Below are 56,199 nucleotides of genomic sequence, written 5' to 3'. Positions count from 1 at the left end.
CACCTCCGCGCGGTCGTCCGCCGCCGCCGGCTGGACGCCCGGCTCGCCGCCCAGGCCTGCACCGACCTGCCGGCGCCCGACCCGGCCCACCGGCTGAGCACCGCCGACCTGCTGAGCCGGCTCAGCGAGGAGCGGCGCACCGCGTTCGTGCTCACCCAGGTGCTCGGCCTCTCCTATGCCGAGGCGGCCGAGGTCGAGGACGTGCCGGTCGGCACGATCCGCTCCCGGGTCGCCCGGGCCCGCGACGAGCTCGTCACCGCGGTGTCCCAGGCGCGAGCGGTGTGACGGGTCTTTAGTCCCTGCCGATTCCCAGCCAAACCTCAGCAGAATGGTGGAACCTGCTGAACGAGGACGACGACTAACTGGGCGTGACAATGCAATGGGACAAGGCGTGGCCGTGGATCTCCACGGTGGCGCGTCTCGGTCTGGCCGCGGTGTTTCTGATCTCCGGCGGCCTCAAGGTCGGTGATCTGGCCGAGTCCGGGCGCGCGGTGAACGCCTACAAGCTGATGGACTACGACACCGCGAAAGTGGTCGGCGCGGTCCAGCCGTTCCTCGAGATCGCCGTCGGCCTGCTCCTGCTGATCGGCCTGGCCGTGCGCCTCAGCGCGGCCATCTCCGCGCTGCTCCTGGTGGTCTTCATCGCCGGGATCATCTCGGCGTGGGCCCGCGGGTTGCAGATCGACTGCGGCTGCTTCAGCAAGGGTGGGGCGGTGGCCGGCGGCGACACCACATACGGCCTGGACATCGCCCGCGACGTCGGCTTCCTGCTTCTGGCCGGAGTCCTGCTGGTCAAGCCGCGCACCCGGTTCTCGATGGACGGCCTTCTGATGGGAGAACGATGAGCAAGAGCCAACGCGACCGGGCGGCGGCAAAACGGATCGTCGAGCAGCAGAAGGCGGCCGAGCGCCGCCGCCGGGTGACGATCTGGACGTCGGTGGCGGTCGTCGGCGTACTCGTGATCGCGGGTCTGATCGGCTGGGGTGTGCTCTCCAAGCAGGAGAGCAGCGATGCCGGCAAACTGACCACGCCGAGCGTCGCCGTCGACGAGGGCACCGCGTTCGCGTTCGGCACCGGCAAGGTCACGATCGACCTCTACGAAGACTTCATGTGCCCGATCTGCAACGAGTTCGAGACGTCGGCCGCCGACACGATCGACTCGCTCATCACGGCCAACACGGTCACGGTGCGCTACCACCCGGTGTCGATCCTCGATCGCGCCTCCAACGGCACCGAATACTCGACCCGGGCGGCGGGCGCCGGGGCCGCGGCAGCCGAGGGCGGCAAGTTCCGCGAGTTCCACAAGGTCCTCTACGCCAACCAGCCCGAGGAAAACAGCGACGGCCTTACCGACGCGAAGATCATCGAGCTGGGCAAGAGCGTGGGTCTCGGCGACGACTTCGCCACCGCGGTCAACGACAAGACGTACGACTCGTGGGCCACCAAGGTCACCGAGACGTTCTCGGCCCGCGGTTACACCGGCACGCCGACCGTCGTCGTCAACGGCAAGCAGCTGCAGGGCGCCAGCGGTGGCGTCCCGACCGCGGCCGATCTGAGTGCAGCCGTAACGTCTGCCGGGTGAGACGCCTCGCTCTACTCGTGATCGTGGCCGGCGCCTTCCTCGCGCCGGCCACGCCCGCGTTCGCACACGGTGGCGACACCCCCGACGCCACCGCCTACCGCACCACGGTCACCGCGATCAGCACTCCGGAGAAGGGCCTGACGGTCCGCACGGTCGAGGCCGGCGCCCGCCTGGAGCTGACCAACAAAACCGGACATTCGGTCGAGGTCCTGGGTTACGACGGCGAGCCCTATCTCGACGTCCGGCCCGACGGCACCTGGGAAAACGTCAACTCGCCCGCGGCGTACATCAATGAAACCCTGACCGGCGACAACGCCGTGCCCGCCAATGCCGACCCGACCGCCCCGCCGAGCTGGCGCAAGCTTTCCGGATCGACCACCGTGCGCTGGCATGATCAGCGCACCCATTGGCTGAGCTCCGGCTTGCCGCCGCAGGCGCAGGCCGATCCGAGCCGCTCCCATCGGCTGCGCGACTGGGCGGTGCCGCTGCGCGTGCAGGTGCGCACCTTCGCGATCACCGGCACTCTCGACTGGGAACCGCCGCCACCACCCTGGCTCTGGTGGTCGATAACGGCCCTGACCGGCCTGACGGCCTTCGCCCTGCTGCGAAAATGGCCGATCTTGGTGCGGCCTCTGACGCTGATCGCCGCTTTCTGCCCTATTTGGTACGCGGTGGGCAGCGCTCTCAACGGCGTAGGCCCTTCCCTGCTGCTCATCACCGTCGGGCTGCTGGCAATCGCGGCAAGTTACCGAAATCCCCCGTTCCTGCTGGCCCTGGCCGGCGCCGCGGTGGCCCTGTTCGCCGGTTTCACCGAGATCAGCGTCTTCCAGGCGGCGGTCCTGCCCGCCACCGGCCCCGCCTGGCTGACCCGGGCCGCGGTGGCCGTCGCCCTGGGTGCGGGCACCGCCCTGGCCCTGACCGGCGTCCTGCGCCTGCGCGCCGCCATCCCCCCGGCCACGCCGGCCGCAGAGCCGATCGCCGCGGCATGACGCGCGGGGTGCGCCGCGCCGCCCGGCTGAGGCCGCGCCACCAGGGCTGGGGCTGTGCCGCCGGGGCCTGGGCGCGGTGCCGCCGGGGCTAAGGTCGTTTCATGACTGAGACCGCCCGACTTTCCGCCGGGGACACCGCGCCCGACTGGTCGCTGCCGACCGACAACGGTGACCGGCTCTCCCTCAAGGACCTCCGCGGCCGCAAGGTGGTGCTGTATGCCTACCCCGCCGCGATGACCCCCGGTTGCACCACCCAGGCGTGCGACTTCCGCGACTCGCTGGGGTCCCTGCAGGCAGCCGGTTACGAGGTGGTCGGCATCTCCCCCGACGCCCCGGCCAAGCTGGCCAAGTTCCGCGAGCGCGACGCGATCACATTCCCGCTGGTCAGCGACGAGGACAAGAGCGTCCTGACGGCCTACGGCGCGTTCGGCGAGAAGCAGAACTACGGCCGCACGGTCATGGGCGTGATCCGCTCCACCTTCGTGATCGACGAGAACGGCGCGATCGAGAAGGCCCTCTACAACGTCAAGGCCACCGGCCACGTGGCCAAACTGCGCCGCGACCTCGGACTCGACTGAGCGTTTCCTACAGCGCAACCCCTCACCTGCCGATCAGACCAGCACAGTCACCCGACCGACAGGTCCCCCGCTCCCACGGCGGCCGTCATGCGGCATCGACCCGCAAGGCGGCCGCCGTGCCCGGTCCAGGCCGCCGTGCCCGGTCCGGCGGAAAGGGTCGCGTCCGGCGAGAGCGTGAATCCGGGGTTGACCGTCTAGACTCTCTTGAACGCTTCGCCCCCTGGGGCGCAGCGGGCGGGAGTGGCGAAATGGCAGCCGCGCGGGTTTTAGGTGCCCGTGCCCGAGAGGGCGTGTGGGTTCGAGTCCCATCTTCCGCACCACGATCTTCCGCGCGTCGGCCCCGTCAGCCGGTCCGGGTGCGGAGGCTTCGCGTCAGGGTTGAGATCATCACCGCCGCGGCGACGAGGTGCAGCACGATCAGGGCCGCGACGGTGGCGGTGGTCGCCCCGCAGATCAGGGGCGGGACCAGCGAGATCGCGGTCAGCGACCCGGCCGTCCAGACGAATCGCTCGGCGGGGCGTGCGCTCCACCGGAGCAGTGCGACCGCGATGACCACGCCCACGACCGAGAAGAAGCCGGTCACCACGGCGAAGCCGGGCAGTGGGATCGTCTCGCCGCCGTCCGGGATCTCGAAGTCGGCGCCGGCGGCTCGGGCCAGCGCGGCGGCGGTCGTGGTGGCCGCCATCGCCGCGAGCGTGGCGATGAGGCCGATGCCGGCGAGCCCGCGGAAGCGGTGCGTGCGGCCGGTCCGGGCCGGTGCCGTGCCCGCGCTCATCGGGCGTCCGTCGGCAGGCTCTCGGGCAGGCCGAGCCGGGGGAACTGGTCGGCGTGGAACGTGATGATCTCGGTGATCGCCCCGCCGGAGACACGCAGCGCGTCGAGCGTCAACGGCAGGTAGGCGTTCGCCTCCTCGCGCCAGAGGTAGAACGCGATGGTGGGCTGCCGGTTCACGAAGGTGGGGACGGCGCGCAGGCGCCCCAGGCTCTCGAAGCCGTCCGAGATCCAATCGTCGACCACCGCGTCGCGGCCGACGAACAGGCCCGGGGTCGGCGGCATCGAGCAGCGGACGTCGTCGCGCAGCAGGGCGGCCAGCCCGTTGACGTCCTTGGCCACGCTGGCCTCGGTGAAGCGGCGCACCAGCTCCCGCGTCCCGGCGTCCTCCTCGCCGCCGGTCCAGTCCTGCCGTTCGGCGGGCAGGTGCTCCCGCATGCCGGCGCGGGCCCGCTGCAGCGCGCTGTTCACCGAGTTGACCGAGTCGCCGAGGAGTTCCGCGACGTCCTTCGCCGGCCAGCCGAGCACGTCCCGCAGGATCAGCACGGCCCGCGGGCGTGGCGCGAGATGCTGGACCGCGATCACATACGCCAGCTCGATCGTCTCCCGGGCCACCGCGACCGTCTCCGGCTCGTCCGTGTCGCCCGCGGGCAGCTCGTCGAGCAGCCGGTCCGGGTAGGGCTGCAGCCACCGCACCTCGCCGCCGGTCGCGGGCTCCGGGCGGCGCTTGGCCAGCAGGTCCAGGCAGGCGTTGGTGGCGATCCGGTACAGCCAGGCCCGGAACGTCGAGCGCCCCTCGAAGGTCTCCCGCCGCCGCCAGGCCCGCAGGTACGTCTCCTGCACGGTGTCCTCAGCGTCCTCGAACGACCCGAGCATCCGGTAGCAGTGCACATGCAACTCCCGCCGGTGCCGTTCGGCCAGCCCGGCGAACGCCGGCTCGTCGACCTCGTCCAGCCTGCTCACGTCCAACTCCGCCGGCCGCGTGTCCGCACCCATGCCGTCATCCTTCCGCCTCGTCATGTCCTGTCGGAGGTATGACTCGTGCGGGCGCGACAACTCATCACCGGAGCTACGGCCAGGTGATGGTCACGATGCCGTGCGGCTTGTGCAGGGTGGCGTCGGCGGCGGCCGGGACGGTCGGTGTCGGCCAGTAGGCGAACGACGGTTCGGTGCCGCGGGCGGTCCGGTCCCAGGCGCCGACCTGCTCGACCAGCGCGCCGGCGACGACCGGGCCGGTCGCACCGTAGCCGCGGGCGCCGAACTCGATGCCGGCGCCGTCTAGTGCCGGCCGCACCGCCAGGTGCGCGAACCCGGCGCCGTGGACGACCCCGAAGGGGAACCACGTGCCGGCCTCGCTCGCCAGCGCGCACCGCGCGTCCACCGCAATCATGCAGAAGCCGGGCAGAAACCAGGCCAGCCACAGCTGCAGGTCGGGGAACGGGACGCCGTGCCGGATGGTGACGCCGGACCAGGACTCGCACCGCGGGCCGGCGAGGATGTCGTCGAGTGCGTGCGGGTCGTCCGGGGCGCCGCTGTCGAAGAGCAGCTTGAGGTCGGTGCCATCGGAGTGCGGCAGGACGACGATGCGGCCGTCGTGTCGTCCGGCGCCCTGCATGCTGACGAAGCCGGCCACCTCCATCGACGTACTGACCAGGTGGTTTTCGGTCTTGCGGAAGCCGATCGAGCGGGTGGCGCCGTTCATCACCAGCGGCAGCACCAGCGTGCCGCCCGGCCGCAGCTGCTCCCACCAGCCGGGCGCGATGTCCCAGGCCCCGACGGTCACGATGATCGCGTCGAACGGTCCCTCGCCGGGGATGGCCTGTCCGGCGTCGGCGGTGTGCACCGTGACCCGGTCGCGGTAGCCGTTGGCGGCGAGCAGTTGCTCGGCCCGCGCCGTGACGTCCGGATCGATGTCGACGCTGACCACGCGCGTGCCGATCTCGGCGATCATCGCGGCGTTGAGACCGCCGGACCCGATCTCGAGGACGTCCATGCCCGGCCGCAGACCGGCCTGCTCGAGCATCTGCGCCTGGATGCCGGCGCCGGACACCGACGAGATCGCGGTGCCACCGGCGTCGCGCTTCATGACCACGGCGTCGTCCAGCGCGTACGCGATCTCCGGATCGGTTCCGGCCGGCAGGAACCGCTCCCGGGCCACTCGCCGGACCGCCGCTTCCACCGCGGCCGTCCTGATCCGCCCGGTCAGCTTGAGCTGCTCGACCAGCTCGTCCCGCAGTGCAACGCTCACCACTTCATGCTGACATGTCGGACTTCGCCGTACCGGCCGAAGGTCAGAGAGCGGAGCCGCCGGAAAACTTGCCCGGCATCATGGCGGCATGGGTGTTGAGTTCGTAGTTGATCCGGAGCTGGACGACGACCTCAAGGCGCGGATCGTGGCGCTCTGGGTCGACGTCACCAACGGCGGCGGGGCGGTCGGGTTCGTCGCGCCGGTGACCGGCGCCGAGGTGTGGCCGACCGCCACGGCCGCCTTCGCGGGCGTGGAAGCGGGGCTCGACCGGCTGCTGATCGGGCTGGACGACGGGGAGCTGGTGGCGCTGCTGTTCGTGACGGACAACCGGTTCGGGCTGAAGGATCACTGGCGGGTGCTCAAGCGGGTCATGGTGTCGCCGCACGCGCAGGGCAGCGGCCACGGGGCCGCGCTGATGCGGGCGGCCGAGCGGCTCGGCCGGCAGATGGGGCTGGCGGCGCTGCATGTCACGGTGCGCGGCGGCAAGGGGACCGAGAACTTCTATGCCCGCGTCGGCTATCGCGAGGTGGGGCGCATCCCGGGGGCGATCCGGGTCGCGCCGGGTGACGACCGCGACGACATTCTCATGTGGCTAGATCTCCAGCAATGAGGGGACGCCGGGGCCGCCGGGTCGGCGACGCCTGGGGGTGAGTGCGTCGCCGCCGGCGGCCGGCGGCCGCGCGCACCTGGGCTCGGGGAAGACCGGGGCGCGGCTTGTGGGGCGCGGAAGTTCTAGCCGCAGGAAGCGGCGGCGCCGGCCAGGTCGACAGCCTCCTCGGTGGGCTGTTCGGTGGCCAGGGCGGCTTCGTCGGGGGCGGCCGAGGTGGATTCGACCACCGGCGCGGCCGACGGGGAGGCCGACGACTTGGTCGGCTTCGGAGTGGCCTTCTTCGCGGTGGACGGCGAAACCCGCGAGGAGACGGCGGAACCCGAGGACGACGAGCCGGACAGGCGGACGGTCGTCTTCTGGGTGGCGCCGGGCGACAGCTTGATCCCACTGACGGTGGCGGATTTCCCGTACACATCAGTGATCTTGATTTTGAATGGTCCGCTGCCGGCGCCGGCGTCGATCTCCCAGTAGTTGTAGGCCTGGCGATGGGTGGTCTTGCCGTTGACCGTGACCGACTTCAGTTGCGTGACGTGGTTGTCGATGAGGACGGCCAGCCAGTACTGCGACGAGCCCTCCTTCACCCGCACGCTGATCGGGCTGGGCGCGCTCGCCGTCGTGACCGTCTTGTAGGTGATCGGGATGATGCCGGCGACCTCGGCCCCGATCTTCTTGAATGCGGTGCGGCTCAGGTCGAGGTGGCCGGCCGGGCACTCGGGGCAGGAGTCGATCACCTTGACGCGCACCTTGCCCTTGGGGCCGGTCACGTCGAGGTAGGTGCCGCAGGCGGCGCCCGCCGAATATTCCACCGGACCCAGCGCCACGAAAAGATCGTCGGCGGGCGCGGACGGATAGGAGCAGTTGCCCATGCCGGAACCGAGGTCGTAGAAGGTCGCCTTGCCGGATTTGGCCGAGGTGGACGGTGGCGCCGCGCAGGCCGCTCCGGTGTTCTGCAGCAGCATGGCCACGCCGAGCACCGCGGCGAGAATCACAGCGCCGCCGGCGGCGAGCCAGCGGGGCGAAAGCAGGCGAGGTCCGGTCACGCTGAGGGATCCTTCAGCGGGGCGGGGACGCGGGCAACCTTCCTAAGACAGACCTAAGGCACATGGGACCTGCTTCACCCGTACGGTGATCGGATCAGTCGAGTACGGTCACCGCGTCACCCACACGCAGTGACCCGGTCACGACCGGAATCAGGTTGATCGCGAAGAGCAACCCGCCGTCGATCCGCCGGCGCAGGCCGAGCATCCGCAGCGGCTGCTTGCCCTTCTCCCCCGTCTCCTGATCGATCGTGGTGACCAGGCAGCGCGGGCACGGCTGGTCGGCCTGCAGCACGGTCGAGCCGATCCGCAACCGCACCCGCCGCTCGGACCACTCGTCCTCGGCCCACGGCAGCGCGCCGGTGACCACCAGGTTGGGCCGGAATCTGGTCATCGGCACCGCCTTGTCCCCCGCTTCGACCAGCCAGTCGTTGAGGGCTGCGAGCGACGCGGTGTTGGCGATCAGGATCGGGTAGCCGTCGGCGAAGCTGACCGGATCGCCGACCTCCGACCCGCCGCCGGCGTTGCGCCCGGCCGGGTCGGCCTGCCACACCAGTCGCACCGGCCGGCCGAGAAACTCGCTGCTCCAGGCGCTCTCGGCGATCCGGGCCGGGGCGGGCGCGTGGTTCTTGAAGACCCGCACGAACTCCTTCGGCCCGTCCACCGGCTCGGCCACGAACACCGGCGGCATCCCGGGGGCCGACAACTCCAGGCCACCGGGCCGCACCCGGACGCTCAGCTGAGTGAGCAACGGCAGGATGCGCTGAGTGATGCCGACCCCGTCGGCGTCGACCATCATCCACCGCCGGTCACCGGCGAGCCCCCACGGCTCGACGTCGGCGACGTCGTGCTCGATCCGGTGGCAACCCTTGACCGGGTACGTGGCGATGGCCGTGATGCGCATATCTGCAGCCTGCCACGCCGGTCCTCAACCCAAGAAGGCTCGCGCCACCCCCGACGGTGATCGACGTCGACGGGTCTGGTTTCTGAAATTTTTTATGCGTACGCTTCGGGTCGTGAATGACGGAGCTGTCAGGTCGGTGCTCGACCTCTTCAACGGCGCGCGGCTGACGCCCACCCAGCGCCGCATCGCGCACAGCCTCGTCGACCACGCCGCCAAGGCGGCCTACCTGTCCGCCGCCGAGGTCGCCGACCTGGCCGGGGTGAGTCAGCCCTCGGTTACCAGGTTCGCCATGGCGCTCGGTTACTCCGGTTATCCGGCGCTGCGGCGCGAGCTGCGTGAGCTCAGCGGCTTCGGCGAGGAGCCGGCCCCCGAGGGCAACGCCATGCAGCTGGCGGTGGGGGCCGAGATCGAGCACCTGAGCCGGCTGCACGACCAGCTCGGCCGGCTGGACGACGTCGAGCGGGCCGCCCGGCTGCTGATCAACAGCCGGCCGCTGCCGGTGCTGGGGCTGCGGGCGGCCGCGCCGCTGGCCGGCTATTTCGGGTACTTCGCGGCCAAGGTGCACCCCGACGTGCGGGTGCTCGACAGCGGTGGCACGTCGCTGCTGGATCGGCTCGAACAGGCCAGGGCCGCCGGGGCCGATGCGATGCTGACGGTGGTGCTGCCGCGCTATCCGCGGGAGGCGCTCGACGCGATCCGGGAGGCGCGCGCCGGGGGGTTCGCGATCGTGGCGATCACCGACTCGGTGGTCAGCCCGGTCGCCGAGCTGGCCGACGTGGTGCTGCCCGCGGCGGTCGGCACCCAACTGGTGTTCGACCTGCACACCGGGCCGATGGCGATGGCCATGGTGCTTCTGCAGGCGATGTGCGACGCGGCGCCCGAGCTGACGCAGCGGCGCCTCGAGGAATTCGAGCAGACGGCCGCCCGGCGGCACGTTTTCACCGCATGAGCCACACGAGCGGCGCGAGGAGATAAAACGATGACCGAGATCAGGGCGCCGCATGGCACGGCGTACACCGCAATGGGTTGGCCTCAGGAAGCCGCCAAGCGGATGTTGATGAACAACCTCGACCCCGACGTGGCCGAAAGGCCAGAAGATCTGGTGGTGTACGGCGGAACCGGCAAGGCCGCGCGCGACTGGCCGTCGTTCCACGCGATCGTCCGCGAACTGGACGTGCTGAAGAACGACGAGACCCTGCTCGTGCAGTCGGGCAAGCCGGTCGGGGTGTTCCAGACCCACGAGTGGGCGCCGCGGGTGCTGATCGCGAACTCGAACCTGGTCGGCGACTGGGCGACCTGGCCCGAGTTCCGGCGGCTGGAGAAGCTCGGCCTGACCATGTACGGGCAGATGACCGCCGGCTCGTGGATCTACATCGGGACGCAGGGCATTCTGCAGGGCACCTACGAGACGTTCGCGGCGGTGGCCGAGAAGCGGTTCGGCGGGACGCTCGCCGGCACGCTGACCCTGACCGCCGGCTGCGGCGGCATGGGCGGCGCGCAGCCGCTGGCCGTGACGATGAACGGCGGCGTCTGCCTGGTCGTCGACATCGACCGGTCCCGTCTCCAGCGCCGGGTCGACACCCGGTATCTCGACATCATCGCCGACGACCTGGACGACGCGATCAAGCAGGCGTTGACCGCTAAATCCGCAAAAATACCGCTTTCTATCGGCGTCGTCGGCAACGCGGCTGACCTCGTTCCCGAACTGCTCGTGCGCGGCGTCGCGATCGACATCGTCACCGACCAGACCAGCGCCCACGACCCGCTGTCGTACATCCCGATCGGCGTGGAGCTGGAAGACGCCGCCGAATTCGCCCGGACCAAGCCGGAGGAGTTCACCGACCGATCCCGGGCGAGCATGGCCCGCCACGTGGCCGCCATGGTCGGCTTCATGGACGCCGGCGCCGAGGTGTTCGACTACGGCAACTCGATCCGTGGCGAGGCCAAGCTGGCCGGCTACGAGCGTGCCTTCGACTTCCCCGGCTTCGTGCCGGCCTACATCCGCCCACTGTTCGCCGAGGGCAAGGGCCCGTTCCGCTGGGCGGCGCTGAGTGGCGATCCCAAGGACATCGCCGCCACCGACCGCGCGATCCTCGAGCTGTTCCCGGAGAACGAGTCGCTGGCCCGCTGGATCCGGCTGGCCGAGGAGAAGGTCGCGTTCCAGGGCCTGCCCGCCCGGATCTGCTGGCTCGGTTACGGCGAGCGGGACAAGGCCGGCGTCCGGTTCAACGACATGGTGGCGAGCGGCGAGCTGTCCGCCCCGCTGGTCATCGGCCGCGACCACCTCGACTCCGGCTCGGTCGCCTCGCCCTACCGGGAGACCGAGTCGATGCTGGACGGCTCCGACGCGATCGCCGACTGGCCGCTGCTGAACGCCATGCTCAACACCGCGAGCGGCGCCTCCTGGGTCTCGATCCACCACGGCGGCGGGGTGGGCATCGGGCGGTCGATCCACGCCGGGCAGGTGTGCGTGGCCGACGGCACGGCGCTGGCCGGGCAGAAGATCGAGCGGGTGCTGACCAACGATCCGGGCACCGGCGTGATGCGGCACGTGGACGCGGGTTACGAGTCGGCCGCGGCCAGTGGCGTACACATCCCGATGTCGTCGCAGTCATGAGCGAGAAGATCTTTTCGGCCCTGTGGGCCGAGATCGAGGCGATCGGCCGGGTCGACGGCGGCGGCTACATCCGGTACGCCCTGGACCGCCCCGAGTTGATCCTGCGGGACTGGTTCCGCAACCAGGCCGACCGGCGCGACATGCCGGTGACCGACGACGGCAACGGCAATCTGTTCGCCTGGTGGGGCGGCCAGTGGGGGCGCGGCGCGGTGCTGACCGGCTCGCACTTCGACTCGGTCCCGCACGGCGGCGGCTATGACGGCCCGCTCGGCATCGTCAGCGCCTTTCTCGCGATCGACCAGCTCCGTTCCTCCGGGCATCAACCCAAGAATCCGATCGCGGTGGTGGCCTTCGTCGAGGAGGAGGGCGGCCGCTTCGGCCTGCCCTGCCTCGGATCCCGCCTGCTGTCCGGCGCGATCGACCCGGCGAAAGCCGCCGCGCTCACGGACCGCGACGGCATTACGTTCGGCGAGGCGCTCGGCGCGACCCCGGCCGGACCGCTGCCCGGCCTGCAGTCACGGATCGGCGCTCTGGTCGAGCTGCACATCGAGCAGGGCCGCCAGCTCGAGGTGCCGGTCGGCGTGGCCAGCGCGATCTGGCCGCACGGCCGCTGGCGCTTCGACTTCACCGGGCACGGCGATCATGCCGGCACCACCCGGATGGCCGACCGCCGCGACCCGATGCTGACGTTCGCCTACACGGTGCTGGCCGCCAACAAGGAGGCCCGGCTCTCCGGTGCGCACGCCACGATGGCCCGGGTCGAGGTCGAGCCGAACGCCACCAACGCCATCCCGTCGCTGGTGCGGGGCTGGCTGGACGCGCGCGCGGCGGACACCGCGACGATGGACTCGCTGGTCACGGCGGTCACCAAGCGAGCGACCGAGCGGGCCGGGCGGGACGGCACCGAGGTGGAGGTCACCTCCGAGTCGCTGAGCGGCGAGGTCACCTTCGACACCGAGCTGGCCGGCCGGCTGTCCGCGCTGCTCGGCGACGCCCCGATCCTGCCGACCAGCGCCGGCCACGACGCCGGGGTGCTGTCCGCCCTGGTCCCGACGGCGATGCTGTTCGTCCGCAACCCGACCGGCATCTCGCACTCCCCGGCCGAGCGGGCCGAGCACGCCGACTGCGCGACCGGGGTGGATGCGCTGGCCCAGGTTCTGAGCGAGCTGACATGACGGTCTACCTGGCCGATTTCGCCTGGCTCGGCGACCGGGTGGCGCGCGATGTCAGCATCGAGGTGGGCAACGGCCGCTTCACCGCGGTCGGCGGCGACAAATCGGGCATCCGGCTGCCCGGCCTGGTCCTCCCCGGCTTCGCCAACGCCCATTCGCACGCTTTCCACCGGGCACTCCGGGGCCGCACAACCGGCCCGGGCAGCTTCTGGAGCTGGCGCGATCTCATGTACTCGGTGGCGGCCGAACTGGACCCGGACCGCTACCTCCGCCTCGCCCGGGCGGTCTTCGCCGAAATGGCCATGTCCGGCATAACCGCCGTCGGCGAATTCCACTACCTGCACCACTCCCCCGACGGCACCCCCTACGCCGACCCGAACGCGATGGGCCACGCCCTGATCGAGGCGGCCGCCCAGGCCGGCATCCGCATCACCCTGCTCGACACGCTCTACCTTCAGTCCAACGTAGACGGTTCCGCGCCCGAGGGCGTGCAGCGCCGCTTCAGCGACGGAAACCCCCAACGCTGGGCCTCCCGGGTGGCCGAGCTCTCTGCCGCGCCACACGCCAAGATCGGTGCAGCAATTCATTCCGTACGGGCAGTGGCCGCGCACCATCTCCCAGAATTGGGCGGATTCCGGCCCTTGCACCTGCACCTCTCCGAACAGCCCGCGGAAAACGAGCAGTGCCGTGCAACCCACGGCTGCACCCCCACCGAGCTGCTCGACCGCCACGGCATCCTCGGCCCGGACACCACCGCCGTGCACGCCACCCACCTCACCGACCACGACGTGAAGCTGCTGGCCGGCAGCCGCACCACCATCTGCATGTGCCCCACCACCGAACGGGACCTGGCCGACGGCATCGGCCGCGCCCGCGACCTGTCCGACGCGGGCGCCCCACTGAGCCTGGGCAGCGACAGCCACGCCGTGATCGACATGCTGGAGGAGGCCCGCGCGCTGGAGATGAACGAGCGCCTGGCCGTCCGCCGGCGCGGCCGCTTCACCCCCGCCGAGCTGCTCACCGCGGCCACCGCACACGCCTCCATCGGCTGGCCCGACGCCGGCGAGATCGCCGTCGGCAAGCGAGCCGACCTGGTATGCATCAGCCTCGACTCGGTCCGGACGGCCGGCGCCGACCCGGCCGCCGCGATCCTGGCCGCCACCGCCGCCGACATCACCCATGTCATCGCCGACGGCCGCCCGATCGTCACCGACGGCCGCCACACCTCCATCGACGTCCCCCGCGCGCTGGCCGAGGCCCTCGGATGACCAGCATGCTCATCGACAACATCGGCGAGCTCGTCACCAACGACGAGGGAGGCGACGGACCGCTCGGGCTGCGCCGCCGCGCCGCCGTGCTGGTCGACCGAGACAGGATCGCCTGGGTCGGCGCCAGCTTCCACGCGCCCGCCGCCGACCGGCGGATCGACGTCGGCGGGGCCGCGGTGCTGCCCGGGTTCGTGGACAGCCACGCCCACCTGGTCTTCGCCGGGGACCGGGCCGCCGAGTTCGCTGCCCGGATGGCCGGCGAGCCCTACACCGGCGGCGGCATCCGCACCACGGTCGGCGCGACCCGGTCGGCCACCGACGACGAGCTGCGCGGCGCCACCGGGCGGCTGGTCACCGAGGCGCTCCGGCAGGGCACCACCACGATCGAGATCAAGAGTGGGTACGGGCTGACCGTCGAGGACGAGGTGCGGTCGCTGCGCATCGCCCGGGAGTTCACCGAGGAGACCACCCTGCTCGGCGCACACGTCGTGCCGGCCGAGCACGCCGACAACCCGTGGCGCTACGTCTCGATGGTGTGCGGGCCGATGCTCGCGGCCGCGAAGCCGTACGCGAAATGGATGGACGTCTTCTGCGAGCGCGGCGCGTTCGACGAGGACCAGGCGCGCACCATCCTCAACGCCGGCCGCGACGCCGGGCTCGGGCTGCGCCTGCACGGCAACCAGCTCGGGCCGGGGCCGGGTGTGCGGCTCGGCGTCGAGATGGGCGCGGCGAGCGTCGACCACTGCACCCACCTCGACGACTCCGATGTGGAGGCCCTCGCCGGGTCGGACACGGTGGCCACGCTGCTGCCCGGGGCCGAGTTCTCGACGCGGTCGCCCTATCCGGACGCGCGGCGCCTGCTCGACGCCGGCGTGACGGTGGCCTTGGCGACCGACTGCAACCCCGGTTCGTCGTACACGTCATCCATGCCTTTCTGCATCGCCCTCGCCGTACGCGAAATGGGAATGACCCCGGCCGAGGCCGTGCGTGCCGCCACCGCCGGCGGAGCCCGCGCGCTGCGTCGTGGTGATGTCGGGGTCGTGCGCGCCGGAGGCCGCGCCGACCTGATCGTGCTGGACGCGCCCTCCCACCTGCACCTGGCCTACCGGCCCGGAGTTCCCCTGGTAAGCAACGTTCTGCACGACGGAGTGCTCCAATGATCACTGTCCTGCCCACCGGCATCACCCCCGCCGATCTCGTCGCCGTGGCCCGCGGCGACGCCAAAGTCTCGCTGGATCCAGCGACCGTTTCGTCCATGGCGAAAAGCCGCGCGATCGTCGACCGGATCGAGGCGTCCGGCCGGCCCGTCTACGGCGTGTCCACCGGGTTCGGCGCCCTGGCCAGCACGTTCATCGACCCGTCACGCCGGGCCGAGCTGCAGCACGCGCTGATCCGCTCGCACGCGGCCGGCATCGGCGCGCCGATGCCCCGCGAGGTGGTGCGGGCGATGATGCTGCTGCGGCTGCGGTCGCTCGCGCTCGGGCATTCCGGGGTGCGCCCGGAGCTGGCGCAGGGCCTGGCCGACCTGCTCAACCACGACATCACGCCGTGGGTGCCGGAGCACGGGTCGCTGGGCGCGTCGGGCGACCTGGCGCCGCTGGCGCACTGCGCGCTGGTGCTGCTCGGCGAGGGCTGGGTGCTGGCGTCCGACGGCCGGCGCCTCGATGCCGCCGACGTCTTGCGGGACGCCGGGTTGACGCCGCTCGAGCTCGCCGCCAAGGAGGGGCTCGCGCTGATCAACGGGACCGACGGCATGCTCGGCATGCTGCTGCTGGCCCTCGAGGACGCGCGGCATCTGTTCGCGATGGCCGACGTGACCGCGGCCCTGGCCATCGAGGCGATGCTCGGGTCGGAGCGGCCGTTCATGCCCGAGCTGCACGCGATCCGGCCGCACCCCGGTCAGGCCGCCTCCGCCGCGAACATGCACAAGCTGCTGCAGAACTCGCGGATCATGGACTCGCACCGGGACGACCTGGCGCACGCGGTGCAGGACGCCTACTCGATGCGCTGCGCGCCGCAGGTGGCCGGCGCCGCCCGGGACACCCTGGACTTCGCCGCCCAGGTCGCGGCCCGCGAGCTGATCTCGGTGGTGGACAACCCGGTGGTGCTGCCGGACGGCCGGGTCGAGTCGACCGGCAACTTCCACGGCGAGCCGCTCGCGTTCGCCGCCGACTTCCTGGCGATCGCCGCCGCCGAGGTCGGCTCGATCGCCGAACGGCGGGTCGACCGGCTGCTCGACGTGACCCGCTCCCGCGACCTGCCGCCGTTCCTCTCGCCCGACGCCGGGGTCAACTCGGGCCTGATGATCGCCCAGTACACCGCGGCCGGGATCGTCGCCGAGAACCGCCGGCTAGCCGTCCCCGCCTCCGCCGATTCGCTGCCCACCAGCGGCATGCAGGAGGACCACGTCTCGATGGGCTGGGCCGCGACCAAGAAGCTGCGAACCGTGCTGGACAACCTGACCAGCCTGCTCGCGGTCGAGCTGCTCAGCGCCGTCCGCGGCCTGCAGCTGCGGGCGCCTCTGACGCCGTCGCCCGCCGGGCGGGTCGCGATCGCCGCGGTGGCGCCGTTCGCAGGTGAGCCCGGCCCGGACGTCTTCCTGGCCCCGATCCTCGAACAGGCCCGCGCCGTGATCGCCGGGCGCGAGCTGCGCACCGGGATCGAGACACACGTCGGAGATCTCTTGTAGTTAACTACCCACTGTGGATGACAGAGCGATCGTCATCGGGGCCGGGACAGCCGGTCTCACCGCCGCGCGCGTGCTGAGCCGGCGCTGTTCCGGCCCGGTTTCGCGGTCCGGGCCATCCGGCTCGCGGGAAATCGGAAGCGGCAGAGCGGCATCTCCGGCTAACTTCCGGACATGAGCGAATACGACTTTCACGCGATGCAAGCCCGCTGGCTGCCCGTGTGGGAGTCGCTGAACCTCTTCGCTTCGCATGATCCGGCGCGGGAAAAGCGCTATCTGGTCGACATGTTCGCCTATCCCTCCGGCGACCTGCACATGGGCCACGCCGAGGCCTATGCGATCGGCGACGCGGTGGCCCGTTACTGGACGCAGCAGGGCTTCGACGTGCTGCATCCGGTCGGCTGGGATTCGTTCGGCCTGCCCGCCGAAAATGCGGCCATCCGGCGAAATCAAAATCCAGCCGATTGGACGTACGCGAATATCGCCACCCAGGCCGAGTCGTTCCGCCGCTATGCGACGTCCATCGACTGGTCGACCCGCCTGCACACCAGCGACCCGTCCTATTACCGCTGGACACAGTGGCTGTTCCTGCGGTTCTTCGAGCGGGGCCTGGCCTACCGCGCCGAGGCCCCGGTCAACTGGTGCCCGGCCGACCAGACGGTGCTGGCCAACGAGCAGGTGGTGGGCGGTCGCTGCGAGCGGTGCGGCAGCGAGGTGACGACGCGGTCGCTGACCCAATGGTTCTTCCGCACCACCGCCTACGCCGACCGACTGCTGGCCGACATGTCGCAGCTGGAGGGCCACTGGCCGGCCCACATCCTGACCATGCAGCGCAACTGGATCGGCCAGGCCCCCGATTACCACCTGCGCGACTGGCTGATCTCCCGGCAGCGTTACTGGGGCTGCCCGATCCCGATCGTGCACTGCCACGCCTGCGGCGAGGTCCCGGTGCCCGACGACGAGCTGCCGGTCCGCCTGCCCGACCTGCGTGGCGCCGCCCTGTCTCCGCGCGGCGTCTCCCCACTGGCCGCCGCCACCGACTGGGTGGCGGTGTCCTGCCCGTCCTGCGGCGGCCCGGCCGAGCGCGACACCGACACGCTCGACACGTTCGTCGACTCGTCGTGGTACTTCCTGCGTTACCCGAACCCGGCCTACGACCAGGGCCCGTTCGACCCCGCAGCGGTGCGCCCGGTGGACCAGTATTTCGGCGGTCCCGAGCACGCCGTCATGCACCTGCTGTACGCCCGTTTCTTCACCAAGGTGCTGTACGACCTGGGCCTGGTCGACTTCACCGAGCCGTTCCGCGCCCTGACCACCCAGGGTCACGTGATCCTGAACGGCGCCGCGATGAGCAAATCCAAGGGCAACATGGTCGACCTGGGTGCCCAGATAGCCACCTACGGCGTGGACGCCATCCGGCTGGCCATGGTCTTCGCCGGCCCACCCGAGGAAGACATCGACTGGGCCGACATCTCCCCCGGCGGCTCGGTCCGCTTCCTGTCCCGCGCGCTGTCCCTGACCGACCGGGTCACCGGCCCGCCCGCCCCGGCGGCCGGCACGGAGCTGCGCCGCACCACCCACCGCCTGCTGCGGCTGATCACCGAACTGATCGAGGCACGGCGGCTGAACGTGGCCGTCGCCCGCCTGATGGAGCTGGTCACGGCCGCGCGCGAGGCGCCGGCCGACGATCCCGCACGGCGCGAGACCGTCGAGGCGATCGCGGTCGTGCTGTCGCTGTTCGCGCCTTACACCGCCGAGGAGATGTGGTCACGCCTGGGCCATCCACCGGGCGTCGCCAAGGCCGGCTGGCCCGCGATCGACCCGGCCCTGGCTGCCGAGCGCACCGTTATCTGCGCCGTGCAGGTCAACGGCAAGGTCCGCGACCGTCTGGAGGTCCCGGGCGACATCACCGAGGCCGACCTGACCGCGCTGGCCCTGGCCTCCCCCGCCATAGCCGGCCGCCCGGTGACCCGAACCATCGTCCGGGCCCCCAAGCTGGTCAACGTCGTCGTGCCGGGGCCTTAGGGCAGTTCCTTGGCGATCACCTTGGACAGCTCGCGGAAGGCCTTGCCGCGGTGGCTGATCGCGTCTTTCTCGGCCGGGGTCAGCTCCGCGTTCGTGCGGTTCTGGCCGTCGCCGAGGAAGATCGGGTCGTAACCGAAGCCGCCCTCGCCACGCTGCGCCCGCAGGATCGTGCCCCGCTGCTTGCCCTCGACCAGGTGCTCGCGGCCGTTGGGCAGGACCAGCGCGGCCGCGCACACGAATGCGCCACCCCGGTGCTCGTCGACCACATCGGAGATCTGCGCCAGCACCAGCTCGAGGTTGGCCAGGTCGTTGCCGTGGCCCCCGGACCAGCGCGCGCTGAACACCCCCGGCATGCCGTTGAGCGCGTCGACCGCGATGCCCGAGTCGTCGGCCACCGTGGGCAGACCGGTGCGCTTGGCCCCCTCGCGCGCCTTGATCAGCGCATTTTCGCCGAACGTCAGGCCGGTCTCGGGCACGTCGGGATAATCCTCGAAGTCGCCCAGCCCGACCAGCTCGATCCGCGACGCCCCTAGCGCCACGTCGAGAATGCGCTGAAGCTCAACCAGCTTCTTCTTGTTGGCCGTCGCCAGCAGCAATTTCGAACTCATGCCAGCTCCTCGCTTCGCTCCGAGCTGCCAAGAGCCAATTCCACACTGAGCTGGCCGATTCGCTCGCTGCGCTCGCTCATGAGGCAAGAGCCTTCAGCTGGGCCGCGGCCAACTCGGTGCAACCGAGGACGCCCAGGTCGAGCAGGGCGTCCATCTGGTCGCGGCGGAACACGCCGTCCTCGCCGGTGCCCTGCACCTCGACGAAGTCGCCGTCGCCGGTGCACACCACGTTCATGTCGACCTCGGCCTTGACGTCCTCGAGATACATCAGGTCGAGGCGGGGCTCGCCGTCGATGATGCCCACGCTGACCGCCTGGATCGAGCGGTGCATCACCTTATCGACCTTGCCGGCCAGGGACTTGCGATCGGCCAGCCAATTCACCGCGTCGTGCAACGCGACATAGGCCCCGGTGATCGCGGCCGTGCGGGTGCCGCCGTCGGCCTGCAGCACGTCACAGTCGAGGACGATCGAGTTTTCGCCGAGGGCCTTGAGGTCGATGCAGGCCCGCAGGCTGCGCCCGATCAGGCGGGAGATCTCGTGGGTGCGGCCACCGACCTTGCCCTTGATGCTCTCCCGGTCGCCGCGGGTGTTGGTGGCGCGGGGCAGCATCGCATATTCGGCGGTGACCCAGCCGAGGCCGGAACCCTTGCGCCAGCGCGGCACCCCCTCGGTGACGCTGGCGGTGCAGAGCACCCGGGTGTCGCCGAACTCGACGAGCACCGACCCCTCCGGATGGATGCTCCATTTCCGGGTGAGGGTCACGGGTCGTAGCTGGTCGGCCGCTCGGCCGTCGGGGCGTGCCATGCCCCAAACCTTATTGGTTGGAGGCCCGGCCCGCTCCGCGGGGTTTCCTGCCTGTGGATAACTGCTAAACGTTGCGGGGCACAGCCGGGCGCAGCACGGCCTCCGGCCGCTGGCGGGCGATCGTCACCTCGAGCGGCAGCGCACCGTGCGCCCGCAGGAAGCCGTCCACCGCCCGCTGCCAGCCGAATCCCTCGGCCCGGGCCCGGGCGGCCGCGCGCCGCTCCGCCTCCGGGCGCGCGATCAGGGCCCGGATCCCCTCGGCGAACGCCTCCGGAGTTCCGGGAACCGCGATGCCGGCGTCACCGATCACCTCGGGCAGCGCGCTGCTCTCGTTGACCACCACCGGCGTACCACAAGCCAGGGCCTCCAGGGCCGCCAGGCCGAACGTCTCCACCGGGCCCGGTGAAACGACGACATCGGCGCTGGCCATCAGCGACGCGACCGCGGAGCGGTCGGTGATGTGGCCGGCGAACCGCACCGGGAGCCGGGCCGCCCGGTAGGCGAGCGCGGCCCGGCGCCGGCCGTCACCGGCCACCGCGAGCACCGCCGGCACCCGCTGGTTGCGCAGCGCCGCGATCGCGTCGACCGCCAGCTCGGGACGCTTGGCCGCGGACAGCCGGCTGCAGAACGCCACCAGCAGCTCGTCGGGCCGGGCGTAACGGGCGCGGATGGCCGGGTCGCGGCGCGACGGGTGGAACTCGTCGAGGTCGACGCCGAGCGGCACCTCGACCAGGTTGGGCACGCCCAGCCGGCGGAACTCGGCGGCGGCGAACGCGGTGGTGCAGACGATCGTGTCGAAATGCTCGGCGGTGCGCAGGTTGAGGCGGTCGGCCAGGTGGTCGCGCTTGGGCATGCCCCAGACGCCGAGCAGGCCGGCCAGGCTCTCGTGCGACACCATCACCGAGCCGACGCCACGCATCCGCGCCCAGCCGCCGGTCCAGCGCAGAGTGGCCCGGTCGGAGACCTCGATGCGGTCGGGCTCGAGCGAGTCGAGCAGCCGGGTCAGCTCGCTGCGGCGGGCGATCACCCGGTAGCCACCGCTGCGCGGCAGGCGCGCGCTGGGCAGGGTGATGACGCGGCCCTGGGAGGTCTGGATGTCGGAGTGCTCGCGCCCGGGAATGATGAGGATCGCCTCGTGACCCGCGCTCTGGTAGCCCTCGCCCAGATTGCGAAGAGCTGTCCGGAGGCCACCGGTATGAGTCGTCACGAAGTTGGCCAGGCGGACGATGCGCATGCAAGCAACTCCAAGATCACGATCCGGTGGTGCTACGGCTGAGCGCCCCCGCCCCCCGGTTCGGGCTCTTTAGAGATCGTACCGGGCGCCGGGGCGAACCACCTCAACCGGGCCGGTAAAGGCCGCGGTGGCCGCATCCACAATAGATGCCTCGGAGAACCATGCAGGTATCAAATGGGTCAGCAAAAGCCGCCCCACGTCCGCCTTGGTCGCCGCTTCGCCCGCCTCGCCGCCGGTCAGGTGCAGGCCAGGCGGGTTGTCCACCCCGTCCAGGTAACTTGCCTCACAGAGAAACAGGTCGGCGCCGGCGGCCAGGCGGAGCAGCGGCTCACAGGGCGCGGTGTCCGAGGAGTACGCCAGGACGTGGCCCTCGTGCTCGACGCGGACGCCGTACGTCTCGATCGGATGGTTGACCCGGTCGACAGTGATCGTGAACGGCCCGATCGGAAACGTCCCCGGCTGAAGGCCGTAGAACGTGTAAACGTCGTCCAGGGGCTCGTTCTCCGAGCTGTACGCCGAGGAGATGCGCTCGGCGGCGCCGAGTGGCGCGTAGACCGGGATGGGCGGCCGGGCGCCGGTCGGGTCATATCGACGGACCACGATGTAGGTGCAGGCGTCCAGCATGTGGTCACAGTGCAGGTGCGTCAGGATGATTGCGTCGATCGAGTTCATGTCGGTGTACCGCTGCATCGCCGACATCGACCCTGATCCGAAATCGATGAGAAGCCGGAAATCATCGGCCTCGACGAGATAGGCGGAGCAAGCCGCCTCGGGGCCGGGAAAACTGCCGGCACAGCCGAGAACGGTCAGTCGCATGCGGGTCCCTCTGGCTCACGCTGGGTCGTCCACGCCCCGCCGGACCGGTCCGTGGCAGTCTCGTCAGACCAGTCAATCACGGAGCGAAGCATATGCCGCGAGCTGCGCGGCAGGTAAACGTCTGATCGATTTGTCGCTAAATCGACAACGTACATCACATTGCCCGTGACCTCGGTCATTAGCGCATTTCCCGTTACGTCCGGTGAGTCCTTTGCGTTGCACAAAGTGAGGACTTCTAGGGACGGACAGGACGGCGGGATAGTGACAACGGTCGAGCAGAACCGCGGCACGCGCACCGAGGCGGCAGAGATCATGCCGTTCGGCGGATGGGAGAGTGCGCCCGCGCCCGCACAGTTCGGCGACCGAGAGGCGTTGTTCCGCTTTCCGGCGGCGGACGACCCGGCACCGTCGCCGATGCGGCTGCTCACGATGGCGCTCTACGCCGCCGCGCTGGGCCTGACCGGTCTCGGGGTCGGGGTGCGCGGGTTCGTCGCGGTCGTCGAGGGCGCGGCCTTCTGGTACGTCCCGACCATGTCCTTTTTCGGACTTCTGAGCGTGGCTCTGGTCGTCGGATCGTTCCTGTCGATCCACCGCCCGGTGCTGCCGTGGCTGCTTCTGGCCGCAGCCACGGCCCCGTTGGCGGTCGACGTGCTGATCGCCGTTTTGTATTAAGCCCAGAGCTGGCCCTCGAGGGCCTCTTCCGCGTCGTTGAGCGTGCCGCCGTAGGCGCCGGTCGACAGGTACTTCCAGCCGCCGTCGGCGATCACGAAGGCCACGTCGGCGCCGCGGCCGGCCTTGACCGCCTCGTGCGCCACCGCGAGCGCCGCGTGCAGGATCGCCCCGCTGGAGAACCCGGCGAAGATCCCCTCGACCTCGACCAGCTGGCGGGTGCGCAGCACGGCGTCCCGGGTGCCGACCGAGAAACGGCGGGTCAGCACGCTCGCGTCGTACAACTCGGGCACGTAGCCCTCGTCGATGTTGCGCAGGCCGTAGACCAGCTCGCCGTAGCGCGGCTCGGCCGCGATGATCTGGATGCCCTCGACCTTTTCCCGCAGGTAGCGGCCGGTGCCCATGAGCGTGCCGGTGGTGCCCAGGCCGGCCACGAAGTGGGTGATCGTCGGCAGGTCGTGCAACAGCTCGGGGCCGGTGGTCTCGTAGTGCGCGCGGGCGTTCGCCGGGTTGCCGTACTGAAAGAGCATCTTCCAGTCCGGGTGCTCGGCGGCGATCTGCTTGGCGGTTGCCACGGCCTGGTTCGACCCACCTGCGGCGGGCGAGGTGATGATCTCCGCGCCGTACATCCGGAGGATTTGGACCCGCTCGGCCGAGACGTTTTCCGGCATGACGCAGACGAGGCGATAGCCTCGCAGTTTTGCCACCATGGCCAGCGCGATGCCGGTGTTACCGCTGGTCGGCTCGAGGATCGTGTCGCCGGGGTGCAGATGGCCGGACTCCTCGGCCTCGCGCACCATGAACAGCGCCGCCCGGTCCTTGATGCTGCCGGTCGGGTTGCGATCTTCCAGCTTGGCCCAGAGGCGCACCGCCGGTGCCCCGTCGGGCACCGTCGGCGACAGGCGGGGCAGGCCGACCAGCGGCGTGCCCCCGCACGCGTCCAGCAGGCTCTCGTAACGAGCCATAATTCAGCTCAGCCTTCAGCCCGGTCAAGGGTGGCGGCGGGGCGGTTGGGCCGGGGCCCGAGCAGCGCGGCAGCCGCGGCGAAGCCCAGGGCGCCACCGGCGACGGCCGGCAGGATGGTGATCGAGTCACCGTCGTTGAGCTTGGCGTCGAGCGCGCCGAGGAAACGCACGTCCTCGTCGTTGATGTAGATGTTGACGAAGCGGTGCAGGTTGCCCTCGGGCGTGATCAGCCGGCCCTTGAGACCGCTGTGCTTGGCGTCGAGGTCGTCGAGCAGCGCAGTGAGCGTGTCGCCAGAACCCTCGACGACCTTCGAGCCGCCGGTGTAGCTGCGCAGAATGGTGGGAACGCGAACTTCGATAGCCATTTCGGTGATGCTCCTGAGTGAGGTCGAACAACGGGAAGAGGTCTACGAGGGTGTCGTCAGCGACACTCGTAGACCACCGAGACGGGGCTCTGCCCGAACATGTACGACTGCACGGCGCTCACGCGTCCACCGTCGCATCCACGATGTTGATCTCTTCTTCGGCCACCACACCGTCCACGATGCGGAACGATCGGATCTCTTCGGAGTCCGGCTCGCGGGTCGAGACGAGAACGTAATGAGCGCCCGGCTCACCGGCGAACGAAACATCCGTCCGGGACGGGTACGCCTCGGTCGCGGTGTGCGAGTGGTAGATGACCACCGGCTCCTCGTCGTTGTCATCCATCTCGCGCCACACCCGCAGCTGCTCGAGGGAGTCGAACTCGTAGAAGGTCATCGACCGGGCGGCATTGTCCATCGGGATGAGCCTGGTCGGCAGGTCACTGCCGAGCGGCCCGGCGACCACGCCACAGGCCTCGTCGGGGTGGTCCCGGCGAGCGTGGGCGACGATCGCGTCGACGACCGCCCGGTCGATGGTCAGCACGCTGTTCACATTACCGTGAGATTTCCCCGGGCCGACTATGGCCGTGCCCACAGTCAGTCGATCTCCGGCAGCGCGTTGAGCAGCGACTCCTGGAGGTAACCCAGGTACGCGTACACACTGAGCTGGAAGACCCGGCTCGAGCTGGGGTCCTTCACCACCGCCGACTCCAGCTCCTCGCTGAGATCGGTCTCGGCGGTGATGTCGAGGCGGGTGCCCATCGCCAGCCGCGCGTCGTTGATGGCGCGCAGCCAGGCCTCGGCGGCCTCGCCGTCCAGGCGGACCTCGCCCTCGCCCTCGTCGGGCAGGGCGGCGAGGATCGCGCCCGCCTGATCGATCTTGCCGGTCTTGAGCTCACCCTCGGTGTAGAGCCGGAACTCGGCCGACTCCTCCGGGCGATCCGGGTAAATGTCGGGGAACAGGCGGCCCACCACCGGATCGGTGTGGTCCATCCCGTCGGTCAGCAGGCCGACCACTTCGCCGGCGACCTTGCGCAGCACGCGCACCTCGTCGATCGCGAAGGTGGCCACGCACTGGCTGCCGTTGCGTCGGAACATCTGCCCTCTCCCGCGGTTGCTCAGGCCCGGTCAACCGTCGCCCAGAGACCGTATCCATGCAGCTGGTTCGCGTCCATCTCCATGCGCTCCCGGGCACCTGACGAGACCACCGCCTTGCCCTTCGTGTGCACATCGAGCATCAGCTGCTCGGCTCGCTCCTTGCTGTAGCCGAACAACTTCTGGAAAACATAGGTCACGTAAGACATGAGGTTGACCGGATCGTCCCAGACGATCGTCACCCATGGCCGGTCATCGGCGGGGGCTTCCTCGATCTCTGGCGCCTCGAAGGGAGCAACCTGTGGCAACGCCATGACCCCCATGTTGCCACCGGATTTGCCGGATCGGTGAACCGGAACGCCGAACCGCAGGTCAGGGCACCATTAGTAAGGGGCAGCAGCGCGCAATAGGGTGAGGGGGTGAACTCCTTCGCCCCCGCGTTGATGACCGACCAGTACGAGCTGACCATGGTCAGTGCCGCGCTGAAGGACGGCACCGCCGACCGCAGCTGCGTGTTCGAGGTCTTCGCCCGCCGGCTGCCCACCGGGCGCCGCTACGGCGTGGTCGCCGGCCCGGGACGACTGATGGAGCTGATCCGCGACTTCCGGTTCACCGATGAGGACGTCGACTTCCTGCGCCGGGCGCAGATCGTCGACGAGAGCACCGCGGCCTGGCTTTCGGCCTATCGATTCACCGGCGACATCGATGGGTACGCCGAGGGCGAGCTGTTCTTCCCCGGCTCGCCGATCATGACGGTCTCCGGCACCTTCGCCGAGTGCGTGATCCTGGAGACGCTGATCCTGTCGGTGCTCAACCACGACTGCGCGATCGCGACCGGCGCGGCCCGCATGGTCACCGCGGCCCGGGGGCGCCCGATCATCGAGATGGGCTCACGGCGCACGCATGAGGATGCCGCCGTCGCCGCCGCCCGCGCCGCCTATCTCGCGGGTTTCGCCTCGACCTCCAACCTGGCCGCCGGCGCGAAGTACGGCATTCCCACCACCGGCACCTCGGCGCACGCGTTCACGCTGCTGCACGACAACGAGCCGGCCGCGTTCGCCTCCCAGGTGGCGGCGCTCGGGAAGAACACGACACTGCTGGTCGACACGTACGACATCGCCCAGGGCATCCGGAACGCGATCGCGGTGGCCGGCCCCGACCTGCGGGCCGTCCGGATCGACTCCGGCGACCTGTCGGTGCTGGCCCAGCACTCCCGCGAGCTGCTCGACTCGCTCGGCGCCACCGAAACCAAGATCGTCGTCTCCGGCGACATGGACGAGTACGCCATCGCCACCCTCGCCGCCGAGCCGGTCGACATGTACGGCGCCGGCACCGCCGTGGTCACCGGCTCCGGGGCGCCCACCGCCGGCCTGGTCTACAAGCTGGTCGAGGTCGAGGGCCGCCCGGTCGTGAAGCGCTCGGAGAACAAGGCGACGGTCGGCGGCCGCAAGACCGCGGTGCGCCGGCACAAGCCGACCGGCACCGCCACCGAGGAGATCATCGTCTCCCAGGGGGTGCCGGACCACGTGGTCAACGACCGGCTGCTGCAGCGCTCGTTCGTGGCCGGCGGCGAGGTGGTCGAGCTGCCCACCCTGCAGGAGTCCCGGGACCACCTGCGCCAGTGCCTGATCTCGATCCCGTGGGAAGGCCTCAAGCTCTCGGCCGGCGACCCGGCCATTCCCGTCACCATCGTCCCGACCGCATAAGAGGTGTTGTTGTGGCACGCGCGCTGATCATCGTCGACGTTCAGAACGACTTCTGCGAGGGCGGCTCCCTGGCCGTGACCGGCGGCGCCGCGGTCGCCGCCGACATCTCCTCGGCGCTCGCGGCGGGCGGCCGCTGGGACCATGTGGTCGCCACCAAGGACTGGCACATCGACCCCGGAAACCACTTCAGCGACCACCCGGATTACCTGGACACCTGGCCCGCGCACTGCGTGGTCGGCTCCGGGGGCGCCGAGTTCCACCCGTCGCTGGTAACCGACCGGGTCGAGGAGGTTTTCCACAAGGGCGAGCACAAGGCGGCCTATTCGGGCTTCGAGGGGCACGCCACCGACGGCTCGGGCCTGGCCTCCTGGCTGCGGGCCCGAGACGTCACCGAGGTCGATGTGGTGGGAATCGCAACCGACCATTGCGTACGGGCGACCGCGCTCGACGCACGCGCGGCCGGGTTCGCCACCACGGTCCTGCTGGAGCTGACCGCCGGCGTAGCTCCCGGAACGACCGAGGCGGCGCTCGAGGAGTTCCGCACCGCGTCGGTGGAAATGTCCGGCTCCCCGCGCGTTTCGTAGGTTTCCTGCCCGCGAAAGTAGTTGGTTTTCTGTCGTACCCCCGAGGCAGGATGTCGGGCGGAGGTCAGGAACCACATGCTGCTCACGCCTTACCGCGAAACACTCGCGTTGCCCCGGATCAAGTCGCTGCTGGCCGTGGCGACGCTGGCCCGCATCCCGATCGCGGCCGGCGCGGTGGTCCTGACCCTGCACGTGGTCACCGACCTGGATCGTGGTTATGGCGCCGCGGGCCTGGTCGGCGCGGCGTTCACCCTCGGCGGCTCGGTCGGCGCGCCGCTGATGGGCCGGCTGATCGACCGGCGCGGCCTGCGCCCGGTCCTGGTCCTGACCACCGCGGCCGAGGTCGTCTTCTGGTCGGTGGCCCAGGGCGTTCCCTATCTTGCGCTGCTGGTGATGGCGCTGTTCGGCGGCTTCCTGGCGCTGCCGGCGTTCGCGGTGGCCCGCCAGTCGATCGCCGCGCTGACCCCCGAGGCCCAGCGCCTGCCGGCGTTCGCCCTCGACTCGATCACCACCGAGCTCTCGTTCATGACCGGCCCGGCGCTGGGCGTGCTGATCGCCACCGGCCCGGGCCCAAGGGTGGCGATGCTCACCATCGGCGCCGGCATCCTGCTGTCCGGCGTCGGCCTGTGGCTGCTCAACCCGCCGGTGCGGGCCGCACACGAGTCGCCGGTGTCCGCGGGTGAGCGGGTCCCCCGCCGCTCCTGGCTGCGCCCCCGCTTCGTCGCCATCCTGGCCGTGACGATGGCCGCCACTCTGGTGCTCTCCGGCACCGACGTGGCGGTCGTGGCCGTCCTGCGGGAACGCGGCGAGGTCGGCTGGACCGGCCCGGTGATGACCCTGTGGGCGCTCTATTCGCTGCTGGGCGGCTTCGCCTACGGCACGATGAGCCGGCGTCTGCCCGCGGTCGCGCTGCTGGCCCCGATGGCCGCGCTGACCATGACGGTCGCGTTCGGCGGCGCGCACTGGTGGCTGCTGGCCATCCTGCTGATCCCGTGCGGCGCCCTGTGCGCCCCGACGATCACCGCCAGCGCCGACGCGGTGAGCCGGCTGACCCCGGCCCCGGCCCGCGGCGAGGCGATGGGCCTGCACAACTCGTCACTGACGGTCGGCGTCGCCCTGGGCGGCCCGCTGGCCGGCCTCGCCGCCGACACCTGGTCACCGGTGTGGGGCTTCGTGGCGGTGGGCGGCGTCGGCACCCTGATCGCCCTGGCCGTGATCCCTGTTCAGGTGCTCCAACGCCGCGGCGAGGCCTCGATCCGGCCCCCGGCCGATGCCGTCGCGACCGACCCGGCCGAGCTGATCCCGCGCCAATCGCGAGAGGCTCTGGCCAGCCCGGCCGGTCATCGCTGAGGTGGCAGCACCCGGGCCGGCTCAGTGGGACGACGTGACGATCGTGTTGATGCCCGGGCCGCCGATCAGGGTGTCCTTCGCCGTGCAGTTGCCGACCGGGTCGCCCGCGAGGCAGTCGTTGCCGATCAGGTAATCGCCGCCGTAACCACCGTCGATGTAGTCGGCGTCCGCTCCCCCGCTCAGGAAGTCGTCGCCGAAGCCGCCGAAGATGTGGTCGCTACCGGCGAAACCGAACGCGGTGTCGTCGCCGTTGTCGCCGTACATCCAGTCGTTGCTGACGAACTTGCCGCCGACATCCATGATCAGGTCGGCGCCGTCACCGCCGTGGGACACGTCGTTGCCGAGGTCGGGATAGATGGTGTCGTTGCCGCCGGCACCCCAGATCTTGTCGTTGCCGTTGTCGCCGTTGATGAGGTCGGCCCGAGGACCGCCGACGATGGTGTCGCTGCCGGTGCCGCCGTTCAGCGTCGACGGCAGGCTGGCCTTGTTGGTGATCGAGTCGTTGCGGTCATAGGTGTAGACGCGCACCCGGGTCGGAGCGGTCCTGGTCGTACAGCGGACCTTGGTCTTGTCGCCCTTGACCTCCTTGCAGCCCTTGCCGGCCTTGATCGCGACGGTGTCGTCGATCGTGATGGTGCGGCCGGCGAGGGTGACGACGACCTTGTTCTGCTTGCCCTTGGCGGCCTTGTAGTTGACCTTGGTGGTCTCCACCACGGAGGCCACGCCGGTCGAGGCGGCCTGGGCGGACGTCGCCGCGAGGGCGTCGATCGAGGCGGCCACGAGCAGTGCCAGGCCGACGCGGGTCAGCCAGACGGAGTAACGCACGGAGGATCCTCCCCAGGGATCCGGCGGCCGGGAGCGCCGCGGGTGCGGAGATCATAGGTCCTCACCCATGTCGTGAGCTGCCCCGAATCCCCCACCATCGGCAGCCGAAAACAGGAGATGAGCTTTCCTCGCCTCTGTTGTACGATCGTACTTGTACAGATGTACAAGAAGAGGTGTGACCGTGTCGTACGTGTACCTGCTGGCCGCCATTGCCGCAGAGATCGTCGCTACCAGCATGATGAAGTCGACCGAGGGGTTCACTCGGCTCTGGCCCACGCTGGCCTGCCTGACCGGCTATGCGATCTCGCTGATCGCGCTGTCCCAGGCGGTCAAGGGCGTGCCGGTGGGCGTGGCCTACGCTTTGTGGTCGGCCCTGGGCACCGCCGCGATCGTCGCGATCGGCGCCGTCTTCCTGGACGAGCCCATCACGCTGCTCAAGGTGGCAGGCATCAGCCTGATCATCGCCGGCGTAGTGACCCTCAACCTCGGCGGTGCCAGCTGAACGAGCAAGACCAACCGAGGCCCGGGCGGCGGTCGCGGGATCCGCAGGCTCGGCGGGAGGCGCTCGCCGCGGCGACGATCGAGGTGATTGCCGAGGTCGGCATCGGCCGCACGTCGCACCGGCTGGTGGCGGCTCGGGCCGACCTCCCGCTCGGCGCCACCACCTATTACTTCCCGACCCTCGACGCCCTGATCGCCGCGGCCCTGCAGAAGGCGGCCGAAGATCAGGAGGCCGACCTGCGCCGGTGGGCCGACCGCCTGGAGAACGCCCCCGACCTGGCCGAGGCGCTCGTGGAGCTGGTCGACGAGTACATGTCCGACCGCCGCCGGGCCCAGATCGAGTTCGAGCTCTGTGTGGCCGCCGCCCGCGACGAAGCCCTGCAGCCCCTGGGCCGCGACTGGCTTCAGGGCCTGCACGAGCTCCTGGCTCCGCACGTCGGCGACCAGCCGGCGCACGACATCTCGGCCTTCCTGGACGGCGTCATGCTCCACATGCTGACCGCCAACCGCCCGCTGAACGCGCCCGCCCTGAAAGCAGCCATCGAGCGCCTGGCGCCCTAGGAAAGGGCTCGGCCCGCCCTTCCCGGAGGAAGAGCGGGCCGAAACGACTGTCGGTCAGCGGTCCAGGTTGGCGGAGGTGTCCTCCTGGTAGGTGGCACCGCCGTCGGCCTCACTGGTCAGCGGCTTCGCGCCGCCCTCCGGCGGGCCGGCCAGCGAGTGGCCGGCGGCCAGCTCCGGGAACTTCAGGTCGAAGGCCGGGCGCTCCGAGCGGATGCGCGGCATGCGGTCGAAGTTGCGCAGCGGCGGCGGGGACGAGGTAGCCCACTCGAGCGAGTTGCCGTGGCCCCACGGGTCGTCGACGTTCACTACCTGGCCGACCTTGTAGGACTTCCAGCAGTTGTAGAGGAACGGCAGCGTGGACAGGCCCAGGATGAACGAGCCGATCGTGGAGAAGGTGTTCAGGAACGTGAAGCCGTCCGACGGCAGGTAGTCGGCGTAACGCCGGGGCATGCCCTCGGTGCCGAGCCAGTGCTGCACCAGGAAGGTGGCGTGGAAGCCCAGGAACGTCAGCCAGAAGTGAATCTTGCCGAGGCGGTCGTCGAGCATCCGGCCGAACATCTTCGGGAACCAGAAATAGATGCCGGCGAAGACGGCGAACACGATCGTGCCGAACAGCACGTAGTGGAAGTGCGCGATCACAAAGTATGAGTCGCTGACGTGGAAGTCGATGGGCGGCGAGGCGAGCAGCACGCCGGACAGACCACCGAAGAGGAACGTGACCAGGAAGCCGATCGCGAACATCATCGGTGTCTCGAAGCTGATCTGGCCTCGCCACATGGTGCCGATCCAGACGAAGAATTTCATGCCGGTCGGTACGGCGATCAGGAAGCTCAGGAAGCTGAAGAACGGCAGCAGCACCTGGCCGGTGACGAACATGTGGTGCGCCCACACCGACATGGACAGTGCGCCGATCAGCAGCGTCGCGGCGACCAGGCCCTTGTAGCCGAAGACCGGCTTGCGGCTGAACACCGGGATGACCTCGGTGATGATGCCGAAGAAGGGCAACGCGACGATGTAGACCTCGGGATGGCCGAAGAACCAGAAGAGGTGCTGCCAGAGCATCGGCCCGCCGGTGTTCACGTCGAAGACGTGCGCGCCGAGGACGCGGTCGGCGGCGAGGGCGAACAGCGCGGCGGCCAGGAACGGGAAGACCATGACCATCAGGAGGCTGGTGACCAGGATGTTCCAGGTCATGATCGGCATCCGGAACATGGTCATGCCGGGCGCCCGGAGCGTGATGATCGTGGTGATCATGTTGACCCCGCCGAGGATCGTGCCCAGACCGGAGAGGGCCAGGCCGACCACCCACATGTTGCCGCCGATGCCCGGCGAGTGCAGCGAGTCGCTCAGCGGGGCGTAGGCGAACCAGCCGAAGTCGGCCGCGCCGCCGGGCGTGAGGAAACCACCGACCGCGATCGAGCCGCCGAACAGGTAGAGCCAGTAGGCGAACGAGTTCAGCCGCGGGAACGCCACGTCGGGCGCGCCGATCTGGATCGGCACCACGAAGTTCGCGAAGGCGAACACGATCGGCGTCGCGAAGAACAGCAGCATGATCGTGCCGTGCATCGTGAACAGCTGGTTGTACTGCTCCGGCGACAGGAACTGCATGCCCGGGCGGGCCAGCTCCGCGCGCATGAGCAGGGCCATCAGGCCGCCCAGCATGAAGAACACGAAGGACGTGATCAAATACATGATCCCGATTTGCTTCGCGTCCGTCGTGCGCAGGATCCGGGCAAGCGCCGAACCCTTGACCTGCCGCCGGACCGGGTAGGGCCGGGTCACGATCGGCTTAGGCGCAACGGTCGTCACGAATAGCCTCCGTCGTCTCGTTCGTACCGCTCAGTACGCGCATAGAGAAAGGCGTACCTCGCAGGCAGAATAGTCCCCCATCCGGCCCACTCGCCCCGGGGGTTGCCCAGAGGTGATCGACCTCAGGCGGGCGGGACCAACGGCCGGTAATGATCTGCGAAGATCCGCAGGCCCCGCCTCCGGAGCATCGGGTCACGCAGCGCCGGCGGCACGTCCCGGGTGCGATCCCGCTCATGGGTGCGGTCGCGCACGACGCCGCATCGGGGCCGGCGGCGCATCTCATACGCCTTCAGCGCGGACGGAACGTCCCCACCGGAACGTTTCAGTTCCTCACCGAGCACGACAGCGTCCTCGAAGGACATGGCGGCGCCCTGGGCGAGGGTGGGCGCGGTCGCGTGGGCCGCGTCACCGACCAGCAGCACCGGGCCGCGATGCCAGGTGTCCAGCACCACCTCGTCGGTGCGGGCCACCGACACCTTCTCGATGGCGCCGAGGATGGCCGGCACCGGTCCGCCGAACGATCCGAAGACGTTCCGCAGGTGGGCACGCGGGTCTTCCGGGTTGGGCGAGTCGGGTGCGGTCTCGTCGGCGTAGAAGTAGAGCTTGCGGCCGCCCATCGGCATGGCGACGAACGACGAACGACGGCCCAGCAGCGCGGTCCAGTCGGACAGCGGCGGGCCGCCGCTGACCACGGATCGGTAGACGATCTGCCCGGTCGGCACGGCGGCGCCACCGAGACCGGCCTTGGCCCGGACCGTGGAACGCCGGCCGTCGGCCCCGATGACCAGGTCGTACTCCGCGACGGTGCCGTCGCCGAACTCGACCTTGGCGGCGCCGTCGAAGATCTCCAGCTCCTTGACCGCGGTGTCGTAGCGGACCTCGCCGCCGACCCCGGTGAGCAGCACCTGTTGCAGGTCGGCCCGGGACAGCGCGCGGGACTCGCCGACACCGGCCCACAGGGCGGCCACGTCCAGCTCGAACAGCGAGCGGCCGCGGGCGTCGAGGAAGACCTGCCGGAAGATCAGATCACCGAGCGGGCGCAGGGGTGCGTCGAGGCCGAGTTGGCGCATCGCACGCGACGCGTTACCGGGCAGATAGATGCCGGCACCCGGCAACATGCTGGCGGGGAGCTCTTCGACGACATCCGGTCGATAGCCGGCAAGCCGAAGCGCCCGAGCAGCGGAAAGACCGGCAATCCCGGCCCCCACCACGAGGATGCGCAAGGTCATCGCGCCAAAGCCTCCCAGCGGTCGGACACGCGTCGGAGCCAGAACACTACCCCTAGCCACCGGGCCGGGAAACCCTCGATCAACCCCGAGTCCGATTTGTTCAAGACAGCCTCCGCACTCCGTCGTAGCGTCGGCGACATGGCACCGATCATCAATGGAATCGGCCTCGGCGTGGCCGACATGGCAACCTCTCTGAACTTCTACCGCCGTCTCGGCCTGGACATCCCGGCCGGGCAGGACAATGAGCCGCACGCCGAAGTGGAGCTACCCGGCGGCATCCGGCTGATGTTCGACACCGAGACACTGCTGGCGTCGATCGACCCGGGCTTCAGCCCCGGTGGACCCAAGACCGGTCCGAGCCTCGCGTTTCTCTGCGCCGACCCGGCCGAGGTGGACTCGACGCACGCCGACCTGGTCGCGGCCGGTTACGACAGTTACCGCGAGCCGTGGGACGCCGAGTGGGGCCAGCGTTACGCGGTCGTGCACGACCCGGACGGTTACCCGGTTGATCTGTTCGCCTGGATCAAACACTGACCAACCTGCCCAGCGGCACGCCGGCCATGGCCCGCACCTCGCGAGCGAGGTGGGCCTGGTCGGCATAGCCGGCCGACGCCGAGACGGCGGCGAAGGGCACGCCGCCGCGGGCCATCCCGACCGCCCGCTGCATCCGCAGGATCCGGGCAAGCACCTTGGGCCCGTATCCGAACGCAATGTTGCTGCGGCGCAGCAACTGCCGATTGCTCAGGCCGGCCCGGGCGGCGATCTCGTCGACCCTCCGCCCGGATGACGACGCCGAGGCCAGCGCCACCATCACCGGATCGGGCTCGGACCAGCGCCGGCCGACCACCTCGAACAGGGCGGCCAGCGGATCGTCGGCCTCGGCGAGCGACCGGGTCGCGGCGGCCGGCCACAGCGCCTCGAGCGGCACCTGCCGATCGACCAGCTCGGAGGCCGGCACACCGAGAACCGGCGGCCCCGTCCCGGAGCTGAATCGCAGCGCGAACATTCGGCTCCCCGGCTGCGGCCGGCCGATCTGCGCGGTCGTGTCGGGCCCGGCCACAAAGACATGACCGTCCCGCCAGATGATGTCGAGACAACCGTCCGGCAGGATGCGGTGCTCCCCCGCGCCCGGCGGCGTGACACTCCGCCAGGCCACGACGTGCGGCAACGATGACGCCCGTTCCGAGTACATGCGAACAGCCTTGCATCGGGGTATGACAAACGCATGGCGGACCGGCTCGGCGAATATCGCCGCAAACGTGATGAAAAACGCACGCCCGAACCCGTTCCCGTGGGCCATCCCGGGGAGACCGGGCGCAACCGGTTCGTCATCCAGCAGCACCATGCCCGCAGCCTGCACTGGGACGTCCGCCTCGAACGCGACGGCGTGCTGGTGAGCTTTGCCGTCCCCCGTGGACTCCCGCGCGACCGCACCCGTAACAACCTCGCCAAACACACCGAAGATCACCCGCTGGAGTACCTGGACTTCGCGGGCGAGATCCCGGCCGGTGAATACGGTGGCGGCCGGATGACGATCTTCGACCGGGGCACCTACGAGACCACGAAGTGGCGCGACGACGAGATCGAGGTGACCTTCCACGGCGACCGGACGGCCGGGCGTTACATCTTCTTCCGGACCGGCGGCGCGGACTGGATGGCGCGGCGGATGGACCCGCCAGAGCCCGGCTGGGAGCCGATGCCGGAGACGGTGCCGCCGATGCTCGCCACCGGTCAGAAGAGCCTTCCCAAAGACGACGACCATTGGGCGTACGAGATGGGGTGGGGTGGCCGGCGCGTCACGGCGTACGTCTCCGGTGGTCGTGTTCGTCTGCTCGAAGCCGGCGCCGGCGAGGTGACCTCGTGGTTTCCGGAGGTCCGGGCCCTGGGGCCGGCGCTCGCGCCGATCGAGGCCGTGCTCGACGGGGAGCTGATGGCGTTCGACGGACCGCGACCCGACGCCAAGCTTCTCGCCCGGCGCACGGCGCCGAAGGATGCCGGGGCCGCTAAGCGCGCCGCCGAGCGGACGCCGGTGCAGTTCCTGGTGTTCGACCTGCTCTGGTTGGAAGGGCACGGCACGACGGAGATCGAGTACGCCCAGCGCCGCGAGTTGCTGGACGGGCTGGCGATCGCCGGTGAGCACTGGCAGACGCCACCGTACTTCCCTGGTGGCGGGCCGTTCGCGAAAGAGGCAGCGCGGGCTCAGGGTCTCTCCGCCATCATCGCCAAGCGGCTGGACTCGCCCTATCTGCCGGGCGAGGCCAGCAAGCTCTGGCGGGAAATCCCGGTTGCGACCTGAGAGCAAGCCCACATCCAGGGTTCAGCCGCCCCACGCCCGAGCCGATGGGTGAACTGAGGCCCTCGGCGCACCCTTAGTCCGTGCCCCGGCGGTCGTCAACCGGTTCCCTCGGCCGGGATCCCGGAGGTTTGCCGGTTATCGCAGCGGAAAGGGTTTCTGATTAGATGCACGACGACCTGACCCCTCCCCCTGCCTCGAAGCCTGAGATGTCTGCCGAACTTTGGAACTCCGCGGTCCGTGTCCTCGACACCAACTGGGCCGGTGACCACATGGTCCCGTCCCGCCGGCTGTACCCCCATCAGTGGAGCTGGGACGCCGCCTTCATCGCCATCGGCCTCGCCTATGTGAACCCGACGCGCGCCTGGCGCGACCTGCGGAGCCTGTTCGAGGCGCAGTGGCCGGACGGCCGGGTGCCGCACATCGTCTTCGACCCGGCCACCGCCGAGGCCGACTACTTCCCGGGCCCGGCGTTCTGGAACGTGCCGGCCTACGCGGGCCGCGCGGCCAGGGGCAGCACCGGCATCGTCCAGCCGCCGATGCACGCGATCGCCGCCTGGGAGGTCTACCGGCACGCGGCCGCGCACGGCGCGAACTGCGCGCAGGAGGCCCGCACCGAGCTGGAATGGCTCTACCCCCGCCTGGTCGCCCAGCAGCGTTACCTGACCACCGACCGCAACCTGGGCCGCGGCGGCCTCGCCGGCATCGTGCACCCGTGGGAGTCCGGCCTGGACAACAGCCCGGCCTGGGACGAGGCGATGGCGAACGTGCCGGCCGACCTGGCGCTGCTGTCCCAGTACCGCCGCCGGGACCTGGACGTCTCGCACGCCGCGCACCGCCCGACCGACCTGGACTACTCGCGGTACGTAGGCCTGGTGCTCAGCTACCGGGCCGGCGGTTACGCCGACGACGGCCTGCTGGACCGGCACGCGCTCGCGGTCGAGTGCCCCGCGTTCAACTCGATCCTGGCCTCCGCCGAGCTGGCGCTGGCCCAGATCGCCGGGGTGCTGGGCCTGGCCGCCGAGTCGGCCACGCACCGCGACCGGGCCGGGCAGATCACCACCGCGATCGTCAAGCGGCTCTGGAACCCGGCGACCGGCCGGTTCCACGCGCTGGACGTGAAGACCGGCAAGCTGACCCCGGCGAACTGCGTGAGCGGCCTGCTGCCGCTGATGCTGCCGGACCTGCCGGCCGAGCTGGTCGAGGCGATCATGGCCGAGATGCGGTCGGAGCGCTTCGGGCTGCCGGTGCCGAGTTACGACCGCACCGCGGCCGACTTCGACACCATGCGTTACTGGCGCGGCCCGGTCTGGATCAACGTGAACTGGCTGATCCGGCGCGGTCTGCTGGTGCACGGTTTCCGCGACGAGGCCGAGGACCTGCGCGCCGCGATGGTGCGGCTGGTGCACCGCAACGGGCATTTCGAGTACTTCCACCCGACCACGGGCGAGGGCCTCGGCGCGCCGACGTTCAGCTGGACCGCGGCCCTCTCCCTTGATCTGCTGGCCGACCGCTCGGTGCCGGCCTATTCCAAGGCCGGTTAAAACAGAACGACCGAGCGGAGTACGCCTCCGCCGTGCATCTTGCCGAAGGCCTCCTCGACCTGGTCCAGCGTGATCTCCTCGGAGACGAACGCGTCCAGGTCGAGGCGGCCCTGCTGGTAGAGCGCGGTCAGCATCGGGAAGTCACGGGTCGGCAGGCAGTCGCCGTACCAGCTGGACTTGAGCGCGCCGCCGCGGCCGAACACGTCGAGCAGCGGCAGCTCGATGGTCATCTCCGGGGTCGGCACCCCGACCAGGACCACCGTGCCGGCCAGATCACGAGCATAAAACGCCTGCTTGTACGTCTCGGGCCGGCCGACCGCCTCGATCACCACGTCGGCGCCGTTGCCACCGGTGAGCTCCTGCACCGCGGTCACGACGTCTTTCTCGCGCGCGTTGATCGTGTGGGTCGCGCCGAAGCCGCGCGCCCATTCCAGCTTCTGCTCATCGGTGTCGACCGCGATGATCGTCGTCGCCCCGGCCAGGGCAGCGCCGGCGATCGCGCCGTCGCCTACCCCGCCGCAGCCGATCACGGCGACCGAGTCACCGCGGGTGACCCCGCCGGTGTTGATCGCGGCGCCGATGCCGGCCATCACGCCGCAGCCGAGAAGACCCACCGCCGCCGGCCGGGCATCCGCCGCGACCTTCGTGCACTGACCGGCCGCCACCAGCGTCTTTTCGACGAACGCGCCGATGCCCAGCGCCGGCGACAGCTCGGTGCCGTCTTCGAGGGTCATCTTCTGGGTGGCGTTGTGGGTGGCGAAGCAGTACCACGGCTTGCCGCGCAGGCAGGCCCGGCAGTTGCCGCAGACGGCCCGCCAGTTGAGCACCACGAAATCGCCCGGCGCCACATCGGTGACGCCCTCGCCGACCGACTCGACCACGCCCGCGGCCTCGTGGCCGAGCAGGAACGGGAAGTCGTCGTTGATGCCGCCCTCGCGGTAGTGCAGGTCGGTGTGGCACACCCCGCACGCCTGAACCTTGACGACCGCCTCGCCCGGACCCGGGTCGGGCACGACGATCGTCGCGACCTCGACCGGCGCACCTTTAGCTCGGGCGATCACGCCCCGCACTTTCTGACTCATTCGGCCAGCCTATTAGGCCTGGGGGCGGACCTCGACCGGAGTTTGCAGGAGAGCGTCGGCCAGCTTGGTCATCTGCCGGACCTGGGCCGGGCTGAGCCGGTCGAAGATCAGCTGCTGGACGGCCTCGGCGTGGCCGGGCGCGGACTCGACGAGCTTGTCGTAACCGTCGTCGGTGAGCACCGCGATCTGCACCCGGCCGTCCTCGGGGTCACGTTCGCGCAGGACCCAGCCCTTGCTCTCCAGCCGGGCCACCACGTGGGACAGGCGGGACAGCGAGGCCGAGACCTGTTTGGCGAGGCGGCTCATCGGCAGCCGGCGGTCGGGCCGCTCGGACAGGGCGGAGAGCACGATGTAACCCATGTGGGTGAGACCGGCGTCGCGCTGCAACTGTGCCTCGAGCGCGGCCGGGACCCGGACGAGGACCTCGACGCATCGGCGCCAGGCCAACTGCTGCTCGTCGGTCAACCATCTGGGCTCGTCCATGGTGGAAGGTTATCGGCAGACGGCCAGAAGTATCTCATTGGGGCAACGGACCGGCCGCCAAACGGGCACGCCGATCGATGTGATCGTGCGCCGCGAGTATCGTTCCGCTCCGCGTGTTGCCGGGACCGGCTGGCTGGGGGGCCTCGGCCGGTCCCGGTGACACGTCAGCTCTGCGGGGGCTCGTCCTTGCCGGCCTCCTCGAGGCGGTCCGCCTCTTCCTTCGTCTTGTGCACCGCACCCTCGGCGTGCTCCGGCGGGCCGTAGACGGTGTAGAGGACCAGCGGGTTGGGCCCGGTGTTCAGGAAGTTGTGCTTGTGGCCGGCCGGCACCACGACCAGGTCGCCCTGGGCGACCTTGCGTTCCTTGCCGGAGACGATGGCCTGGCCGACGCCGCTCACGAAGGTGAGGATCTGGTCCACCTCGTGGACCTCCTCGCCGATCTCGCCGTTGGGCGGGATGGTCATGACGACTAGCTGGGTGTGCTTACCGGTGAACAGAACCCGGCGGAAGTCGGGACTCTGCTCCGCGACGGTGGCGATCGTGAAGTGTTCCATACCGCAACGGTTACCCCGGTCAGGTGGTGGGCAACCGTCCGGAGAGCAGCGGAGCGGGGCGGCCGATCAGGTAGCCCTGGACGTAGTCGACGCCCAGCTCACGCAGCAGCCGCAGAGTCGGCTCGTCCTGCACGAACTCGGCCACGGTGTGGATCCCGTACGCCTGGCAGACCTGCACCAGCGCCCGCACCAGAACCTGGTCCTGGGGGTTCTCGACCAGATCCACGACGTACTCCCCGTCGATCTTGACCAGGTCGATCGGGAAGATCCGCAGGTAGCGGAAGGACGCGTAGCCGGAGCCGAAGTCGTCGAGGGCGAGCTCGCAGCCGAGGTCGCGGATCCGGTCGGCGAACCGGCGGGCCTCGGTCAGGTTGCCGATCAGCGCGGTCTCGGTGATCTCGAAGGTGAGCTGGCCGGGATTGACCTCGTACTCCTCGATCAGCCGCACCACCTCGTCGGTGAGCCGCGGGTCGCCGACCGAGCGGCCGGACAGGTTGATCTGCAGGCAGGTCTCCGGCTGCTCGTTCGCCACCTGCATGGCCCGCTCGACCACCCACAGGTCGATGTCGTAGACCGCGTCGAGCCGCTCGGCCGTGTCGAGCACCTGGATCGGCGACTGCGGCCCGTCGGCCTCGTCGAGCACCCGCAGCAGCAGCTCGTGCCGGGTGATCTCGTTGGTCTGCAGCTCCAGGATCGGCTGGGCATAGAGCGTGAACCGGTCGGTGCCGAGCGCGTCGGCGACCCGGGTGCGATAGGAGCCCTGCCGGTCGCGGACCGGCACCGGGTGAGCGACGAAGGTGACCGGCCGATCGGCCTCGCGGGACTGCCGCCAGGCGTGCTCGGCGTCGATCAGCACCTCGTGGCTGCCCGCCTCGGCATCCGGCGTGAAGCGCACCAGCCCGCCCCAGGCGCGGGCGCGCAGCCAGGTGTCGGGCAGCACGAACGTCTGCGAGCGCAACGCCTGGACCAGCAGTTCCGCCTCCCGGCGGGCCATCGGCCAGGAGGTGCCGGGCAGCAGCAGGCCGATCTCGCTCGGGCCGACCCGGCCGAGCCGGGCGCCCTCCTGCACAACGCCCTCGAGCACCCGCGCTGCACGATGCAGCAGGTCGGCGTTGCGGTCCGGCCGCACCCCGTCGCCCTCGAGGTGCTTCTCCGGCTGCACCCGGATGATCAGGACCGCGCCGCCGCCACGACGCTGGGACCGGTCGATCTCGTCGGTGAACCGGGCCCGGGTGAGCAGGCCGGTCGCCGGGTCGGGGTCGATCAGCGAGGTCTGCACGGTCTCGCCGCGGCGGGCCAGCCGGGCGATCTCGCGGCGGGCGCGCTCACGGGCGGAGACGTCGGTGACCGTGCCGCGGATGCCGCGGACCGTGCCGTCGGGACTCTTCACCGGTTCGAGCCGGCAGTCCACGTCGAACCAGCCACCGTCGGCGCGCATCAACCGCACGGTGGTCCGCACCGGGACCCGGCTCGTCCACGTCTGGGTGATAGCACCGAGCGCCTTGGCATGATCGTCGCGGTGCACGTAGCGGGCGAGGACCTTGCGGCTGACCTCGTCCTGAGTGGGTTGCCGGCCGACCATGGCACGAAGCTGCGCCGACCAGACGATCTGGTCGCCGTTGGCGGTGTAGGAGAACCAGGCGGGGCCGTGCACGTCGTCGGCGGGCGTGCGGGGTTCCGGGAGAATGGCAGGTGCCACCGTGCGGCGCTCTTCCGGCGCAGCCATCAGCCACTCACCTCCCCCACCGTGCCTCAACCCCGACCTATTACCACCCGTCACGGGCTCGATATAACAGGTCCCGGCTGCGTCAAAGTTTTGACTGGTCCGCCCCCGGACCCGCTAACTGCAGCTACTCGCCCGATCAGAGTAGGGAATCAACCGATCGGATGACCACTGCGCTGCGTAGTTTCGTGGGCGGATTAACGTCGAAACCATGACGGACAGTCACTGCTAGTGCTGACTGTGGAACCTTGAGCGACTCCTACCCCGCGACCATGCCAACCATGCACGGAAAGCTTCATCACAGCCGCGCGCAGTAACTAGATCCGTTAGCGGTGGATATGGTGGCCTTTGGACCTTCGCGAGCGAACGGACGAGTGCATGGGCATCATTCGGGACATGCAGCGGGCGCACGCCACGCAGGCGGCTGACGCGCACCGGGCGAACAATGCCGCCGCGCAGCAGCGCGAGCTGATCAGGCGAAACGCCGACCTGGCCATCGCCGCCGCCCAGCAGGCGGCGTCCGATGCGGAACGCAAGCGTGAGCACCGGCAGCTCTACATCGAAGCGCGGACCGCCGGCGCCGCGGCGGCCAACGCCGAGATCCGGGCCCGGATCAGCGACCTGGACTCGCTGCTGCTCTCCACCCTGGACGTGGACGATCACATCGACCTCGACCAGTTCAAGAGGCCGCTGGCGGTGCCGCCCTTCGACGCGGGCCCGCTCGCCCGGCCGCAACCCGAGCCGGCCTGGCAGAGCTATCTGCCGCCGCAGCCGCGCGGCGTCGGCAAACTCCTCGGCGGCGACCGGCTGCACCAGCAGCAGACGGCCAACGCCCGGAAGAACTACGAATACGCGCGGGCCCGGTGGGTGGAGGGCGAGCAGCGGCGCAAACGCCAGCTGACCCAGCGCAAGCAGGCGTACGAGGAGAGCCGGCGCGCCTACGAGACGAAGATGGTCGCCTACAACGCCGAGGTCGACCGGTTCGCCGCCGCGGTGGCCGGCGCCGACCCTGCCTCGGTGGTCGAGTACTTCGCCATGGTGCTCGGCAACTCGGTCTACCCGGACGACTTCCCACAGCACTTCCGCCTCGCCTTCCTGCCGAAGCAGAAGCACCTCCTGATCGAATATCACTTACCCCCGATCGAGGTGATCCCGGTCGTCAAGGAGCACCGCTTCGACCGGGTTCGCAACGACCTGTGCGCGATCCCCCGCGACGAGGACGAGATCCGCCGCCGCTATGTGGACGTCATCGCCCGGGTCACGCTGCGGACCATCCACGAGATCATCGAGGCGGACCGCGGCGGGCTGGTCCGGCAGGTCTCGTTCAACGGCATCGTCGACACCATCGACCGGCGGACCGGCCGTTTCGTGCGCCCGGTCCTGGTGTCGGTGCAGACCGAGCGGGAGACGTTCGCGGCGATCAAGCTGCGCCGGGTCGACCCGGTCGCCTGCGTCAAACACCTGCAGGGCGCGCTGTCGATCGCTCCCGACGAGCTGACCGCGGTTCCGCCGAAGATCGACTTCGACGAGGACGCCGACCGGGACTACACCGAGGAGTTCAACGTCCTCGCCGACATCGACGCGCGGCCCAACCTGGTCACGCTCACCGACGAGCAGTGGGAAGGGCAGATCGCGGATCTCTTCGGGGTGATGGGCCTGCTGATGGGCGAGCCGTCGCCGACCGCCACCGGGGTGCGCTGGACGGCCACCGATCCACGCCCGATCTTCGGCGGCACGGTGGTGCTGCACGCGATCCGGGGCGGGGCGGCGGGCGCCGGGGCGGTGCACGCCCTGGCCGGCGCGGTCGCCGCGGCCGGCGCGACCAAGGGCATCCTGGTCTCGCTGGGCGGCATCGACCCGGAGGCGTACGACGCGCTGGCCGGCCGTCCGCTCGAGCTGATCGACGGCCCAGCGCTGGTCACACTGCTGGCGAACCACTGCCGGATCAAGGCCCGCATCGAGCGGGGCAGTCAGCACGCCTAGAAACCGGTACCCTCCCCGGTCGTGATCGACCCCCCTCACTACTACTACGCGCCGAAGCCGGCCCCGGAGACGAACGGTCTGGCGATCGCCTCGCTCCTGGTCGGGTTCACGCCCTTCTTCCCGGTGTCCGCGGGCCTCGGGATCGCCGCGCTCGTGCAGATCCGCCGCACCGGGCAGGCCGGCCGTGGCCTGGCGATCGGCGGGCTGGCCGCGTCCGGCTTCTGGTTCGTGGTCATCTGCCTGTCGGTCGCGCTCGGCGTCGTGATCGGGGTGCGGGCGGGCCTCAAGGACGACAAGGCCGCCGACCAGCCCGCGCCACGCACGTTCATCGTCGGAGAGTGCCTGAACGACCTGAACGGCGATCTCGAATCGGTGCCGTGCGGGCCGTCGCACGAGGGCGAGGTGTACGCGACCTTCGACCTGCCCGCCGGCCGGTACCCCGGTTACGACACCGTGATGGCCCAGTCGAAGAGTCGCTGCGGCGGCGAGATCGCCATCTACCTGGAGGATTCGACCTATCCGGCCGCGGTCGACTACATCTGGCTCTACCCGCCGGAAGACTCCTGGCGGCAGAGCCGCACGGTCACCTGCATCGCCTACGGCCGAGGCGGCGACCTGGTCGGCTCGATCCGCGATTAATCATCCAGCAGCGCCGGCAACATCGTGGCCAGCAGGGCCCGGTCGCTCGCGCGGCCCGGCTGGTACTCGGTGATGCCCAGCCCGGCCAGCGGGAACCGCTCGGTCAGCGACCGCACCGCGGTCACGAGCTGATCGGGCGTCATCCCGTCGGGCTCGGGCGCGCCCACCGAGGTGAACGTCTCCGGGTCGAGCACGTCGAGGTCGATGTGGATGTAGATGGCCTTCGCCGCGCCGACCGCCTCCAGCAAGAAGGCGGGCTCCACCCGGGCGATCCCGGCCGCCTCGATGTAGTCCTTCTCGGCCGGGTCGAGCGCCCGCACCCCGGCCAGCACCACCTGCTCCGGCCGCAGCGTGCGGTTCGGCAGCAGGGCGGCCGGCCCGTCGCCGAGCAGCGTGCGCAGGACCATGCCGTGGAAGGCGCCGGACAGCGAGGAGTCGGGTGTGTTCAGGTCGGCGTGCGCGTCGAACCAGACCACCACGAGACCGTCGCCGTGCGCGGCCAGCGCCGCCTCGATCGGCGCGATCTCGACGCCGCAGTCGCCGCCGACGGTCACGGTGGGCGGCTCGAAGCCGACGGCCCGGATCGCGGCCAGGTTGCGGGCCAGCAGATCGGTCGACGACGGCTCGTCCGGGATCGGCACCCGCACCCGCTTGTCCCCCGGCACCAGCGCGGCGAGCTCGGCCGCGCCCACCGCCAGCCGGCGCGCGGTCGGCGAGCCGGAGCCCTGCCACTGGCCGACCTCCAGAACCGTCCGGCGCGGCACCGGAATGATCTCCAGCTCCTCGATGCGCTGCCAGACCGGGCGCATCGCCGCCTCCGGCTCGCGCGCGAAGATGCTGCCTCGGATGCGCACGAACACGCAGTTGCCGACCCGTTCGAGGACGGCCTGCCGGCGCATGTCGCTCTCCCACTGCTCCGGTCCGTGATAGCTGTCGCCGTCGCACTCGATGGCCAGCCGCCGCCCGTCCGGCGCGTTCAGCACGAAGTCGATCCGGTAGGCGCCGATCTTGAACTGCGGCACCGGCCGGAACCCCCGCCCGGTGAGCCGCTTGTACACGTCCCGTTCGAAGTCGCTCTCGCAGACCGCCAGATCCTTCGGAAGATCAACTTCAAAGACGTTGCTTGCGTACGTCAGGAGCAGCGCTCGCGCATCGTCGGCAAGAAGCGACGACGCCCGTACCGAATGGAAGATCCACAGCTGGTCCCGGGCGCGGGACGCGGCCACGTTGATCCGCCGGTGGTATTCGCGTTTCGTGAACGCGGCCACCCGCGGATCGTTGTCCGACACCACCATGGACACCAGCACCACATCGCGCTCGTCGCCCTGGAACGTGTAGGCGTCGCCGACCCGCATCCGCCGAGCCTGGATCTCGTCCTCGCCGATCTCCTCGCGCAACAGGTGCAGCAGGTAACCGGCCTGCCCACTGGTGCTGAGCAGCGAGATCACACCCAGCGTCTTGCCGGCGTAATCCGGATTCCGCACGATCGCCGCCACCTGGGCGACCAGCGCCGACGCCTCGGCCACGTTGACATCGCCGAAGCCGGACAGCGACTGCCGCACCCCGTCGCCGAGGAAGACGGTGCGGATCGGCGCGAGCGACGGCCGGTCCGCCCGCAGCGGCATGATCTTGCCGTCGTAGTAGTGCCGCGACGAGAACTCGATGATCTGCGGCACGCAGCGGAAATGCTCGGTCAGCAGGATCCGCTGCGGCGACCGGCGCACCGCGTGGTCATAAAGCGACGACTCCGGGTCGAAGTGCTCGGCCGACGGCACATCGACGAGATGGCTGTGGATCAGCCCCGACACCGAGCCGACGAACCCGAGTTGCGGCCCGATCTGCTGGTCGTCGCCGACCACCACGGCCCGCTCGGCCAGCGACAACACCGGCAGCGAGAACAGATCGGCCTGGGACGCCTCGTCCACGATCACCACGTCGAAGTGGGCGCCGCCGGCGAACTGCTCGATCGCCCGGTCCACCGACATGACCCACACCGGCACGGCCTCGACCGCCGACTCCATGTGCCGCTGCGCGTGCGCCTGCCACGCCGCCGCGTTGCGCCCGGTGCCCTTGCCGATCTTGCGCAGCGCGGTGGTCCAGTCGGCCAGCGCCGCCTTGCGCCGGTCGTCGAGACTGCGCGCCACCTCCAGCCACGCACTCGCGACGACCAGGTCGGCGGTGCGGCGGCGGATCTTCTCGCGGGCATTTTCCACCCGCTTGGCCAGCACCGCCGGGTCGACACTGCCGATCACGTCGTCGAACCAGGTCTGCGCCCGCCGCCACGACCAGGCGTCCAGACACGCCTTTCCGGAAACCGGCGGCACCCGGCCGGCGTCGATCGCGGCCGCCCACACCGGAGCCTCCTCGGCGAGGCGATCGCGCAGCTCGACGCACCTCTCCGCGGCCGGCCGGAGCGCGGCGAGCCGGCGGACCTCGGCCAGCTCGGCATCCCACCCGGCCAGCGTCGACCAGGCCTCCAGCAGCCTCGGCCAGGCCGCGAGCCGGGCGGCCACCTCGGCGTCCGCGGCGACCAGCGCATCGAACTCGGCAATCGCCGGCGCGGCGTCGAGCAGGCTCTCCACCGCGGCCAGCGCCGCCGGATCAAGGTCAAGATCATGCTGCGGTACGAGGTGGGAAAGGCGCTCCGCGAGCACCGGCCAGTGCTGAACGTCCCAGTCCAGCGACTGACCGGCGTCGGACAGCAGCATCCCGGCCCAGATCTCGGGATCGCCGGACGACGGCGTGCCATGGCCGGCGCCCACCGGCGGCACGGAGCTCCCGGGTCCGGGCGGGACCGGGATCGAGAGCCGGTCGATCCACTCCGACCAGTGGCCGCCCAGCCGCAGCCGGGCCTGCTGGCGGCGCACCCAGGCGGCGACGACGTCGACGTCCTCGGCGGTGCGCAACGGCTCGTCGTCGACGCGTACCTCGTCGGCCAGCTTCCACAGCGGCGCCTGCAGGAGCCGGCTCAGGGAGCGGCCGGCCGCGAAGCGCTGCCGGATCTCGGCGAGCTGCGCGAGCAGACGCTTCGGCTCGCGCGCATGGCTCTCGGGCACCGTCACGCGGTGGCCGGCCAGCTCTCGGGTCAACGCGGCCAGCTCGGCCAGCAGGATTTCGGTCGCGGCGACGTGGTCGGACCAGACCGCGCGCCAGTGCGGATCGTTCAACAGCCGGCCGAGCCGGTCGGTCCACGCCCCCTCGCGGCGGCGCAGCCAGGTCAGGGCGTCGCGGACGTCGGCGCGTATCTGATCGAGGTCGTCACGGCGTACCTCATCAATTGCCAGACCCGCGGCAGCCAGCTCAGCCACCCGCCCGGCCAGGGTTTTCTGCTCCTCGCGCCGCCTTCTCGTTTCCGCCTCGTCCGGGAGGTCGGCCGTTTCCGGCAGCGGCCGCAGCGCGGCCCGCCGGTCGGCCGGCGACAGACCGGCCGCCAGTTCCAGCAGCGTGCCGAACTCCTCGCCGGTCAGCGGCGCATTGCTGACCAGCTGATCGGGGATGCCGCCGTGCGCCGACGCACGCTCCCGCAGCCAGGCCCCCACCTCGACCGGCGTCATCGGCGCGCCGTCGATCGCGAAGGTCACCGCCTCGCTCTCGGCGATCGCCCGCAGGCCGCCCAGGGCCGTCGCCAGCTCCCGCTCCGCCTCCTCGAGCAGGCCGGTCAGCCGCTCCACCCGGCGGGTCTCGGCCTCCTTGTCCAGGGTGGCGGCCCGGTCGGCCAGCTCCCGCGCGGCCAGTTGCAGCTGCACCAACTGGTCGGTGGTGCGGCCCAGCACCGCCAGGCACAGCGCCCGGATGCCCTCCGGCAGGCCGTCGCGGAGCACCCGCAGCGGGTCCTCTTTCTGCGCCACCACCAGCACGCGCTTGCCGTTCGCCATCAGATGGCAGATCAGGTTGCGGATCGTGTGCGTCTTGCCGGTGCCGGGCGGCCCCTGCACAGCCACGTTGCGGTGCTGGGCCAGCCGGCGGGCGATCGACTCCTGCGCCTCGTTCGTCGGCAGCGGCATGAGCAGGCGCTCGCCGACCCGCTGCCACTCCTCCGGCCGGTCGTCCGGCATCCGCAGCTTCGACGGCTCGTGCGCCACGATCGCACTCAGCGCGCCGATGCTCGACGTGTCGCCGGCCAGCAACCGATCACGCAGGCTCTCCAGGAAGCCCCGCAGCAACCGCTGCTTCGGCCGGGCAAAAAGGACACCGACGTCGGCGATGTGCGGCTGCGTGGTCTCGGTGCGCCCGTCCGTCACCAGCCGGTCGTAACCGAGGCGGCCCAGCGCCCGCTCGAACAGCTCCCGCCGCTCCAGGTCGTTCCACAGATCGACCTCGAGCGTGCCGGCCGGCCCGGCCAGCGCCAGCAGCTGACTCAGGTAGCGCTCGTCGAGGCCGGCCAGCGCATCGGTCTGCAGCCGGGACGGCCCCGCCGGCGACACCGTGACCAGGGAACTGTCCGGTTCGTAGTCGATCAGCACCGGGGTCGCGATCAACGGGTAACGAACCTTCTCGCCGTTGATCGTGGTCTCCAGCAGGCCATGGCCCCAGACCAGCTCGGTGGTGGCCGCGGTCATGTCGACCTGATGCATCAGATCGAACAGCTGCCGATGCAGCACCCGCGTCTTCTCAGCCTCACCGGTCACCCGAGCCCACGGCCGCCAAACCTGATCCCGCCAGCCCTCAAACTGATCCTGATCCGCGCCGGCTTCGTCACCCGGACCAGACCCAGCGGTTGCGGCTCCGCTCGAAGCAGACCCGGCAGCTGCGTCTCCGCGCTTCACCGGCCCGTCGGCAGCGGCTCCGCTCGAGACCGGGCCGGCGGTTGCGGCTCCGCGCGAGGCAGGACCGGCGGTTACGGCTCCGGGCGCGACCGGGCCGGCGGTTGCGGCTCCGCGCGCGCCGGGACCGGCGGTTACGGCTCCGGGCGCGACCGGGCCGGCGGTTGCGGCTCCGCGCGAGGCAGGACCGGCGGTTGCGGCTCCGGGCGCGACCGGGCCGGCGGTTGCGTCAGCGTTTGGGGAGGGCTCGGCGGTTGCGGTGACGTCGCCGCGGAGGCGGCGGCGCAGCTCCGCCGGCACCGCGACCGGCGGCGGGAGGTCGGGCAGACCGACTCGCAGCCAGGAGGTGCCGTCGGCGGCCGGGCCGATCTGGCAGGCCGGATGATCAGGCAGTGCGTCGAGTCGGTGGGCGTCGTTCGGCACCGTGCGGGCCGGGCGTTCCATCTGGGCGCGGACGGCGAGAAGGTAGTCGGCGACCGCGACGGCCCGATCACGGATCGTCGTGGGCGACTCAAGCTCAGCCATCCTCCAAATTCTAGGCGGCCGTGTCGCGCCCGTGCCCGGCGCGGACCGGCGGGTCGCGGACCGCCCTTAACCTTGGGCTCCCCTGGCCCCACCCGTTAAGGTGGCGCGGCTGATCTCCATCCGAGAGCGGGACGACGTTGACCGACAACCGACCGGGCACCTCCGACAACGAGCAGCCACCCGCCGCTCCGCCGCCGGTCGATCCGCTGGCCGTGCCCGGCCCGATGGCACCACCGGTCGATCCGCTGACACCGTCGGCGCCGGTCGATCCGTGGAGCGGGATGACCAGCTCCTGGCAACAGTCACCCAACCCCTGGGCCATGCCCGGTTCCGAGACGGCACCGCCCGCCCTGTGGGCCACACCGCAGACCGGCCCTGGACAACCGGCACCATGGAATGCACCGCAAACCGGTGCAGGACAGCCCGGACCGCAAGCCGCGCCACACGCCGGCGCCGGACAACCCGGGCCGTGGAATCCATCGCAGACCGGCGCGGGCCAGCCCGGACCGTGGAACCTGCCGCAGAGCGATGCGGGGCAACCGGGACCGTGGAACCCGCAGCAAGCCGGTGCCGGGCAGCCCGGAGCGTGGACCGGGCCCGACCCCTATTCCGCTGCTTATCCGCACGCCGGAGCTACGCCGCCCGGCGCCGCTCCGCTCTACCCGCCGCCGGGATATGGCCAGATGCCGCCGCCCGGCTATCAGCACTATGCGCCGCCGCCCGGCTATCAGCACTACCCGCCGCCGCCCGGCCACCAGTACTACACGCCCGGCTACGGCGTTCCGACGTTCCGGCAGTTGCCGACCGCCTTCTATGCGAGCCCCGACGATCCGCTGGTCAGTGCGGACCTGTCCGGCTGGTGGACGCGTAGCTTCCGGCTGGTGCGCGCGGCCTGGCGGCCGATCGCCCTGTTCGAGCTGCTGGCCGCGATCCCGTTGATCATCTTCCTGATCCAGGTGGAGATCCAGACCAACAGCGTCGTCACGATGCTGGATTCCGCCGACATCGACTGGGGCGGAGTCCTCCGCAACTACGCCCTGATGGCGCCGACCTTCCTGATCGCCCTGGTATTCAGCATGATCGCCACCCTGGCGTCGCTGCAGGTGCTGGTCCAGCAGGCGACCGGCCGCCCGCTCTCGATCGGTGAGGCACTCAGGACGGCGATGTACCGCCTGCCCGCCCTGATCGGCTGGGGCATCCCGGCCGGCCTGATGGTCCTGGCCGGCATCGCCGCTTGTTTCTTGCCCGGCATCTACCTGCTTCTGGTGATCGCGACCTTCCCGACCGTGGTGCTGCTGGAACGAGGCAACCCGATCAGCCGGGTGTTCGCCCTGTTCCACGCCGACCTGGGCGCCTCGTTGATCCGCGCCCTGGTGACCGGCGCCGTGATCTACGGCCTGCAGATCGGCAGCTCGATCATCACCAACCCGATCACCGCGATTGCCGGCCAGTCCACCGCCACCACGATCGTCACCCAGGTGATCGCCGGCCTGATCACGGCCGCCGGCACGGCCCTGGCGGCCGCTTTCCAGCTCACCACCTACGCCGACCTGCGCGCCCGCTTCGAGCCTTTCTCCACCGCTTACCTCCTCCCCCGATAACCCGCTCGCGACCCGGGTGCGCGGCGGATCTAGGCGTCGGTCCGGACGAAGTCGGCGCTCAGGTCGCGGACCTCGTCCTCGAACGACTTTCGCCGCGCGGCCCGGCCGACGGTTCCGCGTCGGTCGGCCAGCCAGCGCTCGATGTCGCCTAGCAGCCAGAGCTTGCCCTGCGCCAGGGTGGCGACCGGTTTGGGGAAGTCGGAGCGGGCAGCCAATTGGTAGACCCGCTGCCGGCTCACACCCAGCAGCTCTCGGACCTCATGGGCGCCGGCCAGACGAATCGGTTCTTCCATGCGTACGACTATAGTCGTACGACAAGCTGCTTGTTGCTTTTCTCCGTGCCAGATCGGCGGAGAAAATGCCTCCTCAGGCCTCTTCCGGATCGCGGCCCACCGCCGCGCGCCCACCGTCGACCGGGACGATCGCGCCGTTGACGAAGGCCGCCTGCTCGGAAAGAAGAAAGGCGACCACGTCGGCGACCTCGGCCGGGCGGCCCATCCGGCCGACCGGTTGCAGCAGGCTGATCTCGCGGGCGAAACGGTCCCGCTCCACGGCGTCGAGGGCGGCGAGATGCGCGTCCGAGCGGTCGGTGGCGATGGAGCCGAGGGCCACGGCATTGACGCGTACGCCGGAAGGTCCGTAATCGACCGCAAGCGCTCGCGTCACGCCTTCGATGGCCGACTTGGCCGTCGCGTACGCGAAAGCGCCCCGCACCGCACGCTGCGCCTGGTGGGAGGAGACGTTGACGACGGCGCCGCCGGCGCCGGCCGCCAGGAAGTGGCGGATCGCCGCGGCGCAACCCACCACCACCGGGTCGAGGTTGCGGCCGATCAGGCCGATGACCTCGCGCGCGGGCGTCTCGTGCAGCCAGGCATCCCGGAAGATCGCGGCATTGTTGACCCAGCCGCGCAGCGGCGCGAGCTTCGCGGCGGCCCCGGCCGCCTCGGCGGCCACCCGCTCGTCGGCGGCATCGCCGATGATCGGCACCAGCCGATCGGCGGCCGGATGATCGGCAAGCCAGTCGAGCGCCCCGGGATCGAACTCGACGATCGCCACCGCGGCACCGGCGACGACCAGCCGCTCGACGATCGCGCGCCCGACGCCGCGACCGCCACCGGTGACCACATACGAGTCCGTCAGATCTACGTTCACCCGACCATTCTCGGCCACCCGCCGGCCGGGTGAGCGAGGTCCGTTCCTCTGCCCGCCCCGGCCGTTCCCCGAGGCGGAGCCAGGGCCGTTCGGCTGGGCGCCTGCGGGGAAAGGTCGATCAGGGGAACTGCATACGACGTGGGCGGGGGATCACGGGTGGCGGGAGCGGTAGGTCGTCGAGGTGGCTCCAGAGCAGGTGACCGTTGTCGGTGGACTTGATCTCACCGAGACAGGCCCGCAGCAGACCGAGATGCGGCGCTCCGGCAAAGCCGGCGATGACCACCTCGGGCTTCGGATCGATCTGCGCGATCGCCGCGCAGATCTTGGCTACCTCGCGTTCGTCGACGGCGTCGAGCGGGAGCGGGGCCTCGGCCTGAGAACGCCGCCAGGGCGGACCGAAGCGGCGCAGCAACTCTCGGGCGAGCCGGCCGAACGAGCGGCCGACCTCGACATCGCGCATGGATGTCTGGGCGGACTGGCCGTAGCACCACGGCACCACGACGTGTCCGTTGATCACGACAAGCTGATAGATGGACTTAGGCACACTGATGATCTCGGCGCCAGGGAGCGTGCCCAGGAAGAGCACGAGCTCCTCGTAAGGAAGCGGCCATCGCGGATTCGCGATCACTCGTTCCATGGTCTGCGTCATAGCGGGGTGAGCGTTGACCTCGCGGTCGATCGCGGTGCTCAACGCCTCGGGGACCCGGGTCCACAGTTCACCGGCAACCTTGTCGCCGAACTGTTCGACCACCCACTCGCTTGGACCGACCAGAACGTCTGGGCGCATTCGTTACCACCACCGTCCGTGTCGCTGGCGTTACTGCTGGCTTAGAAGAGTTCCACTTCCGGTGATCGACTGGAAGGGTCGGCTTCTCACATCGCAGAAACGCTCATGAATGAAAACGAGTGCGACGAGCAGAACTAAGCCACGACGACGGAGCTGCAGGTCCAGAGGCTGCGAAACATGCAACTTGCACGGCGAACCGCACGTGCAAGTTGCATGCCGGCCTCGTTTTTCAACCCGCGAAGACAGTGAATCACTCGCATATTTCAGAGCGGTGACCATCACGCAAACATCCACTCACAGTGACGATCCAAAAGCCTCTCACCTGCGCGAAGACATAGACGAAACCAATACTCCAGAAATATGGGCGCGCTCCCATACGGAGCCCGGAGATCCACAGTGGTCGCCCGCACCACCCCCGCGCCGCGCTCTCCCACCGAACCGCTGCCGGGTGCCCAACAAGCCAGCTGTCAGATTTCCGTCAGAAGCCCCGATGACCGGGCAGTTCGCGCCTTACGCCCCTTTCCACAAACCACACATCCCACTGTCCACATGCAACTCGGACCACAAGATCAAGCCCCACATAATGAGACCGAAGATCAAGAATGCGGCGCGGCAGACGGCCACCGATCACGATTCCGAACTCAAAGCAACGCTGTTCGGCGTCCGGGCCTGACTCCCATGCGTGCGGCCTGCCCGAAATCCTGAAAAACGGGGGCTCATCGGCAACCAAAGACCCCTACTTCAAGGGAACCGGGAGCAGTCCAGATGCGTCCGTCCAGCTCCAGGTCAACCAGGTCGCCCGGGTCGAGCCGACGGTCACCGTGACGCGTTCATCGGGGCTGCGGGTGCCGGCTCGCAACTGCGCCAAGCGCGGACAGTTAGCGCGACTGGATCGCGCGCGCCTTGAAGCCCGCCTCCCAATCGCTCGCGGGAGCCCCGGGTTGCGAAGCGCCGGGCCGCCGGCGCGCTACCGTGCCGGGGTGAGTGGGAACATGCTGGTCAGCCCGGCCGCTGAGGCGGGGCGGGTGGTCGAGGCGGTGCTGCGTGATCTGCGCAGCGGCGACCACCGGGGGGTGGTGGTCGACTCGCCGCCTGGCGCAGGGAAGTCGACGCTGGTGGTGCGGGCGGCGGGTGAGCTGGCCGCGACCGGGGCGCCGCTGATGATCGTGGCGCAGACCAACGAGCAGGTCGACGACCTGATCGAGCGGCTGGGCGCCCGGTCGCCCGAGGTGCGGGTGGGGCGGCTCTCGGCGGTCGACTACGAGCCGTCCGAGCGGGTCAAGGACCACCCGGCATGCCGGGTGGGACCGAAGGTCGCGGATCTGGGTTCACCGGCGGTCACTATCGGTACGGCGGCCAAGTGGGCCACCGTGGCCGACGGCGTCTGGCCGTGGGCGATCGTCGACGAGGCGTACCAGATGCGGTCCGATGCGCTGCTGCGAGTGGCTTCGCGGTTCGAGCGGGCGCTGTTCGTGGGCGACCCGGGCCAGCTCGACCCGTTCTCCACGGTGGAGGTCGACCGCTGGACCGGCCTCTCCTGGGACCCGATGCAGAGCGCGGTCGCGGTGCTGCTGCGGCACAACCCGGACCTGCCGCTGCACCGCCTCCCGGTGTCGTGGCGGCTGCCGCACTCGGCCGCGGGAGTGGTCGCGGAGGCGTTCTACCCGTTCACCGGGTTCCGGTCGGGGACCGGGCCGGGCGATCGCACGCTGGCCTTCGCCAGCGGGAAGGAAGAGCTCGACGACGTGCTCGACACCGCCGCGGCGACCGGCTGGGGGCTGCACCGGCTGCCGCAGCGGTTCACGATCCGCACCGACGCCGAGGCGGCCGCGGCCTGTGCCGCGCTGGCCGCGCGGGCGGTGGCCCGGCAGGGCGTCACGGTCTCCGAGGCGGGCGAGCGGCCGCTGACCGCGCAGCGCATCGCGATCGGGGCGGCCCACCGCGACCAGGCGGCGGCGATCCGGGCGCAGTTGCCGCCGGAGGCCGCCGGCGTCACCGTGGACACCGCCAACCGGCTGCAGGGGCGGGAGTACGACCTGACCATCGTGCTGCATCCGCTGTCCGGGCGGCGCGACGCGACCGCCTTCCACCTGGAGTCGGGGCGGCTGTGCGTGCTGACCTCGCGGCACCGGCACGCATGCGTGGTGGTGGCCCGGGACGGCATCGCCGAGCTGCTCGACGAGCATCCGTCGACCGAGCCGGTGCACCTCAACGTGCCGGTGAAGTTCCCGGACGGGTGGGAGGCAAATCAGGCGATACTCTCGCATTTAAATCGATGAGTGTCGCTAATCCGACAAGAGGCCGCTACGTTGAGTGAATGGCGGTCTTCACGACGGCAGGGTCCATTCGCGACGACACCTACCGTCCCATCCTGCGCCCGCGCCGCGGTGAGCTCGCGGCCCTGACCCACCTGGCCGCCGAGGACGCCGCCCGGGTGACACCGATCCTGGAGCTGGAACCGGGGCCGAGCATCCTGCCGTTGATCCGGCAGCTGCCACCGCGGACCGGCGCGATCGCGATCGACTTCGGCGGCCTGCCCAAACCGGTCGATCCGTTCGAATCACCGTCGGTCGACCTGGCCGAACAGTTGGCGGACCTGGGCGTGGCCATGTTGCCGGTGCTCCGCCCGTACGAAAGCAATCGTCGCCTGATTGCCCACGGCCTTGCTGCTCGAATGCACCTGCGCCGCGCGGTTCTGCGGCTTCAGCCGCATGTCGACGCCGGGAATCCGGCGGAGGCGACCGAGGTCGCCGAGCGTCTGCTGCGCGGCACCGGGCTCGAGGTCGAGGAGATCGACCTGCTGATCGATCTGGCCGAGACGGCCTGCGTGTCGCACGCGGACATAGTGGAGGAGCAGTGCCGGCGGGTGTTGCGCTGGGCGCGGGGCATGCCCTGGCGGTCGGTGAGCGTGGCGTCCGGCGCGATGCCGGCCAATCTCGACGAGCTGCCGACCGACCTTCCGGTGCAGCTGGGGCGGCTCGACGAGCGGGTGTGGGCGCGGCTGGGCGAGCCCGGGATCGGCTATTCGGATTACGGCGTGACCTCGCCGGTTCGCCGGCTCGGGGTGCAGCGGCACCGGCAGTTGCCGACGCTGCGGTACACCGCTTCGCACGACTGGTGGATCTACCGCTGGTCGCGCCGCGGTGGGCGCAGCGACGACCGCTGTCAGGACCTGTGCCGCACGCTGGTCCGCTCGCCGCACTGGCCGGCCGAGGGCGCCCGGTTCTCCTGGGGCGACGCCGAGATCGCCCGTCGATCGCGCACCGCGCACGGCGGCGGCAGCTCGGCGAGCTGGATGTCCTGGAGCACCTCGCACCACATCGCGCACGTCCTCTCCACCCGATAACCGCCGAAACTTGTCGTACGCTTGTGCCATTTAGCGGGTTGGTGTGGGTAGCTCTAACGGGTTGATGGCGCACAAAAAGGGCGGCACGCAAGGGGTCGGTGCTCGTTCGACGGTTGCT

General features: G+C 70.3%; 52 protein-coding genes, 1 tRNA gene and 1 pseudogene (1 of these 54 only partly in view). 28 read left to right on the top strand and 26 right to left on the bottom strand.

All coding sequences use genetic code 11. The features are described from left to right. The 6 genes from AB0E90_RS20810 to AB0E90_RS20785 all read left to right on the top strand — a co-directional run. On the top strand, positions 1–285 hold the 3' portion of the coding sequence (locus tag AB0E90_RS20810; protein WP_360407732.1) for a sigma-70 family RNA polymerase sigma factor. Its footprint begins 252 nt before the window's first position; only the last 285 of its 537 coding nucleotides appear in the window; its start codon lies beyond the left edge, outside the window; it ends in the stop codon at positions 283–285. A gap of 89 nt (positions 286–374) precedes the next feature. Continuing rightward, on the top strand, positions 375–845 hold the full coding sequence (locus AB0E90_RS20805; RefSeq protein WP_360408484.1) for a MauE/DoxX family redox-associated membrane protein: 471 nt from the start codon (positions 375–377) through the stop codon (positions 843–845). Continuing rightward, positions 842–1,582 carry a DsbA family protein gene (locus AB0E90_RS20800; RefSeq protein ID WP_360407729.1) on the top strand — a complete coding sequence of 247 codons (741 nt, stop codon included), beginning with the start codon at positions 842–844 and terminating at the stop codon, positions 1,580–1,582. Before AB0E90_RS20805 ends, AB0E90_RS20800 begins: the two co-directional genes overlap by 4 nt. Then, the gene (locus tag AB0E90_RS20795) at positions 1,579–2,571 is read left to right on the top strand and encodes a hypothetical protein (RefSeq protein ID WP_360407726.1); all 993 of its coding nucleotides are present in this window, start codon (positions 1,579–1,581) and stop codon (positions 2,569–2,571) included. Before AB0E90_RS20800 ends, AB0E90_RS20795 begins: the two co-directional genes overlap by 4 nt. A 101-nt stretch (positions 2,572–2,672) precedes the next feature. Beyond that, a complete protein-coding gene (bcp, locus tag AB0E90_RS20790; protein ID WP_360407723.1) occupies positions 2,673–3,149 on the top strand; it encodes a thioredoxin-dependent thiol peroxidase in 477 nt (158 codons plus the stop codon). A gap of 234 nt (positions 3,150–3,383) precedes the next feature. Continuing rightward, positions 3,384–3,469: transfer RNA gene (locus tag AB0E90_RS20785), tRNA-Leu, on the top strand. 23 nt (positions 3,470–3,492) lie between these two features. Here the strand turns inward: AB0E90_RS20785 and AB0E90_RS20780 are convergent. The 3 genes from AB0E90_RS20780 to fxlM all read right to left on the bottom strand — a co-directional run bounded on the left by AB0E90_RS20780 (position 3,493) and on the right by fxlM (position 6,168). Continuing rightward, positions 3,493–3,924, bottom strand: coding sequence for a DUF6069 family protein (locus tag AB0E90_RS20780; protein ID WP_360407720.1), 432 nt, complete (start codon positions 3,922–3,924; stop codon positions 3,493–3,495). After that, entirely contained in the window at positions 3,921–4,916 is a 996-nt protein-coding gene (locus AB0E90_RS20775; RefSeq protein ID WP_360407717.1) for an RNA polymerase subunit sigma-70, read from the bottom strand. Before AB0E90_RS20775 ends, AB0E90_RS20780 begins: the two co-directional genes overlap by 4 nt. A 73-nt stretch (positions 4,917–4,989) precedes the next feature. Next, a complete protein-coding gene (fxlM, locus tag AB0E90_RS20770) occupies positions 4,990–6,168 on the bottom strand; it encodes a methyltransferase, FxLD system (protein WP_360407714.1) in 1,179 nt (392 codons plus the stop codon). 88 nt (positions 6,169–6,256) lie between these two features. Here fxlM and AB0E90_RS20765 point away from each other — a divergent pair, with 88 nt between their 5' ends. After that, positions 6,257–6,778, top strand: a complete 522-nt coding sequence (locus AB0E90_RS20765; RefSeq protein WP_360407711.1) for a GNAT family N-acetyltransferase — start codon at positions 6,257–6,259, stop codon at positions 6,776–6,778. Positions 6,779–6,900: 122 nt separating this feature from the next. Here AB0E90_RS20765 and AB0E90_RS20760 read toward each other — a convergent pair whose 3' ends face one another. Together AB0E90_RS20760 and AB0E90_RS20755 are read right to left on the bottom strand one after the other, a co-directional pair. After that, positions 6,901–7,818 (bottom strand): expansin EXLX1 family cellulose-binding protein, encoded by a 918-nt coding sequence (locus tag AB0E90_RS20760; protein WP_360407708.1) that lies wholly within the window; start codon positions 7,816–7,818, stop codon positions 6,901–6,903. A gap of 94 nt (positions 7,819–7,912) precedes the next feature. After that, entirely contained in the window at positions 7,913–8,719 is an 807-nt protein-coding gene (locus AB0E90_RS20755) for an MOSC N-terminal beta barrel domain-containing protein (RefSeq protein WP_360407705.1), read from the bottom strand. A gap of 112 nt (positions 8,720–8,831) precedes the next feature. Between AB0E90_RS20755 and AB0E90_RS20750 the strand changes: the two genes are divergently transcribed. From AB0E90_RS20750 to AB0E90_RS20720, 7 genes are all read left to right on the top strand, one after another. Then, entirely contained in the window at positions 8,832–9,668 is an 837-nt protein-coding gene (locus tag AB0E90_RS20750) for a MurR/RpiR family transcriptional regulator (RefSeq protein ID WP_360407702.1), read from the top strand. A gap of 30 nt (positions 9,669–9,698) precedes the next feature. Beyond that, the gene (gene hutU / locus AB0E90_RS20745; RefSeq protein ID WP_360407699.1) at positions 9,699–11,336 is read left to right on the top strand and encodes a urocanate hydratase; all 1,638 of its coding nucleotides are present in this window, start codon (positions 9,699–9,701) and stop codon (positions 11,334–11,336) included. Then, positions 11,333–12,511 (top strand): allantoate amidohydrolase, encoded by a 1,179-nt coding sequence (locus tag AB0E90_RS20740; protein WP_360407696.1) that lies wholly within the window; start codon positions 11,333–11,335, stop codon positions 12,509–12,511. Before hutU ends, AB0E90_RS20740 begins: the two co-directional genes overlap by 4 nt. Next, entirely contained in the window at positions 12,508–13,776 is a 1,269-nt protein-coding gene (locus AB0E90_RS20735) for a formimidoylglutamate deiminase (protein WP_360407693.1), read from the top strand. Before AB0E90_RS20740 ends, AB0E90_RS20735 begins: the two co-directional genes overlap by 4 nt. Next, complete coding sequence (hutI, locus tag AB0E90_RS20730; RefSeq protein WP_360407690.1) at positions 13,773–14,936, top strand: imidazolonepropionase; 1,164 nt, start codon at positions 13,773–13,775, stop codon at positions 14,934–14,936. Before AB0E90_RS20735 ends, hutI begins: the two co-directional genes overlap by 4 nt. Further along, complete coding sequence (hutH, locus tag AB0E90_RS20725) at positions 14,933–16,465, top strand: histidine ammonia-lyase (RefSeq protein ID WP_360407687.1); 1,533 nt, start codon at positions 14,933–14,935, stop codon at positions 16,463–16,465. Before hutI ends, hutH begins: the two co-directional genes overlap by 4 nt. A gap of 171 nt (positions 16,466–16,636) precedes the next feature. Continuing rightward, complete coding sequence (locus AB0E90_RS20720) at positions 16,637–18,487, top strand: leucine--tRNA ligase (protein WP_360407684.1); 1,851 nt, start codon at positions 16,637–16,639, stop codon at positions 18,485–18,487. Here AB0E90_RS20720 and rdgB read toward each other — a convergent pair. The 4 genes from rdgB to AB0E90_RS20700 all read right to left on the bottom strand — a co-directional run bounded on the left by rdgB (position 18,484) and on the right by AB0E90_RS20700 (position 21,950). Next, complete coding sequence (gene rdgB / locus AB0E90_RS20715) at positions 18,484–19,095, bottom strand: RdgB/HAM1 family non-canonical purine NTP pyrophosphatase (protein WP_360407681.1); 612 nt, start codon at positions 19,093–19,095, stop codon at positions 18,484–18,486. The genes AB0E90_RS20720 and rdgB overlap by 4 nt on opposite strands. A 76-nt stretch (positions 19,096–19,171) precedes the next feature. Beyond that, a complete protein-coding gene (rph, locus tag AB0E90_RS20710; protein WP_360407678.1) occupies positions 19,172–19,900 on the bottom strand; it encodes a ribonuclease PH in 729 nt (242 codons plus the stop codon). Positions 19,901–19,964: 64 nt separating this feature from the next. Continuing rightward, positions 19,965–21,134, bottom strand: a complete 1,170-nt coding sequence (locus AB0E90_RS20705) for a glycosyltransferase (RefSeq protein ID WP_360407675.1) — start codon at positions 21,132–21,134, stop codon at positions 19,965–19,967. A gap of 69 nt (positions 21,135–21,203) precedes the next feature. Continuing rightward, positions 21,204–21,950, bottom strand: a complete 747-nt coding sequence (locus AB0E90_RS20700) for an MBL fold metallo-hydrolase (RefSeq protein WP_360407672.1) — start codon at positions 21,948–21,950, stop codon at positions 21,204–21,206. A 261-nt stretch (positions 21,951–22,211) separates the two neighbouring features. Between AB0E90_RS20700 and AB0E90_RS20695 the strand changes: the two genes are divergently transcribed. Further along, a complete protein-coding gene (locus AB0E90_RS20695; protein ID WP_360407669.1) occupies positions 22,212–22,622 on the top strand; it encodes a hypothetical protein in 411 nt (136 codons plus the stop codon). Here the strand turns inward: AB0E90_RS20695 and AB0E90_RS20690 are convergent. The 5 genes and pseudogenes from AB0E90_RS20690 to clpS all read right to left on the bottom strand — a co-directional run bounded on the left by AB0E90_RS20690 (position 22,619) and on the right by clpS (position 25,355). Further along, positions 22,619–23,584: a cysteine synthase gene (locus tag AB0E90_RS20690; RefSeq protein ID WP_360407666.1), complete on the bottom strand. Its 966-nt coding sequence runs from the start codon at positions 23,582–23,584 to the stop codon at positions 22,619–22,621. The two genes, AB0E90_RS20695 and AB0E90_RS20690, sit on opposite strands and share 4 nt — an antisense overlap. An 8-nt stretch (positions 23,585–23,592) precedes the next feature. Continuing rightward, positions 23,593–23,949, bottom strand: coding sequence for a MoaD/ThiS family protein (locus tag AB0E90_RS20685; RefSeq protein WP_360407663.1), 357 nt, complete (start codon positions 23,947–23,949; stop codon positions 23,593–23,595). Positions 23,950–24,005: 56 nt separating this feature from the next. Further along, positions 24,006–24,490: pseudogene (locus AB0E90_RS20680) on the bottom strand (M67 family metallopeptidase). Between the two features lie 53 nt (positions 24,491–24,543). Next, positions 24,544–25,044: a DUF2017 domain-containing protein gene (locus tag AB0E90_RS20675; protein WP_360407660.1), complete on the bottom strand. Its 501-nt coding sequence runs from the start codon at positions 25,042–25,044 to the stop codon at positions 24,544–24,546. Between the two features lie 20 nt (positions 25,045–25,064). Beyond that, positions 25,065–25,355 (bottom strand): ATP-dependent Clp protease adapter ClpS, encoded by a 291-nt coding sequence (gene clpS, locus AB0E90_RS20670; RefSeq protein WP_360407657.1) that lies wholly within the window; start codon positions 25,353–25,355, stop codon positions 25,065–25,067. Positions 25,356–25,460: 105 nt separating this feature from the next. On the opposite strand from clpS, the gene AB0E90_RS20665 reads away from it, so the two are divergent. The 3 genes from AB0E90_RS20665 (at position 25,461) to AB0E90_RS20655 (ending at position 28,681) form a co-directional block, all read left to right on the top strand. Continuing rightward, positions 25,461–26,747, top strand: coding sequence for a nicotinate phosphoribosyltransferase (locus AB0E90_RS20665; RefSeq protein ID WP_360407654.1), 1,287 nt, complete (start codon positions 25,461–25,463; stop codon positions 26,745–26,747). A gap of 11 nt (positions 26,748–26,758) precedes the next feature. Then, positions 26,759–27,331: an isochorismatase family protein gene (locus tag AB0E90_RS20660; RefSeq protein ID WP_360407651.1), complete on the top strand. Its 573-nt coding sequence runs from the start codon at positions 26,759–26,761 to the stop codon at positions 27,329–27,331. 75 nt (positions 27,332–27,406) lie between these two features. Next, entirely contained in the window at positions 27,407–28,681 is a 1,275-nt protein-coding gene (locus AB0E90_RS20655; RefSeq protein WP_360407648.1) for an MFS transporter, read from the top strand. A gap of 21 nt (positions 28,682–28,702) precedes the next feature. Here AB0E90_RS20655 and AB0E90_RS20650 read toward each other — a convergent pair whose 3' ends face one another. After that, positions 28,703–29,506, bottom strand: a complete 804-nt coding sequence (locus tag AB0E90_RS20650) for a calcium-binding protein (protein ID WP_360407645.1) — start codon at positions 29,504–29,506, stop codon at positions 28,703–28,705. A gap of 181 nt (positions 29,507–29,687) precedes the next feature. Here AB0E90_RS20650 and AB0E90_RS20645 point away from each other — a divergent pair, with 181 nt between their 5' ends. Both AB0E90_RS20645 and AB0E90_RS20640 read left to right on the top strand, forming a co-directional pair. Continuing rightward, positions 29,688–30,008 carry a multidrug efflux SMR transporter gene (locus AB0E90_RS20645; protein WP_360407642.1) on the top strand — a complete coding sequence of 107 codons (321 nt, stop codon included), beginning with the start codon at positions 29,688–29,690 and terminating at the stop codon, positions 30,006–30,008. Positions 30,009–30,091: 83 nt separating this feature from the next. Continuing rightward, positions 30,092–30,568 carry a TetR family transcriptional regulator gene (locus AB0E90_RS20640; RefSeq protein WP_360407639.1) on the top strand — a complete coding sequence of 159 codons (477 nt, stop codon included), beginning with the start codon at positions 30,092–30,094 and terminating at the stop codon, positions 30,566–30,568. A 54-nt stretch (positions 30,569–30,622) separates the two neighbouring features. On the opposite strand, the gene ctaD is transcribed toward AB0E90_RS20640, so the two are convergent. Further along, positions 30,623–32,377, bottom strand: a complete 1,755-nt coding sequence (gene ctaD, locus AB0E90_RS20635) for a cytochrome c oxidase subunit I (RefSeq protein ID WP_360407636.1) — start codon at positions 32,375–32,377, stop codon at positions 30,623–30,625. Between the two features lie 122 nt (positions 32,378–32,499). Continuing rightward, positions 32,500–33,624, bottom strand: coding sequence for an FAD-dependent monooxygenase (locus AB0E90_RS20630; protein ID WP_360408481.1), 1,125 nt, complete (start codon positions 33,622–33,624; stop codon positions 32,500–32,502). A gap of 120 nt (positions 33,625–33,744) precedes the next feature. On the opposite strand from AB0E90_RS20630, the gene AB0E90_RS20625 reads away from it, so the two are divergent. Next, on the top strand, positions 33,745–34,140 hold the full coding sequence (locus AB0E90_RS20625; RefSeq protein WP_360407633.1) for a VOC family protein: 396 nt from the start codon (positions 33,745–33,747) through the stop codon (positions 34,138–34,140). Here the strand turns inward: AB0E90_RS20625 and AB0E90_RS20620 are convergent. Continuing rightward, on the bottom strand, positions 34,130–34,798 hold the full coding sequence (locus tag AB0E90_RS20620; RefSeq protein WP_360407630.1) for a helix-turn-helix domain-containing protein: 669 nt from the start codon (positions 34,796–34,798) through the stop codon (positions 34,130–34,132). The two genes, AB0E90_RS20625 and AB0E90_RS20620, sit on opposite strands and share 11 nt — an antisense overlap. A 33-nt stretch (positions 34,799–34,831) precedes the next feature. On the opposite strand from AB0E90_RS20620, the gene AB0E90_RS20615 reads away from it, so the two are divergent. Further along, positions 34,832–35,902 carry a DNA polymerase ligase N-terminal domain-containing protein gene (locus tag AB0E90_RS20615; RefSeq protein WP_360407627.1) on the top strand — a complete coding sequence of 357 codons (1,071 nt, stop codon included), beginning with the start codon at positions 34,832–34,834 and terminating at the stop codon, positions 35,900–35,902. Between the two features lie 206 nt (positions 35,903–36,108). Next, positions 36,109–37,443, top strand: a complete 1,335-nt coding sequence (locus AB0E90_RS20610) for a trehalase family glycosidase (protein WP_360407624.1) — start codon at positions 36,109–36,111, stop codon at positions 37,441–37,443. Here the strand turns inward: AB0E90_RS20610 and AB0E90_RS20605 are convergent. From AB0E90_RS20605 to AB0E90_RS20590, 4 genes are all read right to left on the bottom strand, one after another. Then, complete coding sequence (locus AB0E90_RS20605; RefSeq protein WP_360407621.1) at positions 37,440–38,525, bottom strand: S-(hydroxymethyl)mycothiol dehydrogenase; 1,086 nt, start codon at positions 38,523–38,525, stop codon at positions 37,440–37,442. The genes AB0E90_RS20610 and AB0E90_RS20605 overlap by 4 nt on opposite strands. Before the next feature lie 12 nt (positions 38,526–38,537). Next, on the bottom strand, positions 38,538–39,008 hold the full coding sequence (locus AB0E90_RS20600; RefSeq protein ID WP_360407618.1) for a MarR family transcriptional regulator: 471 nt from the start codon (positions 39,006–39,008) through the stop codon (positions 38,538–38,540). A 164-nt stretch (positions 39,009–39,172) separates the two neighbouring features. Continuing rightward, positions 39,173–39,562: a cupin domain-containing protein gene (locus AB0E90_RS20595; protein ID WP_360407615.1), complete on the bottom strand. Its 390-nt coding sequence runs from the start codon at positions 39,560–39,562 to the stop codon at positions 39,173–39,175. 19 nt (positions 39,563–39,581) lie between these two features. Continuing rightward, positions 39,582–41,288: a sensor domain-containing phosphodiesterase gene (locus tag AB0E90_RS20590; RefSeq protein WP_360407612.1), complete on the bottom strand. Its 1,707-nt coding sequence runs from the start codon at positions 41,286–41,288 to the stop codon at positions 39,582–39,584. 375 nt (positions 41,289–41,663) lie between these two features. Between AB0E90_RS20590 and AB0E90_RS20585 the strand changes: the two genes are divergently transcribed. Together AB0E90_RS20585 and AB0E90_RS20580 are read left to right on the top strand one after the other, a co-directional pair. Next, positions 41,664–43,268 (top strand): restriction endonuclease, encoded by a 1,605-nt coding sequence (locus AB0E90_RS20585; protein WP_360407609.1) that lies wholly within the window; start codon positions 41,664–41,666, stop codon positions 43,266–43,268. Positions 43,269–43,289: 21 nt separating this feature from the next. After that, entirely contained in the window at positions 43,290–43,907 is a 618-nt protein-coding gene (locus tag AB0E90_RS20580) for a septum formation family protein (protein ID WP_360407606.1), read from the top strand. Here the strand turns inward: AB0E90_RS20580 and AB0E90_RS20575 are convergent. Further along, on the bottom strand, positions 43,904–49,195 hold the full coding sequence (locus AB0E90_RS20575) for an arginase family protein (protein WP_360407603.1): 5,292 nt from the start codon (positions 49,193–49,195) through the stop codon (positions 43,904–43,906). The genes AB0E90_RS20580 and AB0E90_RS20575 overlap by 4 nt on opposite strands. Positions 49,196–49,878: 683 nt before the next feature. On the opposite strand from AB0E90_RS20575, the gene AB0E90_RS20570 reads away from it, so the two are divergent. Beyond that, entirely contained in the window at positions 49,879–50,796 is a 918-nt protein-coding gene (locus tag AB0E90_RS20570) for a hypothetical protein (RefSeq protein WP_360407600.1), read from the top strand. A gap of 29 nt (positions 50,797–50,825) precedes the next feature. Here the strand turns inward: AB0E90_RS20570 and AB0E90_RS20565 are convergent, their stop codons facing one another. The 3 genes from AB0E90_RS20565 to AB0E90_RS20555 form a co-directional block, all read right to left on the bottom strand. Next, positions 50,826–51,089, bottom strand: a complete 264-nt coding sequence (locus tag AB0E90_RS20565; RefSeq protein WP_360407597.1) for an AlpA family phage regulatory protein — start codon at positions 51,087–51,089, stop codon at positions 50,826–50,828. A 73-nt stretch (positions 51,090–51,162) separates the two neighbouring features. Beyond that, positions 51,163–51,948, bottom strand: coding sequence for an SDR family oxidoreductase (locus tag AB0E90_RS20560; RefSeq protein WP_360407594.1), 786 nt, complete (start codon positions 51,946–51,948; stop codon positions 51,163–51,165). A 118-nt stretch (positions 51,949–52,066) separates the two neighbouring features. Then, complete coding sequence (locus tag AB0E90_RS20555) at positions 52,067–52,735, bottom strand: hypothetical protein (RefSeq protein WP_360407592.1); 669 nt, start codon at positions 52,733–52,735, stop codon at positions 52,067–52,069. 992 nt (positions 52,736–53,727) lie between these two features. Here AB0E90_RS20555 and AB0E90_RS20550 point away from each other — a divergent pair. Beyond that, positions 53,728–55,014 (top strand): AAA family ATPase, encoded by a 1,287-nt coding sequence (locus AB0E90_RS20550; RefSeq protein WP_360408478.1) that lies wholly within the window; start codon positions 53,728–53,730, stop codon positions 55,012–55,014. A 38-nt stretch (positions 55,015–55,052) separates the two neighbouring features. Further along, complete coding sequence (locus tag AB0E90_RS20545) at positions 55,053–56,081, top strand: beta family protein (RefSeq protein ID WP_360407589.1); 1,029 nt, start codon at positions 55,053–55,055, stop codon at positions 56,079–56,081. Positions 56,082–56,199 lie beyond the last annotated feature (118 nt).

This window comes from Actinoplanes sp. NPDC026619 (assembly GCF_040638295.1).
In the GTDB taxonomy this organism is placed as follows: domain Bacteria; phylum Actinomycetota; class Actinomycetes; order Mycobacteriales; family Micromonosporaceae; genus Actinoplanes.
The sequence above is the reverse complement of the archived record's forward strand: the minus strand, read 5'-3'. Positions and strand labels throughout refer to the sequence as shown.

Coding starts and splice junctions, on each gene's coding strand:
- AB0E90_RS20690 (WP_360407666.1), bottom strand. CDS start 23,584: ATGGCTCGTTACGAGAGCCTGCTGGACGCGTGCGGGGGCACGCCGCTG.
- AB0E90_RS20685 (WP_360407663.1), bottom strand. CDS start 23,949: ATGGCTATCGAAGTTCGCGTTCCCACCATTCTGCGCAGCTACACCGGC.
- AB0E90_RS20780 (WP_360407720.1), bottom strand. CDS start 3,924: ATGAGCGCGGGCACGGCACCGGCCCGGACCGGCCGCACGCACCGCTTC.
- AB0E90_RS20555 (WP_360407592.1), bottom strand. CDS start 52,735: ATGCGCCCAGACGTTCTGGTCGGTCCAAGCGAGTGGGTGGTCGAACAG.
- AB0E90_RS20805 (WP_360408484.1), top strand. CDS start 375: ATGCAATGGGACAAGGCGTGGCCGTGGATCTCCACGGTGGCGCGTCTC.
- AB0E90_RS20605 (WP_360407621.1), bottom strand. CDS start 38,525: ATGAGTCAGAAAGTGCGGGGCGTGATCGCCCGAGCTAAAGGTGCGCCG.
- AB0E90_RS20570 (WP_360407600.1), top strand. CDS start 49,879: ATGCCGCCGCCCGGCTATCAGCACTATGCGCCGCCGCCCGGCTATCAG.
- AB0E90_RS20625 (WP_360407633.1), top strand. CDS start 33,745: ATGGCACCGATCATCAATGGAATCGGCCTCGGCGTGGCCGACATGGCA.
- AB0E90_RS20565 (WP_360407597.1), bottom strand. CDS start 51,089: ATGGAAGAACCGATTCGTCTGGCCGGCGCCCATGAGGTCCGAGAGCTG.
- AB0E90_RS20585 (WP_360407609.1), top strand. CDS start 41,664: ATGGGCATCATTCGGGACATGCAGCGGGCGCACGCCACGCAGGCGGCT.
- AB0E90_RS20720 (WP_360407684.1), top strand. CDS start 16,637: ATGAGCGAATACGACTTTCACGCGATGCAAGCCCGCTGGCTGCCCGTG.
- AB0E90_RS20740 (WP_360407696.1), top strand. CDS start 11,333: ATGAGCGAGAAGATCTTTTCGGCCCTGTGGGCCGAGATCGAGGCGATC.
- rdgB (WP_360407681.1), bottom strand. CDS start 19,095: ATGAGTTCGAAATTGCTGCTGGCGACGGCCAACAAGAAGAAGCTGGTT.
- rph (WP_360407678.1), bottom strand. CDS start 19,900: ATGGCACGCCCCGACGGCCGAGCGGCCGACCAGCTACGACCCGTGACC.
- AB0E90_RS20675 (WP_360407660.1), bottom strand. CDS start 25,044: ATGTTCCGACGCAACGGCAGCCAGTGCGTGGCCACCTTCGCGATCGAC.
- AB0E90_RS20655 (WP_360407648.1), top strand. CDS start 27,407: ATGCTGCTCACGCCTTACCGCGAAACACTCGCGTTGCCCCGGATCAAG.
- bcp (WP_360407723.1), top strand. CDS start 2,673: ATGACTGAGACCGCCCGACTTTCCGCCGGGGACACCGCGCCCGACTGG.
- AB0E90_RS20610 (WP_360407624.1), top strand. CDS start 36,109: ATGTCTGCCGAACTTTGGAACTCCGCGGTCCGTGTCCTCGACACCAAC.
- AB0E90_RS20575 (WP_360407603.1), bottom strand. CDS start 49,195: ATGGCTGAGCTTGAGTCGCCCACGACGATCCGTGATCGGGCCGTCGCG.
- AB0E90_RS20775 (WP_360407717.1), bottom strand. CDS start 4,916: ATGGGTGCGGACACGCGGCCGGCGGAGTTGGACGTGAGCAGGCTGGAC.
- AB0E90_RS20705 (WP_360407675.1), bottom strand. CDS start 21,134: ATGCGCATCGTCCGCCTGGCCAACTTCGTGACGACTCATACCGGTGGC.
- hutH (WP_360407687.1), top strand. CDS start 14,933: ATGATCACTGTCCTGCCCACCGGCATCACCCCCGCCGATCTCGTCGCC.
- AB0E90_RS20615 (WP_360407627.1), top strand. CDS start 34,832: ATGGCGGACCGGCTCGGCGAATATCGCCGCAAACGTGATGAAAAACGC.
- AB0E90_RS20755 (WP_360407705.1), bottom strand. CDS start 8,719: ATGCGCATCACGGCCATCGCCACGTACCCGGTCAAGGGTTGCCACCGG.
- clpS (WP_360407657.1), bottom strand. CDS start 25,355: ATGGCGTTGCCACAGGTTGCTCCCTTCGAGGCGCCAGAGATCGAGGAA.
- AB0E90_RS20735 (WP_360407693.1), top strand. CDS start 12,508: ATGACGGTCTACCTGGCCGATTTCGCCTGGCTCGGCGACCGGGTGGCG.
- AB0E90_RS20590 (WP_360407612.1), bottom strand. CDS start 41,288: ATGGCTGCGCCGGAAGAGCGCCGCACGGTGGCACCTGCCATTCTCCCG.
- AB0E90_RS20765 (WP_360407711.1), top strand. CDS start 6,257: ATGGGTGTTGAGTTCGTAGTTGATCCGGAGCTGGACGACGACCTCAAG.
- AB0E90_RS20700 (WP_360407672.1), bottom strand. CDS start 21,950: ATGCGACTGACCGTTCTCGGCTGTGCCGGCAGTTTTCCCGGCCCCGAG.
- AB0E90_RS20595 (WP_360407615.1), bottom strand. CDS start 39,562: ATGGAACACTTCACGATCGCCACCGTCGCGGAGCAGAGTCCCGACTTC.
- AB0E90_RS20620 (WP_360407630.1), bottom strand. CDS start 34,798: ATGTACTCGGAACGGGCGTCATCGTTGCCGCACGTCGTGGCCTGGCGG.
- AB0E90_RS20545 (WP_360407589.1), top strand. CDS start 55,053: ATGGCGGTCTTCACGACGGCAGGGTCCATTCGCGACGACACCTACCGT.
- hutU (WP_360407699.1), top strand. CDS start 9,699: ATGACCGAGATCAGGGCGCCGCATGGCACGGCGTACACCGCAATGGGT.
- AB0E90_RS20550 (WP_360408478.1), top strand. CDS start 53,728: ATGCTGGTCAGCCCGGCCGCTGAGGCGGGGCGGGTGGTCGAGGCGGTG.
- hutI (WP_360407690.1), top strand. CDS start 13,773: ATGACCAGCATGCTCATCGACAACATCGGCGAGCTCGTCACCAACGAC.
- AB0E90_RS20800 (WP_360407729.1), top strand. CDS start 842: ATGAGCAAGAGCCAACGCGACCGGGCGGCGGCAAAACGGATCGTCGAG.
- AB0E90_RS20600 (WP_360407618.1), bottom strand. CDS start 39,008: ATGGACGAGCCCAGATGGTTGACCGACGAGCAGCAGTTGGCCTGGCGC.